The 57671-nt window shown below is 71.4% G+C and carries 48 protein-coding genes, 2 tRNA genes and 1 pseudogene (2 of these 51 only partly in view); 25 read left to right on the forward strand and 26 right to left on the reverse strand.

The features are described 5' to 3' along the window. Positions 1-226, reverse strand: the 5' portion of a protein-coding gene (locus ACZ7J0_RS18130; RefSeq protein ID WP_470888457.1) for an acyl-CoA dehydrogenase family protein. The gene continues 914 nt to the left of window position 1, outside the view; only the first 226 of its 1140 coding nucleotides appear in the window; it begins with the start codon at positions 224-226; the stop codon falls past the left edge of the window. A 55-nt stretch (positions 227-281) separates the two neighbouring features. Between ACZ7J0_RS18130 and ACZ7J0_RS18135 the strand changes: the two genes are divergently transcribed. From ACZ7J0_RS18135 to ACZ7J0_RS18145, 3 genes are read left to right on the forward strand one after another with little or no spacing between them, the layout of a single operon-like run. After that, positions 282-1070 carry an SDR family oxidoreductase gene (locus ACZ7J0_RS18135; RefSeq protein WP_470888459.1) on the forward strand — a complete coding sequence of 263 codons (789 nt, stop codon included), beginning with the start codon at positions 282-284 and terminating at the stop codon, positions 1068-1070. 15 nt (positions 1071-1085) lie between these two features. Further along, positions 1086-1700: a TetR/AcrR family transcriptional regulator gene (locus ACZ7J0_RS18140; protein ID WP_468711066.1), complete on the forward strand. Its 615-nt coding sequence runs from the start codon at positions 1086-1088 to the stop codon at positions 1698-1700. Between the two features lie 17 nt (positions 1701-1717). Then, entirely contained in the window at positions 1718-2875 is a 1158-nt protein-coding gene (locus tag ACZ7J0_RS18145) for an acetyl-CoA C-acetyltransferase (RefSeq protein ID WP_470888461.1), read from the forward strand. A 63-nt stretch (positions 2876-2938) separates the two neighbouring features. Here ACZ7J0_RS18145 and ACZ7J0_RS18150 read toward each other — a convergent pair whose 3' ends face one another. After that, the gene (locus tag ACZ7J0_RS18150) at positions 2939-3793 is read right to left on the reverse strand and encodes an SCO6745 family protein (RefSeq protein WP_470888463.1); all 855 of its coding nucleotides are present in this window, start codon (positions 3791-3793) and stop codon (positions 2939-2941) included. A 157-nt stretch (positions 3794-3950) separates the two neighbouring features. Between ACZ7J0_RS18150 and ACZ7J0_RS18155 the strand changes: the two genes are divergently transcribed. After that, complete coding sequence (locus tag ACZ7J0_RS18155) at positions 3951-4154, forward strand: cold-shock protein (protein ID WP_005318814.1); 204 nt, start codon at positions 3951-3953, stop codon at positions 4152-4154. Between the two features lie 91 nt (positions 4155-4245). After that, positions 4246-5850 (forward strand): DEAD/DEAH box helicase, encoded by a 1605-nt coding sequence (locus ACZ7J0_RS18160; protein WP_470888465.1) that lies wholly within the window; start codon positions 4246-4248, stop codon positions 5848-5850. A gap of 89 nt (positions 5851-5939) precedes the next feature. On the opposite strand, the gene ACZ7J0_RS18165 is transcribed toward ACZ7J0_RS18160, so the two are convergent. Genes ACZ7J0_RS18165 through ACZ7J0_RS18185 form a run of 5 tightly spaced genes read right to left on the reverse strand, consistent with a single transcriptional unit; the run spans position 5940 to position 10232 of the window. Continuing rightward, positions 5940-6836 carry a tyrosine-protein phosphatase gene (locus ACZ7J0_RS18165; RefSeq protein WP_470888467.1) on the reverse strand — a complete coding sequence of 299 codons (897 nt, stop codon included), beginning with the start codon at positions 6834-6836 and terminating at the stop codon, positions 5940-5942. A gap of 27 nt (positions 6837-6863) precedes the next feature. After that, positions 6864-7913, reverse strand: a complete 1050-nt coding sequence (locus ACZ7J0_RS18170) for an NAD(P)H-dependent flavin oxidoreductase (protein WP_470888469.1) — start codon at positions 7911-7913, stop codon at positions 6864-6866. Beyond that, positions 7913-8638, reverse strand: a complete 726-nt coding sequence (locus ACZ7J0_RS18175) for a CoA-transferase subunit beta (protein ID WP_470888471.1) — start codon at positions 8636-8638, stop codon at positions 7913-7915. Before ACZ7J0_RS18175 ends, ACZ7J0_RS18170 begins: the two co-directional genes overlap by 1 nt. Beyond that, a complete protein-coding gene (locus ACZ7J0_RS18180) occupies positions 8635-9486 on the reverse strand; it encodes a CoA transferase subunit A (protein ID WP_470888473.1) in 852 nt (283 codons plus the stop codon). Before ACZ7J0_RS18180 ends, ACZ7J0_RS18175 begins: the two co-directional genes overlap by 4 nt. Next, entirely contained in the window at positions 9483-10232 is a 750-nt protein-coding gene (locus tag ACZ7J0_RS18185) for an enoyl-CoA hydratase family protein (RefSeq protein ID WP_470888475.1), read from the reverse strand. Before ACZ7J0_RS18185 ends, ACZ7J0_RS18180 begins: the two co-directional genes overlap by 4 nt. 67 nt (positions 10233-10299) lie before the next feature. On the opposite strand from ACZ7J0_RS18185, the gene ACZ7J0_RS18190 reads away from it, so the two are divergent. Beyond that, entirely contained in the window at positions 10300-11064 is a 765-nt protein-coding gene (locus ACZ7J0_RS18190; RefSeq protein ID WP_470888477.1) for an SDR family oxidoreductase, read from the forward strand. 1 nt (position 11065) lies between these two features. Beyond that, entirely contained in the window at positions 11066-11947 is an 882-nt protein-coding gene (locus ACZ7J0_RS18195) for an SDR family oxidoreductase (RefSeq protein ID WP_470888479.1), read from the forward strand. Positions 11948-12306: 359 nt separating this feature from the next. Here the strand turns inward: ACZ7J0_RS18195 and ACZ7J0_RS18200 are convergent, their stop codons facing one another. Both ACZ7J0_RS18200 and ACZ7J0_RS18205 read right to left on the reverse strand, forming a co-directional pair. Then, positions 12307-13791: a HEAT repeat domain-containing protein gene (locus tag ACZ7J0_RS18200; protein WP_470888481.1), complete on the reverse strand. Its 1485-nt coding sequence runs from the start codon at positions 13789-13791 to the stop codon at positions 12307-12309. 23 nt (positions 13792-13814) lie between these two features. After that, positions 13815-14726 (reverse strand): hypothetical protein, encoded by a 912-nt coding sequence (locus ACZ7J0_RS18205; RefSeq protein WP_470888849.1) that lies wholly within the window; start codon positions 14724-14726, stop codon positions 13815-13817. Between the two features lie 241 nt (positions 14727-14967). Between ACZ7J0_RS18205 and ACZ7J0_RS18210 the strand changes: the two genes are divergently transcribed. Beyond that, positions 14968-15741 (forward strand): S1 family peptidase, encoded by a 774-nt coding sequence (locus ACZ7J0_RS18210; RefSeq protein ID WP_470888483.1) that lies wholly within the window; start codon positions 14968-14970, stop codon positions 15739-15741. 78 nt (positions 15742-15819) lie between these two features. Here ACZ7J0_RS18210 and ACZ7J0_RS18215 read toward each other — a convergent pair whose 3' ends face one another. Continuing rightward, on the reverse strand, positions 15820-17613 hold the full coding sequence (locus ACZ7J0_RS18215; RefSeq protein ID WP_470888851.1) for a glycoside hydrolase family 35 protein: 1794 nt from the start codon (positions 17611-17613) through the stop codon (positions 15820-15822). A gap of 112 nt (positions 17614-17725) precedes the next feature. Here ACZ7J0_RS18215 and ACZ7J0_RS18220 point away from each other — a divergent pair, with 112 nt between their 5' ends. From ACZ7J0_RS18220 to ACZ7J0_RS18250, 7 genes are all read left to right on the forward strand, one after another. After that, positions 17726-18604: a helix-turn-helix transcriptional regulator gene (locus ACZ7J0_RS18220; RefSeq protein WP_470888484.1), complete on the forward strand. Its 879-nt coding sequence runs from the start codon at positions 17726-17728 to the stop codon at positions 18602-18604. Between the two features lie 20 nt (positions 18605-18624). After that, a complete protein-coding gene (locus ACZ7J0_RS18225; RefSeq protein ID WP_470888486.1) occupies positions 18625-18963 on the forward strand; it encodes a chorismate mutase in 339 nt (112 codons plus the stop codon). 77 nt (positions 18964-19040) lie between these two features. Further along, positions 19041-19109 (forward strand) — tRNA-OTHER (locus ACZ7J0_RS18230). 90 nt (positions 19110-19199) lie between these two features. Beyond that, positions 19200-20198, forward strand: a complete 999-nt coding sequence (locus tag ACZ7J0_RS18235) for an asparaginase (protein WP_470888488.1) — start codon at positions 19200-19202, stop codon at positions 20196-20198. A gap of 166 nt (positions 20199-20364) precedes the next feature. Then, entirely contained in the window at positions 20365-22857 is a 2493-nt protein-coding gene (gene pepN, locus ACZ7J0_RS18240) for an aminopeptidase N (protein WP_470888490.1), read from the forward strand. 135 nt (positions 22858-22992) lie between these two features. Beyond that, positions 22993-24366 carry a pyridoxal phosphate-dependent decarboxylase family protein gene (locus ACZ7J0_RS18245; protein WP_470888492.1) on the forward strand — a complete coding sequence of 458 codons (1374 nt, stop codon included), beginning with the start codon at positions 22993-22995 and terminating at the stop codon, positions 24364-24366. Continuing rightward, positions 24363-25775 (forward strand): lysine N(6)-hydroxylase/L-ornithine N(5)-oxygenase family protein, encoded by a 1413-nt coding sequence (locus tag ACZ7J0_RS18250; RefSeq protein WP_470888494.1) that lies wholly within the window; start codon positions 24363-24365, stop codon positions 25773-25775. Before ACZ7J0_RS18245 ends, ACZ7J0_RS18250 begins: the two co-directional genes overlap by 4 nt. Positions 25776-25785: 10 nt before the next feature. Here ACZ7J0_RS18250 and ACZ7J0_RS18255 read toward each other — a convergent pair whose 3' ends face one another. Continuing rightward, positions 25786-27591 (reverse strand): bifunctional metallophosphatase/5'-nucleotidase, encoded by a 1806-nt coding sequence (locus ACZ7J0_RS18255; protein ID WP_470888496.1) that lies wholly within the window; start codon positions 27589-27591, stop codon positions 25786-25788. A 144-nt stretch (positions 27592-27735) separates the two neighbouring features. Between ACZ7J0_RS18255 and ACZ7J0_RS18260 the strand changes: the two genes are divergently transcribed. Beyond that, complete coding sequence (locus ACZ7J0_RS18260) at positions 27736-28449, forward strand: SIMPL domain-containing protein (protein ID WP_470888497.1); 714 nt, start codon at positions 27736-27738, stop codon at positions 28447-28449. Between the two features lie 572 nt (positions 28450-29021). Here the strand turns inward: ACZ7J0_RS18260 and ACZ7J0_RS18265 are convergent. Beyond that, on the reverse strand, positions 29022-29621 hold the full coding sequence (locus tag ACZ7J0_RS18265) for a TetR/AcrR family transcriptional regulator (protein WP_470888499.1): 600 nt from the start codon (positions 29619-29621) through the stop codon (positions 29022-29024). An 88-nt stretch (positions 29622-29709) separates the two neighbouring features. Here ACZ7J0_RS18265 and ACZ7J0_RS18270 point away from each other — a divergent pair. Together ACZ7J0_RS18270 and pyk are read left to right on the forward strand one after the other, a co-directional pair. After that, positions 29710-30657, forward strand: a pseudogene (locus tag ACZ7J0_RS18270) (sigma-70 family RNA polymerase sigma factor); the annotation flags it as partial. 138 nt (positions 30658-30795) lie between these two features. Beyond that, the gene (pyk, locus tag ACZ7J0_RS18275; protein WP_470888501.1) at positions 30796-32229 is read left to right on the forward strand and encodes a pyruvate kinase; all 1434 of its coding nucleotides are present in this window, start codon (positions 30796-30798) and stop codon (positions 32227-32229) included. Between the two features lie 96 nt (positions 32230-32325). Here the strand turns inward: pyk and ACZ7J0_RS18280 are convergent. After that, positions 32326-32400: transfer RNA gene (locus ACZ7J0_RS18280), tRNA-Leu, on the reverse strand. 99 nt (positions 32401-32499) lie between these two features. On the opposite strand from ACZ7J0_RS18280, the gene ACZ7J0_RS18285 reads away from it, so the two are divergent. Then, positions 32500-33153: an ANTAR domain-containing response regulator gene (locus ACZ7J0_RS18285; RefSeq protein WP_469118028.1), complete on the forward strand. Its 654-nt coding sequence runs from the start codon at positions 32500-32502 to the stop codon at positions 33151-33153. 71 nt (positions 33154-33224) lie between these two features. Here ACZ7J0_RS18285 and ACZ7J0_RS18290 read toward each other — a convergent pair whose 3' ends face one another. From ACZ7J0_RS18290 to ACZ7J0_RS18330, 9 genes are all read right to left on the reverse strand, one after another. Beyond that, positions 33225-33941 carry an ABC transporter ATP-binding protein gene (locus tag ACZ7J0_RS18290; RefSeq protein ID WP_470888503.1) on the reverse strand — a complete coding sequence of 239 codons (717 nt, stop codon included), beginning with the start codon at positions 33939-33941 and terminating at the stop codon, positions 33225-33227. Continuing rightward, entirely contained in the window at positions 33938-34972 is a 1035-nt protein-coding gene (locus tag ACZ7J0_RS18295) for an ABC transporter ATP-binding protein (RefSeq protein ID WP_470888852.1), read from the reverse strand. Before ACZ7J0_RS18295 ends, ACZ7J0_RS18290 begins: the two co-directional genes overlap by 4 nt. Positions 34973-34977: 5 nt before the next feature. Then, the gene (locus ACZ7J0_RS18300) at positions 34978-36714 is read right to left on the reverse strand and encodes a branched-chain amino acid ABC transporter permease (RefSeq protein WP_470888854.1); all 1737 of its coding nucleotides are present in this window, start codon (positions 36712-36714) and stop codon (positions 34978-34980) included. A 5-nt stretch (positions 36715-36719) separates the two neighbouring features. Further along, complete coding sequence (locus ACZ7J0_RS18305) at positions 36720-37652, reverse strand: branched-chain amino acid ABC transporter permease (protein ID WP_470888505.1); 933 nt, start codon at positions 37650-37652, stop codon at positions 36720-36722. A gap of 100 nt (positions 37653-37752) precedes the next feature. After that, positions 37753-38985, reverse strand: coding sequence for a branched-chain amino acid ABC transporter substrate-binding protein (locus tag ACZ7J0_RS18310; RefSeq protein WP_469118025.1), 1233 nt, complete (start codon positions 38983-38985; stop codon positions 37753-37755). Between the two features lie 291 nt (positions 38986-39276). Then, positions 39277-39834 (reverse strand): hypothetical protein, encoded by a 558-nt coding sequence (locus ACZ7J0_RS18315; protein WP_470888507.1) that lies wholly within the window; start codon positions 39832-39834, stop codon positions 39277-39279. Between the two features lie 47 nt (positions 39835-39881). After that, the gene (locus tag ACZ7J0_RS18320; protein ID WP_470888509.1) at positions 39882-40766 is read right to left on the reverse strand and encodes a trypsin-like serine protease; all 885 of its coding nucleotides are present in this window, start codon (positions 40764-40766) and stop codon (positions 39882-39884) included. 196 nt (positions 40767-40962) lie between these two features. Next, positions 40963-41454 (reverse strand): PaaI family thioesterase, encoded by a 492-nt coding sequence (locus ACZ7J0_RS18325; RefSeq protein ID WP_470888511.1) that lies wholly within the window; start codon positions 41452-41454, stop codon positions 40963-40965. A 57-nt stretch (positions 41455-41511) separates the two neighbouring features. Next, positions 41512-43791 (reverse strand): FdhF/YdeP family oxidoreductase, encoded by a 2280-nt coding sequence (locus ACZ7J0_RS18330; RefSeq protein ID WP_470888513.1) that lies wholly within the window; start codon positions 43789-43791, stop codon positions 41512-41514. 178 nt (positions 43792-43969) lie between these two features. Between ACZ7J0_RS18330 and polA the strand changes: the two genes are divergently transcribed. Beyond that, complete coding sequence (gene polA / locus ACZ7J0_RS18335; RefSeq protein ID WP_470888856.1) at positions 43970-46624, forward strand: DNA polymerase I; 2655 nt, start codon at positions 43970-43972, stop codon at positions 46622-46624. Positions 46625-46675: 51 nt separating this feature from the next. Here polA and ACZ7J0_RS18340 read toward each other — a convergent pair whose 3' ends face one another. Further along, positions 46676-47545 (reverse strand): DUF4184 family protein, encoded by an 870-nt coding sequence (locus ACZ7J0_RS18340; RefSeq protein ID WP_470888515.1) that lies wholly within the window; start codon positions 47543-47545, stop codon positions 46676-46678. A 246-nt stretch (positions 47546-47791) separates the two neighbouring features. Between ACZ7J0_RS18340 and ACZ7J0_RS18345 the strand changes: the two genes are divergently transcribed. The 3 genes from ACZ7J0_RS18345 to pgfA all read left to right on the forward strand — a co-directional run bounded on the left by ACZ7J0_RS18345 (position 47792) and on the right by pgfA (position 50763). Then, positions 47792-49471, forward strand: a complete 1680-nt coding sequence (locus tag ACZ7J0_RS18345; RefSeq protein ID WP_470888517.1) for a lytic transglycosylase domain-containing protein — start codon at positions 47792-47794, stop codon at positions 49469-49471. A gap of 150 nt (positions 49472-49621) precedes the next feature. After that, positions 49622-49759 (forward strand): SPW_0924 family protein, encoded by a 138-nt coding sequence (locus tag ACZ7J0_RS18350; protein WP_470888519.1) that lies wholly within the window; start codon positions 49622-49624, stop codon positions 49757-49759. 14 nt (positions 49760-49773) lie between these two features. Continuing rightward, entirely contained in the window at positions 49774-50763 is a 990-nt protein-coding gene (pgfA, locus tag ACZ7J0_RS18355) for a cell envelope lipid trafficking protein PgfA (RefSeq protein ID WP_470888521.1), read from the forward strand. On the opposite strand, the gene hrpB is transcribed toward pgfA, so the two are convergent. Then, complete coding sequence (gene hrpB / locus ACZ7J0_RS18360) at positions 50753-53251, reverse strand: ATP-dependent helicase HrpB (protein WP_470888523.1); 2499 nt, start codon at positions 53249-53251, stop codon at positions 50753-50755. The two genes, pgfA and hrpB, sit on opposite strands and share 11 nt — an antisense overlap. A 48-nt stretch (positions 53252-53299) precedes the next feature. Further along, positions 53300-54103, reverse strand: a complete 804-nt coding sequence (locus tag ACZ7J0_RS18365; RefSeq protein ID WP_470888525.1) for a class I SAM-dependent methyltransferase — start codon at positions 54101-54103, stop codon at positions 53300-53302. A 365-nt stretch (positions 54104-54468) separates the two neighbouring features. On the opposite strand from ACZ7J0_RS18365, the gene rpsA reads away from it, so the two are divergent. After that, positions 54469-55971 (forward strand): 30S ribosomal protein S1, encoded by a 1503-nt coding sequence (rpsA, locus tag ACZ7J0_RS18370; RefSeq protein ID WP_019885395.1) that lies wholly within the window; start codon positions 54469-54471, stop codon positions 55969-55971. Between the two features lie 125 nt (positions 55972-56096). Here rpsA and ACZ7J0_RS18375 read toward each other — a convergent pair whose 3' ends face one another. Further along, positions 56097-57068: a right-handed parallel beta-helix repeat-containing protein gene (locus ACZ7J0_RS18375; RefSeq protein WP_470888527.1), complete on the reverse strand. Its 972-nt coding sequence runs from the start codon at positions 57066-57068 to the stop codon at positions 56097-56099. A 245-nt stretch (positions 57069-57313) separates the two neighbouring features. Between ACZ7J0_RS18375 and ACZ7J0_RS18380 the strand changes: the two genes are divergently transcribed. Further along, positions 57314-57671, forward strand: partial view of a PAC2 family protein gene (locus tag ACZ7J0_RS18380; protein WP_470888529.1) — the start only. 581 nt of this gene lie beyond the right edge of the window; 358 of the gene's 939 nt are visible here — the first part of the coding sequence; the start codon lies at positions 57314-57316; its stop codon lies off the right edge, out of view.

Consider the following 57671-nt stretch of genomic DNA (forward strand, 5'->3'; position numbering starts at 1 on the left):
CGAAGACCAGCCAGGCGAAGATGTCGGCGCCCCGGCCGCCGTACCGCTCGGGCCAGGAGACGACCGACCAGCGGTCGGCGGCCAGCTCCTCCTCCCACGCCCGGTGCGCCTCGAAGCCCTCGGCCGTTTCCAGCGAGGGAAGCGGCTCGGCGGGCACATGGGCCGCGAGCCACTCCCGCGCGGCGGCGCGAAACGCGTCGTGTGCGGCCGTGTGCTGAAGATCCATCAGGCGCCCGCCCCCTCTATTCCCTAACAAGTGTTTGGTAGGTTAACGTGTGGCCGTGACGGACAACAAGGCTCAGTACGTCCCTGGCCACGGGCTGCTGGAGGGCCGTACCGCGGTGATCACCGCGGCGGCCGGGGCCGGCATCGGCGGCGCCACCGCCCGCAGGTTCCTGGAAGAGGGCGCCCGGATCCTCATCGGCGACGCCCACACCCGCCGCCTCAAGGAGACGGAAGCGGCGCTCGCCGAGGAGTTCGGCAGCGACCACATCTCCTCGCTGCCCTGCGACGTCACCGACGAGACACAGGTCCGGGCGCTCTTCGACGAGGCCGTACGGCTGCACGGCGGCCTGGACGTCGTCGTCAACAACGCCGGACTCGGCGGCACCGCCGAGCTCGTCGACATGAGCGACGAACAGTGGACCCGGGTCCTCGACGTCACCCTGAACGGCACCTTCCGGTGCACCCGGGCCGCCCTGCGCCTCCTCAAGGACGCCGGCGCGGGCGGGGTGATCGTCAACAACGCCTCCGTCGTCGGCTGGCGCGCCCAGGCCGGCCAGGCGCACTACGCCGCCGCCAAGGCCGGCGTCATGGCCCTCACCCGCTGCGCCGCGATGGAGGCCGCGCCCTACGGCGTGCGCGTCAACGCCGTCTCACCGTCCCTCGCCATGCATCCCCACCTGGTGAAGGTCACCTCGGCCGAACTCCTGGAGGAGCTCACCGCGCGCGAGGCCTTCGGCCGGTACGCCGAGCCCTGGGAGGTCGCCAATGTCATCGTCTTCCTCGCGAGCGGCTATGCCTCGTACATGACGGGCGAGACGGTCTCCGTCAGCAGTCAGCACGCATAGGACCAGAATGGACCCGTGCCGACGAACAAGAAGAAGACCCAGGTGACCGCCTCGCCCGAGCGGCGCCGCGAACTGCTCGACACGGCGGCCGAGGTGTTCGCCGCGCAGGGGTACAACGCCACCACCGTCCGCAAGATCGCGGACGCCGCCGGGATGCTCGCCGGCAGCCTCTACTACCACTTCGATTCCAAGGAATCGATGGTCGACGAGATCCTCTCCACCTTCCTCGAGGAGCTGTGGAACGGCTACGACGCCGTCCTCGCCGCCGGACTCGGCCCCAGGGAGACCATCGAGGCGCTCGTCACCGAGTCCTTCCGGGAGATCGACCGGCACCGGGCCGCCGTCGCCATCTACCAGAAGGAGTCCAGGCACCTCGCCGCACAGCCCCGCTTCCACTACCTCTCCGACTCGCAGCAGAAGTTCGAGAAGGCATGGCTCGGAACGCTGGAGCGCGGAGTGGCCGCGCGGGTCTTCCGCGCCGACCTGGACATCCGGCTCACCTACCGGTTCGTGCGCGACACCGTATGGGTCGCCGCGTCCTGGTACCGCCCGGGCGGACAGCACAGCCCCGACGAGATCGCCCGTCAGTACCTGTCGATGGTGCTGGACGGGATCGCCGTGCGTACGTAACCCCTCAAGGAGTGGTCATGGCCGAGGCCTTCATAGTGGAAGCGGTACGGACCCCGGTGGGGCGGCGAGGAGGCGGCCTGGCCCGCGTCCACCCCGCCGACCTGGGTGCTCACGTCCTCAAGGCGCTGGTCGAACGGGCCGGGATCGATCCGGCCGCCGTCGAGGACGTCGTCTTCGGCTGCCTCGACACCGTCGGCCCGCAGGCCGGCGACATCGCCCGTACGGCATGGCTGGCCGCCGGTCTCCCCGAGGAGGTGCCCGGCGTCACCGTCGACCGGCAGTGCGGCTCCTCCCAGCAGGCCGTCCACTTCGCGGCCCAGGGCGTCCTCTCCGGCACCCAGGACCTGGTCGTCGCGGGCGGCACCCAGAACATGTCGATGATCCCGATCGCCTTCGCCTCCCGGCAGGCCGCGGAGCCGCTCGGCCTCACCGAGGGCCCCTTCGCGGGCAGCGAGGGCTGGCGTGCCCGGTACGGCGACGCCCCCGTCAACCAGTTCCACGGCGCCGAACTCATCGCCCGCAAGTGGGGCATCACCCGCCGCGACCAGGAGGAGTTCGCCCTCCGCTCCCACCAGCGGGCGCTGCGCGCCATCGACGAGGGCCGCTTCGCGCGCGAGATCGTCCCCCACGGGGACGTCAGCCTCGACGAGGGGCCGCGCCGCGACACCACCCTGGAGAAGATGGCCGGCCTGAAGCCCGTCGTGGACGGCGGGACGATCACCGCGGCGTGCTCCTCGCAGGTCTCCGACGGCGCGGCGGCGATGCTGATCGCGAGCGAGCGCGCGGTGGCCGAGCACGGCCTCACCCCGCGCGCCCGGATCCACCACCTCTCCGTGCGCGGTGAGGACCCGATCCGGATGCTGTCGGCCCCGATCCCGGCGACGGCGTACGCGCTGAAGAAGACCGGCATGTCGATCGACGACATCGATGTGGTCGAGATCAACGAGGCGTTCGCCCCCGTCGTCCTGGCCTGGCTCAAGGAGACGGGCGCGGACCCCTCCCGCGTCAACGTCAACGGCGGCGCCATCGCCCTGGGCCACCCGCTGGGCGCGACGGGAGTGAAGCTGATGACCACCCTGCTGCACGAACTGGAGCGCACGGGGGGCCGCTTCGGCCTGCAGACCATGTGCGAGGGCGGCGGCCAGGCGAATGTGACGATCATCGAACGGCTCTGAGTGCTTCGAGCGGCTCTGGCGTCGAGGGCCGGCGCCGGCCTCGGGCAGCGGCGCCGGCGAGGCTCAGGTTCTGTTGTCCGGGACGCCGATCGGGTTGGGGAAGCGCAGCGTCGACGCGCACGCCGACGCCAAGGGGCCGAGGACCGACGCCAGCTTCGTCAGCTCGACCGTCGACAGGCACTGCCACGGCCGCGCGGCAGCCCGGTCCGTGGCAGCCTCGACCTCCGCGTGCGTACGCCGGCCCTCCCGCGTCGCCCGCCCCTCCCCGGCCAGCAGGCCGCGTCGGGCCAGCCGCTCGGCCGCCGCCTCCCACTCCTCGTCCGACCAGCCCCGGTACTGCTGCAGCTCCGCGCGCGGCATGTCGAGGCCCGCCCGCAGGACGAGCGTCTCGCAGCCGTCCAGGCCCGCCGCGACCAGCGCCGCCACATGGCCGTCGCCGCGGTGCTCCCGGAGCACCGTCGTGGCGTGCCAGAGAAGGTCCAGCGGGTCCTCGGGCAGAGGCAGCGCCGCGTTGACCGCCGCCAGCGGGCGACCCGCGCAGTCGAGACCCGGCAGCCGGGCGGCGAGCAGCCGCGCCGCCTGCGCCACCTCCGCGTCCAGTCCGGCCAGCAACCGGACCAGCGCCGCCCTCGCCCCCGCACGCCGCACCCGCAGGGCCTCCTCGGGCGGGACCAGCTCCCATACGGAAGGCAGGGCGCGCGCCACCATGGACGGGGCGAACGAGAAGAAGGACGAGACGACCGGCTCCGGTCCCACGGGGCCGAGCGGGGCGCCGCGTCCGGCGAAGTAGCCGCGCCAGAAGCCGCGCAGTCCGGCCTCCTCGAAGGCGGCCTGGCACTCGGGAGCGAAGTAGCTGACGGCGTGGACCGGCTCGATCAGAGGCCAGAGCGCACGGGCGACGGATGCTGTGGAGTCCATGCCCCGAGTCTCGCCGACAGCACATGCTAAGGTGGTCAGGTTGCAGTTTTGGTACCCATGAACTTTATGCGCGCCTGACGGGAATGTTCCTCAGGCGCATTATTGTTTTTCCGGATTTTCTCCGGGGTGGGGCCTCGACCATTCAGGAGAAAAAAGCATGGCTACTGGAACCGTGAAGTGGTTCAACTCGGAAAAGGGCTTCGGCTTCATCGAGCAGGACGGTGGCGGCGCCGACGTGTTCGCCCACTACTCGAACATCGCGACCTCCGGCTTCCGTGAGCTTCAGGAAGGCCAGAAGGTCACCTTCGACGTCACGCAGGGCCAGAAGGGCCCGCAGGCGGAGAACATCCTCCCGGCCTGATCGCCGGACGCTCTCCCGCAGCCGGGGCCCGCACCTTCGCGGTGTGGGTCCCGGCTTGTGCTGTGCCCAGGCCCAGGAAGGCATTTTCCATATGACTCGCCCCGAACGCCCCATCCGAAAGCGCCCCGCGAAGGCCGCGGCCAAGGCGCCCGCCCGCAGTGCGGGCCGCCGCCCCACCGCACCCCCGCCGCCGCGCGAATTCACGCTGCCGGAAACCCGGACTCCCGCGCTCCCCGCGGTCGAGGCGTTCGACGAGCTGGACATGCCCGCTGGTCTGCTGAAGACGCTCACCGCCCAGGGGGTCACCGAGCCGTTCCCGATCCAGGCCGCCACCCTGCCCAACTCCCTCGCGGGCCGGGACATCCTCGGCCGCGGTCGCACCGGCTCCGGCAAGACCCTCGCCTTCGGTCTGGCGCTGCTCGCCCGCACCGCCGGGCGCCGTGCCGAGCCCAAGGCGCCCCTGGCCATGGTCCTGGTGCCCACGCGTGAGCTGGCGCAGCAGGTGACCGACGCCCTCACCCCGTACGCGACCGCCGTCAACCTGCGCCTCGCCACGGTCGTCGGCGGCATGTCGATCACCAAGCAGGCCGGTTCGCTGCGGCGCGGCGCCGAGGTGCTGGTGGCCACCCCCGGCCGCCTCAAGGACCTCATCGAGCGTGGCGACTGCCGGCTGGACCAGGTCGCCATCACCGTCCTCGACGAGGCCGACCAGATGGCCGACATGGGCTTCATGCCGCAGGTCACCGCGCTGCTCAAGCAGGTCGAGCCGGACGGCCAGCGGCTGCTCTTCTCCGCGACGCTCGACCAGAACATCGACCGGCTGGTCCGGATGTTCCTGACCGACCCGGTCGTGCACTCGGTCGACCCGTCCGCCGGCGCCGTGACGACCATGGAGCACCACGTCCTGTACGTCGCCGACGAGACCGACAAGAAGGCCGTCACCGTGCGCATCGCCGCACGCGACGGCCGGGTGATCCTCTTCCTGGACACCAAGCGGTCGGTGGACCGGCTGGTCAAGAAGCTGCTCGCCGAGGGCGTACGAGCCGCGGGCCTGCACGGCGGCCGTTCACAGCCGCAGCGCAACCGCACCCTGGACCAGTTCAAGAACGGCCAGGTCACCGCGCTGGTGGCGACGAACGTCGCGGCCCGCGGCATCCATGTCGACGACCTCGACCTGGTCGTGAACGTCGACCCGCCGGTCGACCACAAGGACTATCTGCATCGCGGCGGCCGCACTGCCCGGGCCGGCGAGTCGGGCAGCGTCGTCACGCTGGTCCTGCCGGACCAGAAGCGCGACATGAGCCGGCTGATGGCCAACGCGGGCATCACCCCGCAGTCGGCCCGGGTCTCTTCGAGCGACCAGCAGCTGGCCGATGTCACCGGCGCGCGGCAGCCCTCCGGCATACCGGTCGTCATCGAGGTGCCGCAGCCCGCGCAGGCGCCGTCCGCGCCGAAGCGGCCGCGTCGCAGCGGCTCGGGCCGCCCGCGCACGGGCGGCGGTGCCGGCCAGACCGGCGGGCGCCCGGCAGCCGGCCGCACCACCGGTGAGGCGCGTACCGGCGAAGGCCGTGGCGCCGCCGGCCGCACCGGCACGGCCCGCAGCGCGGGAAGCCGCCCCACCGGCGGCGGCACCCGCACCCGCGGCACGGGCCGCCCGGGCCGCGGATCCCAGGGCGGCCGCCGCGACGCGGCCTAGGTGTATTGACCCGCAGCGTTGTTGACGCGGTTGATGGGCGGGTGTCCGCCCAGTCAATACACCTAGGGAGTGTCCGGATCGGGCCGCCGTCATTCCACCAGCCGGGCCTGGAGCGCCGCCAGCGTGCGGAGATCCAGGCCCAGGCCGGCCGTGAGATAGCGGTAGAGGCTGCCGTACCCCGACCGGACCTCGGCGAGCGCCGTCTCCAGGTACTCCGTGCGGACCTCCTGGAGCGGGATGATCAGGTCGGGGTTCTGCATCAGGCCGGCCTGCTTCAGTCCGTCCCGCACCCTGGCGTCGTACGCCGCGCGGAAGGTGTTCGACGCGAGGTAGTCCTCCACCACGGCCTGCTCCGGTACGCCCAGCACGGTGAGCAGCAGAAAGCTCATCCAGCCCGTACGGTCCTTGCCCGACGTGCAGTGGTACATCAGCGGTGACGCGTCCGGCCGTGCGATGTCACGCAGCGTCGTGGCGAACTGGGCGCGGTTGGCGGCGCTGGTCACGAACGTGCGGTAGACCTCCCGCATGAAGGCGGCGGCCCTGCCGCTCCCCAGCATCTCCTCCTGCCGGACCGGGTCCCGCGACCCGATGGCGGTGAGCAGCTGCCCGTACAGACCGTTGTCGGTGACGGGCCGCGAGACCGGGACGGGCCCGGTCGGAAGCCGGTCGGGGCCGTCGTACTGGACCTCCAGGGGGATGCGGAAGTCGACGACCGTTCCGAGCCGCAGCCCTTGGAGCGTGGTGAGATCGGCGTCGGTGAGCTTGTTCAGGGCGTCGGCCCGGTAGACGAGCCCGAGCCGGATCCGGTCGCCGCCGTAGGTGCGACCGCCGCCCAGATCACGGACGTTGACCGCGCCCTGGAGCGGGATGTGGCGGATGTCTGTGGTGGCGACGCGCCGCCGGGGCGCGCCGAGGGCGGGGGAGGCGAGCGCCACCAGAGCGGTGGTGGTCGCGGTGGACAGCAGTGCGCGTCTCGTCAGTGACATGACGGAACTCCCGTGCGGGCAGAGGGGTCACCCTGGTGTCGGCAGGGTGCGGAGCACGTGCTCGGCCTCGGACATGACCCGCAGGACGAGTTCCTCGCAGCTCGGGAGGTCCTCGATCAGCCCCGCGACTTGTCCGGACGCCATCACGCCGAGGTCCGTACGGCCCTCGACCATGGACGCCTTGAGGAGCATGGGGGTGTTCGCGGCGAGCAGGACCTGGCTCCAGGACAGGTCCTTGCCGTGTTTCATCGCCAGGCCGTCGCGGACCATCCGCGTCCAGGACAGCCCGGAGATCTTCCTGAATCCGGCGGCCCGGCGGACGGCGTGCGCCAACGCCCGGATCCGGCCCGCCCGTTCGAGGGCGGCGACCATCTCCGTACGGAGCATGCGGTGCGGCAGCCCGTCGACGGCGGTGGTCACGGTCACGTCCTTGACCGAGGCGGCCAGATACGTCGCCTTCACGGCGTCCGGGACGGTCGAGTCGGAGGTGAGCAGGAACCGGGTGCCCATGGCGACGCCCGCGGCGCCGAACGCCAGCGCCGCGACCAGGCCCCGGCCGTCGTGGAAGCCGCCGGCCGCGATCACCGGGATGTCGACGGCGTCCACGACCTGGGGCAGCAGGACGGACGTCGCCACCTCCCCGGTGTGCCCGCCCCCCTCGCCGCCCTGCACGATCACCGCGTCCGCGCCCCAGGCCGCGACCTTCTCCGCGTGCCGGCGGGCGCCGATCGACGGGACCACGACCACGCCCGCGTCCTTCAGCTCGGCGATCAGCTCCTTCGACGGGGCGAGCGCGAAGGAGGCGACCCGCACGCCCTCCTCGACGATGATCCGCACCCGGGCGCGGGCGTCACCCGCGTCGGCCCGCAGGTTCACCCCGAACGGCGCCTCGGTGCGCGCCTTGACCTCGCGGACGGCCGCGCGCAGCTGCTCGACGGTCATCGTGGCGGAGGCCAGAATGCCGAGCGCCCCGGCGTTGGCGGTGGCCGACACGAGCCGCGGCCCCGCCACCCAGCCCATGCCGGTCTGGACGAGGGGATACCGGACGCCGGTGAGGTCGGTGAGCGCGGTCCGCATCAGGCCCTGACCTCACGGTCGCGCAGCCCCGTGGGATCGATGACCTCGCGGATCAGCCGCAGCTCCTCGACGGTGGGTTCGCGGGTGTACGGGACGTCGTCCCCGATCGCCAGGTCGAACCCGGTGGCGTCCCGGACCGCGTCGACGGTGACCCCGGGGTGGAGCGACACCAGCCGCATCGAGTGGTCGGGCGTGGCGAAGTCGAAGACGCCGAGGTCGCTGACGACGCGCGGAATGCGGTGGTAGCGGGTGACGCCGGCCTCCGCCGCACGGTCGTGGCCCACCCCGCTGACCATGTCGACCCGCTCGACGAAGACCCGTGGAGAGTGCCTGGGAACCCAGTAACTCGTCGGATTGTTGATCGTGTTGACGGGGGCTCCGCGCACTCCGAGCAACTGGCGGGTGGGTTGGCGCCAGTCGCCTATGCAGGAGATGTTCTGGTTGCCGAAGCGGTCGATCTGGCTCGCGCCCATCATCACGTGTCGCTTGCCGCCGGTGACCATGGTGAGGTGGCGGCGGTACGGCAGCCAGCCCTCGACGGTCCCGTCGAGACCGACGAGCATCGCCTCGCCGTCGGTGAGCAGCAGGTCGGGGGCGAAGGTCCGCTTGGCGAGCCGGGCGCCGAAGGAGGACACCGGGGCCATGGTCGCGGCGAGCACCTCCCCGTTGTCGCGCCACGCCTCGGCGCAGGCGACGACGCAGTATTCCGAACGGCTGGCGGTCACCGCTGTTCCTCCTGCCAGGCGCGTACGGCCCGTTGGTAGTCGTGCTCGGTGGGGCCGGAGAGGAAGCGCTCGGAGAACTCGGGCCAGGGAGTGGTCGCGTACAGCTTCTGGAAGGCCTCGTCGCGGCCGTAGTCGGGAGCGCAGGAGGTGAAGTGCGCGCCGTTCGGGGCCTCGACCACTCCGGTGACGCTGTGGCGCCCGACCAGGAGGGTCTGCGGGGCGGCGTCCTTGGTCAGTTCGGCGGTCTCGACGATCTGCTCGCAGGAGACGTACGCGGTGTCGGCGGCCTCGCAGAAGAGGTCGTCGAAGTACGGGTCGGGGGCCAGGTACTGGCCGTTGCCGAGGCGGTCGGCGCGATTCAGATGGACGAGCGCCGCGTCCATGCGCAGGGCGGGTACGGCGACGAACTCCTCCCCGTCCTCGTACGGCGACGTGACGGTCCGCAGCGCGGGATCGGCCTTCATGACGTCGGAGCCGAGGCCCGCGCGGACCGGCAGGAAGGGCAGCCGGTTGGCGGCCGCGTGCAGGCCCCACATGAACATCGCCTCGTCGATTTCCCTCATCACGAAGGCGCCGGACTCGCGGGCGGCGCGGAAGTGCGGTTCCAGGGGGATGGAGTCGAGGGTGGCGAAGGCGGCGACGAGGGTGCGGATGCGGCCGGCCGCGGCGAGGAGGCCGACATCGGGGCCGCCGTACGAGATCACGGTCAGATCGGTGATCTCGGACCGGAGCAGTGCTCTGACCAGGGCCATCGGCTTACGGCGCGAGCCCCAGCCGCCGATGCCGAGGGTCATGCCGCTGCGCAGCCGGCCGACCACCTCGTCCGGTGTCATCGTCTTGTCGGTCATGAGCGCTCCTCGGTGCCGAAGCCGGCGCGGACCCGGTCGGCGACCCCGCTGAGGTTCGCCTCGAAGGTGAAGCCCTGCTCGAACCGGTAGCTGCGGCGCACGTCCACCGGGTCGATGCCGTTGATGGCGGCCTTGGCGAGCCGGATCAGAGAGCCGTCCTTCCGCGCGATCTCCTCCGCCAGCTCCAGGGCGGTGCCCAGAAGCCGTTCACGGGGGACGACCTTCCAGACCGAGCCGTGGGCGTGCAGCTCGGCGGCGGTGACGGTGCGGGAGGTGTAGTACAGCGCCCGCATCAGGTGCTGGGGAACCAGCCGGGCGAGATGGGTGGCGGCGCCGAGCGCGCCCCGGTCGAGCTCCGGCAGCCCGAAGGTGGCGTCGTCGGAGGCGACGATCGCGTCGGCGTTGCCGACCAGCCCGATGCCGCCGCCCAGGCAGAAGCCGTGTACGGCCGCGACGACCGGGACCTCGCACTCGTACACCGCCGAGAAGGCGTCGTAGCAGCCCCGGTTGGCGCCGATCAGCGCGGTGTGGGAGGTGTCGCGCTGCATCTCCTTGATGTCCACGCCCGCGTTGAACCCGCGGCCGGCGGCGGCGAGGACGACACAGCGGTTTCCGGGGTCGCGCCCGGCGGCGCGCAGGGCGTCGGCCAGGTCGTACCAGCCCTGTACGGGCAGGGCGTTGACGGGCGGGAAGTCGACGGTGACAAGCGCGACGCCCTTGTCCGGCGTTGAGGTGGAGACACCCATGAGCGGATCAGCTACCTTTCCACCAAACGTTTGTTAGGTGACTGCGTGGTGAGGAAGGTAGCAGCCGATGGAGCTGGACGGGAGGGTTGTCGTCGTCACCGGCGGCACGCGTGGGGTGGGCGCGGGTGTCGCGCGGGCCTTTCTGCGGGCCGGCGCGCGGGTCGTCGTCTGCGCCCGGCGGCCGCCTCCCGCGCCGGTCGAAGAGGCGGGCCGGACGGCCCTGTTCGGTGCGCTCGACCTGCGCGACGGGGCGGCGGTCACGGAGTTCTTCGCGGGGGTCACCGCCACTCACGGGCGCCTCGACGTCCTGGTCAACAACGCGGGCGGAACGCCGTACCGGCTGCTCGGAGAGGGCGAGCCGGAGCGGCACGCCCGCGTCGTCGCCCTCAACCTCACGGCTCCGCTGACCGCCTCGCTCGCCGCGTATCCGCATCTGCGGGCGGCACGCGGCTCGGTGGTGATGATCGGCAGCGTCAGCGGCACCCGCGCCTCGCCGGGGACCGCCGCCTACGGCGCGGCCAAGGCGGGCCTGGAGAACCTGGCCCGCTCCATGGCCGTGGAATGGGCCCCGGACGTCCGGGTGAACACGCTGGTCCTCGGCATGGTCCGCACCGAGCTCGCCCATCTGCACTACGGCGACGAGGAGGGCGTCGCGGCGGTCGGCAGGACCGTGCCGCTGGGGCGGCTCGCCGAGCCGTCCGACATCGGTGACGCGGCGGTCTTCCTCGCCTCGGACCGCGCCGCGTACGTCTCCGGGGCCTCACTTCTGGTGCACGGCGGCGGCGAGCGCCCCGCCTTTCTGGACGCCTCAACCGCCAACAAGGAGAGCTGAGATGGGTATCTGCGAGGACCGGGTCGTGATCGTGACGGGCGCCGGACGAGGTCTTGGGCGCGCGCACGCGCTGGCCTTCGCCGCTGAGGGCGCGCGGGTCGTCGTCAACGACCTCGGGGTGGGGCTCGACGGGACGGCCGGGTCCGGCTCGCCGGCCCTCCAGGTCGTCGAGGAGATCCGCGCGACGGGCGGCGAGGCCGTCGCCCACGGCGGCGACATCGCCACCGCGGAGGGTGCGGCCTCGCTCGTCGCCATGGCCCTCGACACCTATGGCCGCCTCGACACCCTGGTCAACAACGCGGGGTTCCTGCGCGACCGGATGCTCGTCAATCTCGACGAGGACGACTGGGACGCGGTCGTGCGGGTGCATCTCAAGGGCCATTTCCTGCCGTTCAGGCACGCGGCCGCGTACTGGCGGTCCGAGGCGAAGGCCGGTCGGGAGGTGGCGGCCCGTGTCGTCAACACCACCTCGGGCGCGGGGCTGTTGGGCAGCGTCGGGCAGGGGAACTACGCGGCGGCCAAGGCCGGCATCGTCGGTCTGACCCTGGTGGCGGCGGCGGAGGCGGGCCGGTACGGGGTCCAGGTCAACGCGATCGCCCCGGCCGCCCGCACCCGCATGACGGAGGAGGTCTTCGCCGGCCTCGAGGGCGAACCGGAGGACGTCTCGCCCCTGGTGGTCTGGCTCGGCTCGGCGGCGAGCGCGGGGGTGACGGGCCGCGTCTTCGAGGCGGAGGCGGGCCGGATCACGGTCATGGAGGGCTGGCGCCCGGGGCCCACGGCGGACAAGGGGGCCCGCTGGACGCCCGGGGAGGCGGGGGAGGCGGCGCTGAAACTGCTGGCGGGATCGGCGGAGCCGGGGCGGGCGTACGGGGCCGGGGGGTGAGGGGAGGGCCTACGGGGCCGGGGTGACGGGCTGGTTCGAGGGCCGCACAGGCCGGGGTAATGGGCGGCCTCGTGGCGATCGTGCTCCCGCTGGTTCAGGGCCACAGCGACGGCCGGCCGCTGCGGGGCTGGTTCCTGCTCGCCGGGGGCGTCCTCGCGTCGGCCGCTCTCGCGGTCGTCGAGGCCCGGCGGCGGGGGACGGCGACCGCCCCGCTGCTCTCCCCCACCCCGCCCCTCCCCGAGACCCTGCCCGGGGCGGGGCGACACCGGGCCCGCGCGGCCGCGCCGACGCGCTCGGCGCGGGGTCGGGCCCCCGCGGTGCGGCGGCGACCCCACTGCCCCGGCGGACGGCGCGCCGTCTCACCGCAGGCGGGGCGTCGTCCATTCGAGGCGGGTTCGCAGGACGTCGTCGCGGATGTGGACCAGGGCCGAGAGGGCCGTCGCGCGGGCGGAGCTGTCCGGGGGCTCGTCGGCCAGGAGGTGGGTCAAGGCGGGGACGGCCAGGGGGTCCTGGCGGATGGCCAGGCCGCGGGCGGCTTCCGCGACGACGTCCGGGCTGGGGTCGTCCAGGCGGGCCGCGAGGGCGGAGTGCAGAGCGGGGGAGTCGTCGTCGGTCTCCGCCAGGGCGAGCGTCGCCCAGTCCCGTACGCCGGAGTCGGGGTCGTGGCTCAGAGCGATGAGGTTGGCGACGGCCTCCTCGTGACCGCCGGGCACCATGCCGGTCAGGGCGACGGCGACCCGGCGCCGGACGTCGGGCTCCGGATGGCCGGCCCGGGACAGCAGCTCGGGGAGCGCCGCCGGGTCGCCGTACTGGCCGAGGCCGCTGACCACCGCCCGCAGCAGCTCGTCGTCGTCCGTCTCCCGGGCCAGCTCCCGCAGCAGCGGCACCGCACGCGCGGCGAAGCCGAGCCCGCTCAGCACCTCCACCCCGAACGTCTGCCGCAGCGGATCCCCGCTCGCGCACCACGCCGCGGCCGCCTGGAAGGTCTCCTCGTCGCCGCGCCGTCGCAGGACGCCCACCGCTTCCAGCCAGTCGTCCTGCTCCGGGTCCCCGCAGGCGAGCGCCCGCGTCGCCAGTTCCTCGTACGGAGTACGGACGCCGAGCCGCTCCTCCAGCATCGTCACGATGGCCGCGTGCCCGGTCTGCTGCTCCTGGCCGGCCGACGGTTTGCCGTCCCTCAGCAGCTCGACGACGACCGTGACACCGCCGTCCTCGGGGACGTGCCGGGCGACCAGCTCGTGTTCCTCGCCGTACGTCTGTGCGAGGGACTCCTTCAAGGTCCGCTCCACATCGACCCCCAGCCACCGCCGGGCCTCCGCGAGGGCCTCCCCCAGGGTCTCCGGGGCGCCGCCTCCCGCCCCGTGCCGCAGCAGCGCCCGTACCGTCGAGGCGGAGCCGCGCCGGGCGGCCGCCACCAGGGGCGGCGAGCCGTCGGGGCCGGGCAGGGAGGGATCCGCGCCGTGCTCCAGGAGCACCTCCACCGTGTCGGCGTGGCCCTGCGCCACCGCCCAGGTCATCGCCGTCCAGTCGTACGCCTCCCGCTGGTCGACCCGCGCCCCGGCGGCCAGCAGCGCCCGCACGACCTCCGTGTGCCCGCCGCACGCGGCCCCGCACAGCGGCAGCTCACCGGCGTCCTCGCCGCTGCCGCGCCCGGGGTCCGCCCCCGCCGCGAGCAGCAGCCGGACGATCCCCGGCTCATTGGTCACCGACGCCCGGTAGAGAGGGGTCTCCCCGTCCTCCCCGGCCGCGTCGGCGGGCACGCCCGCTCGCAGCAGCCGCACGACGGCGTCCTCGCCCTCGTGGACGGCTTCGAACACATCAGGGGCGCCCGGCTCGTTCGTCATGCTCCGACCCTACGGAAACCGGCTCAGGTGTCGCATTCGAGAATGGTCCGGCAGAGCGCGCAGCGGGCCCGCACCCGCCCCCGCACCGGCACCCGGATCCGCTGGTGGCAGGTCGGGCAGGGAAAGGAGACCCGTAGTTCCCCGCCCCTGGCGGACTCGAAGGCATACGGAGGCCCGGCGGCGGAGCCGGCAGGGGCGGCGGGGCCACGCGGGTTGTCCCTGGCGTACCGCCGGTCCTTGGCGTACCGGTGGCGCCCCGCCCACCCGGCGGCGACCAGCGGCGGCTGCCGGCCGTCCAGCAGCGCGCGGGCCCGGCCGCTGACGTACGCCTGGTACGCCTGCGGGCTGGTGAACCAGGGCGAGGGGTCCTCGCCGAAGGCCAGCGCCCGCTTGGCGAGCACGTACCCGAATTCCTCCGGCGTGAGATATCCCAGCTTCTGGCTGGTCAGATCGTCCTCGCGGTACGCGTCGAGCAGCAGCCAGCCGGCGCCGAGGTAGGTCGTCACCGTGTCGGTGAGGATCTCGTTGTCGCGAGTGCCGGGGAACGTGAGGTCGAGCCGGTGCAACAGGACATGGGTGACCTCATGGGCGAGCGCCGCCCCGATGTCTCTGCGGTGGGTGCGGAAGCGGTCGTTGAGTTCGACGAAGTACTCCGGCCCCGCGGCCAGTTCTACGCTCGCCGCGTGCGTCATCTCGCGGAACGAGACGACCATCCGCGCCTCGGGCAGTCGCAAATGCCGCACCAGCGTGTGGGCCACCCGCTGCGCCCCGAGGTGCAGGTCGTCCTGGTCGGCGAAGGCGACGTCCACGGGGGCGACGCTGGTCGCGTACTGGCCCAGGCCGTCGGGTGACAACCGTTTGTAGAGCGCGGTGACGGCCGCCCGCACCGTGTCGAGATGCGGATAACCGCGCGCGACCTCACTGCCGTTCACCACGTCCGGTACCCCCACACGTGAAAGATCCGACGCTCGGCCCGCTTCCACTGTACGGGCCCGGCCCGCGACGCCGCCCTGCCCCGACGGGTCGCCCCGGATGGCCGAAAACCCCTCCTTGTGACGGCTGCGGCGCCCTCCTCATAATCCGGACCACGACTTGACGGGCCCATGTCATCGAACTGCCTGGGGCGTGGACGCCGTCCTGTCCGCACGGCTTCAACCCCCCACGAAAGGCAGACCCTTGAACATCGTCCGTACGCTCAAGAGATGCGCCGCCACCGCGGCCGTCCTCCTCGCCGCGGTCAGCCTCCAGCCCGTGAGCGCCGCCTCCGCGGCCCAGGCGCCCGTCGTCGGCGGCACCCGCGCCGCCCAGGGCGAGTTCCCCTGGATGGTCCGGCTCTCCATGGGCTGTGGCGGCTCCCTGCTCACTCCGCAGGTCGTGCTGACCGCCGCCCACTGTGTGAGCGGCTCCGGCAACAACACGTCGATCACCGCCACCGCCGGAGTCGTGGACCTCCAGAGCAGCAGCGCCATCAAGGTCCGGTCGACCAAGGTCCTCCAGGCCCCCGGCTACAACGGCAAGGGCAAGGACTGGGCGCTGATCAAGCTCGCCCAGCCCATCAACCTCCCGACCCTCAAGATCGCCGAGACCACCGCGTACAACAACGGCACGTTCACCGTCGCCGGGTGGGGAGCGACCCGCGAGGGCGGCGGCCAGCAGCGTTACCTGCGCAAGGCCCAGGTGCCGTTCGTCACCGACGCCTCCTGCCAGGCGTCGTACGGCAGCGACCTCGTGCCGAGCGAGGAGATCTGCGCCGGTCTGCCCGAGGGCGGCATAGACACGTGCCAGGGCGACTCCGGAGGCCCGATGTTCCGCCGTGACAATGCCGGAGCCTGGATCCAGGTCGGCATCGTCAGCTGGGGCCAGGGCTGCGCCCGGCCCGACTACCCCGGCGTCTACACCGAGGTGTCCACCTTCGCCTCCGCCATCAAGTCCGCGGCGGCCGGGCTGTAACAGCCACTGAACAGCGAGCGCGGGGGAGGGGCGGCCCGGCGGGTCCGCCCCTCCTGCCCGCCCCGGGCGTACGTCTGCCTACGCCAGGCGTACGTCCCCGCTCCCGCCTTCGCCCCCGCCCTCCAGCTCCAGCACCCACACCTCGTTGACGCCCTCGCGCAGCACCGGTCCCGGTACGAACAGGGACTCCTGCGGTCCGGCCGACCAGTACCGGCCCAGACAGAAGCCGTTCACCCAGGCGAACCCCCGTGTCCAGCCAGGCAGTTCCAGCCGCGCGTCACCGCGTACGGTGACACGGCACGCGCCGCGGAACAGCCCCGGTCCGCGCCCGGGCCCCGGTTCCGTCGCCCGGAACGGCACCTTCCCCACCGCCTCCGCCTCGAACGCGTCCAGCCGCAGCCCCCGCGCCCGCACCCCGTGCAGATACTGCCGCTCATGGCGCACTCCACCCGTGATGCCCTTCGACTCACCCAGCCGCGGCCCGTAGTTGACCCGTCCGAGAGACTCCACCCACAGCTCCACGGCCGCCGGCCCCGCCACCGCCGCGCCCAGCTCGGTGCGCTCGCCGTCCACGTACATCACCGCCAGGTCCCGCACGCCCGTCACCGTCAGCGGATACGGCTTCCGGGGGCCCGGCACCTCCAGCCGGTACCGGACCAGACCCCGGTCGATCCCGAGCTCCTCGAAGGTCGGTGGCACCGCCGTGCCGGTCTCCTCGTCGCCCAGCACCTCCAGTACGTCGTGGAGCGGCGCCCACGCGTCGAGTACGGCGCTCACCGGCGCGGCCAGCCGGGCGGGCGGCTCCGGCGGCTCCGGCAGCGGCTCGTCGGAGTACGGCGCGAGGACCTCCCGGAACCGCCAGAACTTCTCCGTCGGCCGCCCCTCCTCGTCGATCGGCGCGTCGTAGTCGTACGACGTCACCGTCGGCTGGAGCGGTCCGTCGTGCAGGCCGCCGGAACGGTTGGCCCCGGCCCAGCCGGCGAAGTTCGTCCCGCCGTGCGCCATGTACACATTGACCGAGGCGCCGCACTCCAGGACCTCCCGCAGCGCCTGGGTCGCGTCCCGGGCGTCCCGCGCGGCCGCCTTCTCGCCCCAGTGGTCGAACCAGCCGCACCAGAACTCCATGCACATCAGCGGGCCGCGCGGCTGATGGCGGCGCAGCACGTCGAAGGCCGCCCGGGCGCCCGATCCGAAGTTCGCCGTCGCGAGGATCCCCGGCACCGAACCGCCGGTGAGCATGTGGTCCTCGGGCCCGTCCGAGGTGAACAGCGGGACGCTCACTCCGCAGGAGCGCAGGAGCTCCGCGAGACGCCGCAGATAACCCTGGTCGGAGCCGTAACTCCCGTACTCGTTCTCGACCTGCACCATGATCACCGGGCCGCCGCCCCGACCGTTCCGGCCGCCCGGGTCACCGTCACCGCTCCGGCCGCCACCGCCGACCCGGTCGCACTGCCGCTCCACGACCTGCGGCAGCAGTGTGCGGAACCACCGCTCCACATGCTCCAGATACTCGGCGTCGCCGCTGCGCACCCGCCGCCCGAGCCGGCCGGTCAGCCAGTGCGGCAGGCCGCCGTTCTCCCACTCGGCACAGATGTACGGGCCGGGCCGCACGATCGCCCACAGCCCCGCCTCGCGCACCGCGTCCAGGAACCGGCCGAGCGCGCCCACGTCCCGGTAACGGCCCGGCGCGGGCTCGTGCAGATTCCACGGGACGTACGTCTCCACGCAGTTCAGACCCATCGCCCGCAGCATCGCGAGCCGGTGCCCCCACTGCTCCTCGTGCACGCGGAAGTAGTGCAGCGCGCCGGACAGCAGCCGCACCGGCCTCCCGTCCAGCAGAAAGTCCTCGTCCCCCACCCTGAAGTCGGCCACCATCCCCGCCCGTCTCTCTGGTCCTGTACCGCGACCAACCCTGGGCTCTGGCGGCGGGCCGGTCCATGGACAAAGATCAGCGCTGTTTGGACGCAAGGGGAGGCGACAGCGGATGTATCACACGTGGATGCGCTATTTCACTCCCAGCCCGGTCCACCTGCGGCTCGGGCTGGTCTGTCTCGGCGTCGGTCTGCAGCACGGCGCCCTGCCCATGGTCGGCCCGCGCACCCTCGACCACCACGTCGCCGTGCTCGTCAGCGCGGGCGGCGGCTGGTACAAGAGCGCCGACGGGCGGCGCACCGCGGTCACCGCGCCGGCCGTGATCTGGCTGACGCCCGGTGTCCCGCACCACTACGCGGCCGACCCGGGCACCGGCTGGGACGAGAGCTTCGTCGACTTCACCGGACCGGCCACCGCCACGTACACCGAACTGGGTTACATAGAACCCGACCGGCCCGTCGTCCCCCTCTCCGACGCCGCCCCCGCCCGCGCCGCGATCGGCCGCATCGCCAGGGCCGCCCGGCGCGGCAACCCGCTCCTCGAAGTGGAGACGGGCGCCGCCGTCCATGAACTCCTGGTCGCCCTGCGCCGCGCCCGCGCCGACACCAACGCCGACGGCGACCCGGTCCTCTCCTCCCTCGCCCGCGACGCCTGCCGGCCCCTGTCCGTCACGGAGCACGCCGCCCGCCACGGCATGACCCCGGCGGAGCTGCGCACCGCGGTGCGCCGCAGCGCGGGCTGCAGTCCCAAGGACTATCTGCTCTCGATCCGCCTCGGACGCGCGAAGGAGCTGCTGGCTGCCACGGATCTGCCCGTCGCGGCCGTCGCCCGCCGCGTCGGCTACGACGATCCGGCGTACTTCTCCCGGCTGTTCACCCGCCGGGTCGGCACCGCGCCGATCCGCTTCCGCGAACAGCAGGGACGGACCGTCCCCGGAGGCTGGAGCAACCGGATCCCGGATCCCGAACACCCTCCGACGCTCTCCACATGACCGGTCTAAGCTCGCTGCCCATGAGCACCAGTGACACCCCCGGCGCCGTCGACGCGTCCGTACGCGCCGAACTGACCCGACTGCGGGAGAGCATCGACAACATCGACGCGGCCGTCGTCCATATGCTCGCCGAGCGCTTCAAGTGCACCCAGCAGGTGGGCCACCTCAAGGCCCAGCACAGCCTCCCGCCGGCCGACCCGGCGCGCGAGGCGAGGCAGATCACCCGGCTGCGGGAGCTGGCGGAGAACGCGAAGCTGGACCCGGCGTTCGCGGAGAAGCTGCTGAACTTCATCATCGCCGAAGTAATTCGGCACCACGAGACGATCGCGGGCGGCACGACAGCCGAACAGGGCGCCTGAGGAGCGCGACCCCCAACCGCTACGCGCTGCCGGATAATCACTGCGCGGCACGGCCGCCGACCGATACGCTCACCGAGCCCGGTGCGAAGGCAACAGCTACTTCACCTGTCAAGTGAGCAACGCGGGTTCGAATCCCGTCGCCGGTCCCGGCCGGTGTCGTCCAGCGGCCCAGGACGCTACGTCGCTGTCGCCGACCCTGATCTCGGGCACCCAACCTTTCACGGAAGGCGGAGCGCATGTCCTCCGGTCCAGCGGTCGTCACCGTCTTCACGCTCGGTGGCACCATCTCGGCCAGGGGCGGCGACGCCTCCCGGATGACCGGCGCCGAGGTGCTGGCCGCCGCGGGCGTCCCGGCCTCCGTCGACATCGAACTGCGCGACTTCCGGCGCGTACCCAGCTCCTCGCTCTCCTTCGAGGACCTGACCGCGCTCGCGGCGGAAGTCGACAAAGCGACGGCGTCCGGCTCCGGGGTGGTCGTGGTGCAGGGCACCGACACCCTTGAGGAGACCGCGTTCCTCCTCGACCTGGTCTGCGCCGCACAGCGGCCGATCGCCGTGACGGGCGCCATGCGACGCCCCGATCTGCCGGGCGCTGACGGCCCCGCGAACCTCGCGGGAGCGATCGCCGTCGCCGCCGACCCCGCCTGCCGGGGCCTCGGTGTGCTCGTGGTGCTCGCCGACGAGATCCATGCCGCCCGGCACGTGCGCAAGACGCACACCACCTCCATCGCCACCTTCGCCTCCCCGGGCGCGGGACCCCTCGGCGCGGTCGTCGAGGGCCGGCCCCGGGTCCTGCTCAAGCCGGCGCGACCCGTCGTCGAACGCCCGCTGAGACTCAGCCGCGAGGTCCGGGTCGGGCTCGTCACCCTCTCCCTCGGCGACCGCGGTGAACTCCTCGACCTCCTGGACGACCGCTTCGACGGCCTCGTCGTCGCGGCGTTCGGCGCCGGGCACGTACCGATGTGGCTGGTCGAGCCCCTGGAGCGGCTCGCGGCCCGGATGCCGGTGGTCCTCGCCTCCCGTACCGGCTCCGGCGCGATGCTCACCGAGACCTACCGGGGCCCCGGCTCGGAGTACGACGTCCTCGGCCGCGGTCTGATCTCCGCGGGATCCCTGGACGCCCCCAAGTCCCGCCTCCTGCTGCACGCACTCCTGTCGGACGGGCCGGACGGCGCGGCCGACCGGCCCGCGATCGCCGCCGCCTTCGCCGCCCTCACCGGCGGGACGGCAGCCTGACGGGCCCCCGCCCGACCACCCGCGCCGAGCGGCGTCCGCCGCAGGCGGCACCCCCCCACCCGGTCGCCACCCGACCCGCGCGAGCGCTCCCCACGCCCCCGGGAAGCGCCCACGCCCTCAGCGAATCCCCCTGCCCCGCCCACGGCCGATCGGGCAGCATGGCCCCATGTCCGTACTGACGCGCGACGAAGCGCAGACCCGTGCCCAGCTCCTCGACGTCCACCGCTACACGATCGACCTCGATCTGACGACCGGCGACGAGACCTTCGACTCCCACACCGTCATCCGCTTCACGGCCCGCACGTCGGCGGACACCTTCGTCGAGCTCAAGCCCGCCACCCTGCGCTCGGTCACCCTCGACGGACAGCCCCTCGACCCGGAGAAGCTCGACGAGAACCGCCTCCCCCTCACCCTCACGGAGGGCGAGCACGAGCTGCGGATCGACGCCGCCATGCGCTACTCCCGCACCGGCGAGGGCATGCACCGCTTCACGGACCCCACCGACGGCGAGACCTACGTCTACACGCAGCTCTTCATGGAGGACGTCCAACGCGTCTTCGCCGCCTTCGACCAGCCCGACCTGAAGTCCGTCTTCGAGCTGACCATCACCGCCCCCGACGGCTGGACGGTCCTCTCCAACGGCATCACCCAGCAGCAGGCGGACGGTCGCTGGAAGGCCGCCGCCACCCCCCTCATCTCCACCTACCTCGTCGCCGTCGCCGCGGGGCCCTGGCACTCGGTCCGCACCGCGCACGCCGGCCTCCCCTTCGGCATCCACTGCAGGCGTTCCCTCGCGCCCTTCCTCGACGCCGACGCCGAGGAGATCCTCGACGTCACCCGGCAGTGCTACGACCGGTACCACGAGAAGTTCGAGGAGCCGTACCCCTTCGACTCCTACGACCAGGCCTTCGTCCCCGAGTTCAACGCGGGCGCCATGGAGAACCCCGGCCTGGTCACCTTCCGCGACGAGTTCATCTACCGCTCCGCCGTCACCATCACCGAACGCCAGACCCGCGCCATGGTCATCGCCCACGAGATGGCCCACATGTGGTTCGGGGACCTCGTCACCCTGCGGTGGTGGGACGACATCTGGCTGAACGAGTCCTTCGCCGAGTACATGGGCTACCAGACCGTCAACGAAGCCACCACGCTCTTCCCCGACACCTGGGTCGACTTCGGTGTCGTCCGCAAGGCCTGGGGCTACGACGCCGACCAGCGGCCCTCCACCCACCCCGTCGCACCCGACCCCGACGCCGTCCCCGACACCGCCTCCGCGCTCCTCAACTTCGACGGCATCTCCTACGCCAAGGGCGCCTCCGCCCTGCGTCAGCTCGTCGCCTGGATGGGCGAGAAGGACTTCCTCGCCGGTATCAACGCCCACTTCGCCCGTCACAAGTTCTCCAACGCCACCCTCGCCGACTTCATCGACAACCTCGCCTCCGCCACCGACCGCGACGTCCACACCTGGGCCGACCAGTGGCTGCGCACCACCGGCGTCGACACCCTCACCCCCCAGATCGGTGAGGCGGAGGGCTACTGGCACCTCCACGTCGACCAGGACGGAAGCCGCCCCCACCGCATCGCCGTCGGCGCCTACGACCGCGACCTGGTCGACGGCCGCAGCCTCACCCTGCGCGAGCGGTTCGAGATCGACGTCCCCCAGGGGGAATCCGTCAGCGTGCGCGCCGGCCGCCGCCCCGCCCTCGTCGTCCTCAACGACGGCGACCTCACCTACGCCAAGATCCGCCTCGACAAGGGCTCCGAGGAACCGGCCCTGCGCACCCTCTCCGGCGTCCCCGACGCGCTCACCCGCGCCGTCGTCTGGAACTCCCTGCGCGACATGGTCCGCGACGGTGAACTCGAACCCACCACCTACCTGGAGACGGCCCGCGCCCACCTCCCCGAGGAGTCCGACCTCGCCATCGTCCAGGGCGTCCTCGGCTTCGCCTCCGCCCAGATCGCCGGACGCCATCTGGGCGCCGATGCCCGCCCCGCCGCGCTCGCCCTGCTCAGGGACCTCACCCGCGACCTGATCCGGCGCACCGAGGACGGCAGCAACCCCGGCCTGCGCCTCACCGCCGTACGCCACTTCATCGACGCGTCCGCCCAGCCCGGCACCCTCCAGAGCTGGCTCGCCGACGGCGCCGTCCACGGCGGCCCCGAGCTCGACCCCGAACTGCGCTGGCGCATCCTCGGCCGCCTCGCCGTGCTCGGCGCCACCGACGAGAGCGCGATCGCCGCCGAACTCGACCGCGACCCGAGCGCCACCGGCCAAGAAGGCGCGGCCCGTTGCCGCGCCGCCCTCCCCACCCCCGAGGCCAAGGCGGCCGCCTGGGAGCTGCTCTTCACTTCGGACACGCTCTCCAACTACCTCTTCACGGCCGTCGCCCAGGGCTTCTGGCAGCCGGAACAGACCGAGCTCGTACGGGAGTACGTCCCCCGCTACTACCCGGCCGCCATCGACCTCGCGGCCCGCCGCGGCCCCGCCATCGCCGAGGCCGCCGGGCGCTACGCCTTCCCGGTGTACGCGGTCGACGCGGAGTCCCTCCGCACCGGCGAGGCCCACCTCGACGACCCCCGTGCGATCCCGGCCCTCCGCCGCAAGCTCGTCGACCAGCTCGACGACCTGCGCAGGGCCCTGGCGGTCCGCACCGCCTGACGACCGCGGGCGGGGGCAGCGGCCCCCGCCCGCCTCCAGCACCCCGGCGCGTCCGCGCAACACCCCTGTCCCCCTTTCGGGTTGCCCTCGGGCGCTCGGGGGACATACCCACCGAACCCCCGGCAGGGTGGTGTCATGCACACCCCGCCCCTCGCCGGAGGCCCCGCAGGGCCCGACGCGCTCCGGCCCCTGCTCGGCACCGTGCTCGACGCGCTGCGCGCCGGGGCCGAGCGGCGCGGCGGGCCGCTGCCGGCCGGGGGTCCCGGCGTGGTCGGCGAGCGGCTGCGGACCGCGCTCGGTCCCGTGCTCCCCGATACGGGAACGGGCGCCGAGGAAGCCCTCCGTACCCTCGTCACCGCGCTCGCGGACGGCGCAGCCGACCCCGCGGACCCGCTGTGCGCCGCGCACCTCCACACACCGCCGCTCGCGCTCTCCGCCGCCGCCGACCTCGCGGCCTCCGCGCTCAACCCGTCCATGGACTCCTGGGACCAGGCCCCCGCCGCCTCGGCCCTCGAAGCCCTCGTCACCAGGACGCTCGCCGCCGAGGTCTACCCGGGGGAGGACCACCCCGACGCCCTCGTCACCACCGGCGGCACCGAGTCCAACCAGCTCGCGCTGCTCCTCGCCCGCGAACGCCACGGCCCCGTCACGGTCGTGTGCGGCGCCCACACCCACCACTCCGTCCCCCGCGCCGCCTGGCTCCTCGGACTGCCCGAACCGGTCACCGTCCCCACCCCGGACGGCACCCTCGACCTCGCGGCCCTCGACGACGCCCTCGCCGGACTGACCGGCCCCGTCCTCGTCACCGCCACCGCGGGCACCACCGACACCGGCCGCATCGACCCCCTCCCCGGGATCGCCGACCTCTGTGACCGCCACGGCGCCGAACTCCACATCGACGCCGCCTACGGAGGTCCGGTCCTCTTCTCACCCACACACCGGGTCCTGCTCGCCGGACTCGACCGCGCCCGGTCGGTCACCCTCGACCTGCACAAACTGGGCTGGCAACCGGCCGCCGCCGGACTGCTCGCGGTCGCGGACACCAGCCGCCTCGCCCCCCTGGGCCACACCGCCGACTACCTCAACGCCGACGACGACACCGAGGCCGGCCTCCCCGACCTGCTCGGCCGTTCCCTCCGTACCACCCGCAGGCCGGACGTCCTCAAGACCGCCGTCACCCTGCGGGCCCTCGGCCGCGCCGGCCTCGCCGGCCTCGTCGACCAGGTCGTCGCCGCCGCCCAGCACCTCGCCGATCTCGTGGACAAGGCCCCCGCCCTCGAGCTGTACGAACGGCCCACCCTCACCACCGTCCTGTTCCGGCCCGCCGGCGCGGGCGACGACACCGTCGCGGCGGTCCGCCGCACCCTGCTCACCGAAGGCCGCGCCGTCCTCGGCCGGGCCCGCGCCGACGGCCGCCTCTGGCTCAAGGCGACCCTGCTCAACCCCCACGCCACCCCCGGCGACCTCGAAGAGATCATCACCCTCGTGGAAGGCAGTACCGTCCGATGACCGGCACACCCCAGCACGCCATTGACCAGCCCCAGGACCTGGTGGGCATCGGCATCGGTCCGTTCAACCTCTCCCTCGCCGCGCTCGCCCACGGCGTCCCCGGCGGCGTCGCCGCCGCCTTCTACGAGCAGCGCCCCGCCTTCCACTGGCACCCCGGTCTCCTCATCGAGGGCGCCACCCTCCAGGTCCCCTTCCTCGCTGATCTGGTGACCCTGGCCGACCCCTCCAGCCCCTGGTCGTTCCTCAGCTACCTCCGGTCCCGCGACCGGCTCTTCCCCTTCTACTTCGCCGAGAAGTTCCACATCCAGCGCGCCGAGTACGACGCCTACTGCCGATGGGTCAGCGACCAGCTGCCCGGCCTGCACTTCGGCCACCAGGTCGACGCCGTCCGCTGGAACCCCGAACGCGACCTCTTCGAAGTCGACTTCACCCAGCTCGACGCGGCCGGGGAGGCCGAGGCGCTGGGCCGCGCCCACACCCGGCACATCGCCCTCGGCGTCGGCACCGAGCCCTACGTCCCCGAACCCCTGCGGCCGCTCGCCGACGCGCCGACCGTCCCGGTCATCCACTCCGCCGACTATCTCGCCCACCGCGAGCGGCTCCTCGCCGCCGAACACATCACGGTCATCGGCTCGGGCCAGTCGGGCGCCGAGATCTTCCTCGACCTGCTGCGCGCCCGCCCCGCGGGAGCCGAGAAGATCCACTGGCTGGCCCGCACGGAGGCCTTCGCGCCCATGGAGTACTCCAAGCTCGGCCTGGAGCACTTCACCCCCGACTACACCCGCTACTTCCACGCCCTGCCCGAATCCGTACGCGACGGACTCGTGCCCCGCCAGTGGCAGCTCCACAAGGGCATCGACACCGACACCATCGCCGCCATCCACGACGAGCTCTACCGCCGCACCCTGCACGGCGGCTGGCCCGACGCGGTGCTCACCCCCGGGGTCAGCGTCCGCACCGCGGGACGGGTCGCCACCACCAAGGTCGAACTGCATCTGGAGCACGTGCAGCAGGCCACCCGCTCCCGCCTCACCACCGACGCCGTCGTCCTCGCGACCGGCTACCGGGAACGCCCGCTCGACCGGATGCTCGCCGGTCTCGACCCGTACGTCCGCCGTGACTCCTCCGGGCGTCCGCGCATCGACACCGAGTTCCGGCTGGTCCTCGACAGCTCCGTCACCGGCTCGGTGTACGTACAGAACGCCGAGAAGCACACCCATGGCGTCGGCGCCCCCGACCTCGGTCTCGCCGCCTGGCGCAGCGCCGCCATCCTCAACTCCCTGACCGGCAAGGAGCCCTACCCGCTGCCCCGCCGCACCGCCTTCACCACCTTCGGCCTGGAGCGGCGAGAGGCGCCGCGCATCCCGGCCCAGGGCCCGGAGCTGACGCCTCTCGCACAGAACCTCTAGAACCGGGTACCTAGAAGACCGGAACCCCGTCCCGCGTCAGCTTCCAGTCCACCGACGCGAACTGCGACGGGTCGACCGTCCCCTTCGCCCGCACCCACTGGATGATGGTGTTGCGGATCTCGTCCGAGTTGGCCCACAGCTGCGGGGCGGACGCGACATGCGGAAACGCTCCACCGCCGCTCGCCCGGTAGTTGTTGACGGCGAGCACGAACTGCGCGGCCGGGTCGATCGGCTTCCCCCCGAAGGACAGGCCCACGATCCGGGAACCGGCCGGCTTGGCGATGTCGATCGTGTACGTCAGCCCGGACACGGCGTCGTAGTTGTAGTCAGGAGTGTTCTCGGCGTTGGTGAGCTTCGCCGTGTCCACCGGCGCGCCCGGCGCCGTCTGGACGTAGTACCTCGCCGAGTACTCCAGGTACGCCTTCAGCTGGGCGCCGGTGAGCAGCCGCGCCTCCAGCGTGTTCTCGAACGGGTAGAGACCCGCCGCGTCCTTGATGGTGACCTGCCCGGCCGGAATCGCCGCCGTGCGGGAGAAGCAGGATGCCTGGGAGAGCACCGGCAGCGCCGCGTACTGGCCGCCGGCCAGGGCCGCCTTCACCGTCTCCGCCTGGACGTGGTTGATCAGATCGATGATCGGCTCGTCCTTCCAGGCCGCCTCGGCCGTGGTCATCGACGCCGTCGACGTCCCGATCACCTGGTTGACGTACGCGACGACCTTCGTGTGCTCGTCCTCCAGGAGCCGTACGACCTCCGGGTCCTCGGCCACCGTGTTGGAGTTGAGGACCTTCGCGCCGACCTTCTCCACGGTCCAGCGGCCCTTGCCCCACACCAGCTCGAAGTCGAACAGCGTCAGCCGCTGTCCCCACTTCAGCGGCTCGGACAGCACGACGTCCTTGCCCGTCTCCTTGTTGGTCACCCGGTACTCCGGGATCTCGGTGTGCGCGTGACCCACGAGGATCGCGTCGATGCCCGGCACCTGCTCGGCGACCAGCGCGGCCGCGTTCTCGACGTACGGCAGCTGGTCGCCGTACGACGACGTGCCGCTGGAGCCGCTGTGCGCCGACACGATCACCACGTCCGCGCCCATGGAGCGCAGCTTCGGCACCCACTTCGCGGCCTGCTCCTCGAGGCCGGGGAAGACCATTTTGCCGCTGACGTTCTGCTTGTCCCAGATGGCGATACCGGGGTTCGTCAGCCCGAGTATCGCGACCCGCACATCGCGGCCGTGCGGTGTGCACAGCCGGTGCATGCTGTACGGGCGGAAGGCCGGCCGCAGCGTCTTCGCGTCCAGGGCGTTGGCGCCGAGCAGCGGGAAGTCGCACTGCTCCTCGAACTTCCGCAGCACCGGAATGCCGTAGTTGAACTCGTGGTTGCCGAGAGCGGCGGCGTCGTAGCCGATGGCGTTCATGGCCTGCGCCATGGGGTGGACCGGGCCGCGTGCGGCGGTGATCGGGTCGACCTTGGCGTAGTAGTACGACAGCTGGGTGCCCTGGATGGTGTCGCCGGCGTCGATGAGGAGGGTGTTGCGGACCCCCTTCTCCTTCCGCACCTGGTTCACCAGCGTCGAGATCTTGGCCAGACCGACGTCGTTGTGGTTCTTGTCGTCGAACTCCCGGTCCGTGAAGTAGTCCCAGTTGAAGACGTTTCCGTGCAGATCGGTCGTTCCCATGACGGTGAACGCGTACCGCTTCGGCGGACGTCCGGTGGTGGCCGACACGGTGGCGGCCCGCGCGGGGGCGGCGAGCCCTCCGGTGAGGGCGGCGCCGGTTCCGGCGACGACCGATCCCTCCAGGAACGTCCTACGGTTCAGCGGCATCTGATCTCCTTGGTTCAGTGGTGCACAACGCGCGTAGATTCTGGCCCACGGGACCCACCCGGCAACACCCCTGACGGCCATTCCGGTGCGAGAGTGTTCCGACAGAGTCGCCGCCAGTGCCGCCGCCGTACGAGGGAGCCCGTCGTGACCACCGAAGAACCGACCCCCGCCGCCGTTCCGTACGGCACCCCCGAGGCGCCGCGCGTCGCCGTACGGGGCGAGGCCCGGCTGGAGTTCGACCCGGAGATCGCCCGCATCGGCGTCACGGTCAGCGCGCGCGGCACCGACCGGCGTTCCGCACTCGACGACCTGACCCAGCGCAACACGGAGGTCGTCGACCTCATCAAGTCGTACGGTGATTCGGTCGAGAAGCTGGAAACCGGGGCGTTCTCCATCAGTCCGGAGCTGACCCGGCACGGCCGCGCGGAACGCGTCCGCGCGTACCACGGGCGCGTCCACCTCACGGCCGAGCTGGCCGACTTCACGGCCCTCGGCGAACTGACGACCCGCCTCGCGGACCTCGAACTCACCCGTGTCGACGGCCCCTGGTGGTCTCTGCGCCCCGACTCCCCGGCGCACGGGGAAGCCCGGCGCCAGGCCGTGAAGGAGGCGGTCCAGCGAGCCCGCGAATACGCCGAGGCCCTCGGCACCCGCCTCGCGGCCCTGGTGGAACTGGCCGACCTCGGCGCTGAAAACGCGGCGGCCTACGGTGGAATGCCCCCGGCCCCCGGCACCCTCCGCATGGCCTACGCGGCAGAATCCACGGACGCCCCGCCGCCCCTGGACCTGGAACCCCAACGCCAAATGGTCTACGCCCAGGTGAACGCCCGCTTCACGATGGCCCCACCGACCTTGTGAAACGGCGGGACGGCCGGGGGCGTGGGCCTGCGGCTCCGCGCCGAGTGCGTCCGGGGCGCGCCGCGCACCGCGTGCGCGGCCGCCCCGGCCGCCTCCCGAGGCCGGGCTCGTACCTGCCGTCCCGAAGGCGCCCCCACGGGTCCGGCACCCGCTCCCTAGCCGGGGGCGGTGCCCGCTCGCGTCGGCGGCGCGGGGTGCCCGGGGGGCCGGCCGTCCTCACCCGGCGGAGTGGGGCCGCCGCCCCGGGCGGGGGTTCGTTCGCCTCCGTTCGCCGGTGGGGTGGGGGTGCCACCGGGGTGCCGAGCTCCTCGGTTTTGCCTCCCCGCGCGGTGAGGCGCGGAGCTGCCCGCCCGGATCCGGCTCGTGTTCGCGTACGCCGACCGCTCGGGCGGGGCGCCCGGTGTGCGGTGACCGGCCCCGCCTCGCGGGACGGCCGCGACGCCGGGCTCCTGGCCCCGGCGCCGGTTCGTCCGCGTCGGCGGTGCGCCCCTCGCCCCCGGCGGGGTTTCGGGAAGGGGTGGGGTGGGGGATCCCGTGCCCGTACCCCCGCCCGCCGGCCGTCGATGGCCCTCTCACCGCAACAGCCCGAACACCCTCTCCGCCTCCGCCTCGTGCGCCGTCGCGGTCTCCTCCGCCGGGGCCCCCGACAGCACCCGCTCCAGCAGCCGCCCGAACAGCACCCGCAGCGCCCCGCCCAGGCGCGCCGCCTCCGCCAGGGGGGTGATGTCGCCGGGGGGCCAGTCCTCCGCGAGGACGGCCGCCACCGCCGCCTCCCGCTGTTCGTGGAACTCCCGCAGCCGCGCCAGCAGCACCGGACTCTCCGTCAGCATCCGCGCGAACGGCTCCGGCGCGAATCCGATGACCGGGTCCCGCCGCCTCACCGCCGCCAGGTAGTCCTCCCGCAGCGCCTCCACGGGAGACCCGCCCCCGGCCCGCGCCGCCGCCACCACCCGTGCCGGACCGGAGACGAACTCCTCGCTCAGGTCGAGGACGAGGTCCTCCTTGCGCGGGTAGTAGTTCGTGACCGTCATCTTCGCCACGCCCGCCGCCGCCGCGACGTCCGCGATCGTCACCTGCTCGAAGCCACGCTCGATGAACAGGCCCGTCGCCGCGTCGGAGATCGCCTGCCGGGTCTGTCGCTTCTTCTGCTCCCGCAGGCTCGGTGCGCTCATGAATCCACCCTCTCATAGGTCGAACCTAAATTTATGCTTGACCTAGAGCATAGGTCCGACCTAAATTTCGGTCCATCATAAAAAACCCGATCGAGAGGCCCACCCCTTGCCCACGCTCACGCACTCCTCGCACGACACGGACCAGGTCCGCGACTACCTCCGTCAGATCGCCCGCATCCCCCTCCTCACCGCCGAACAGGAAGTGCGCCTCGGTTGCCGCGTCCAGGCCGGTCTCGCCGCCGAGGCGGAGATCGCCGCGGCCGGTGTCCCCGACGCCGAGCTGGAGCGCGTCTCCCTCGACGGCCGGCGCGCGAAGAACCACATGCTGGAGGCCAACCTCCGCCTCGTCGTCTCCATCGCCAAGCGCTACACCGGCCGCGGCATGCTCTTCCTCGACCTCGTCCAGGAGGGCAACCTCGGCCTGCTCCGCGCCATCGAGAAGTTCGATCCCGCCAAGGGGTTCAAGTTGTCCACCTACGCGACCTGGTGGATCAAGCAGGGCATCGGACGCGCCCTCGCCGACCAGTCCCGCACCATCCGCGTCCCCGTCCACATGGTCGAGGAGATCAACCGCCTCGCCCGAACCCGGCGGGAGCTGGCCGCGACGCTCGACCGCGAGCCCACGGTCGAGGAACTCGCCACCGCCCTCGACGTCACGGTCGAGCGGATCGTCCAGGTGAAGGGCTACGACCGCACCCCCGTCTCCCTGCACACCCCTCTCGGTGACGGCGACGGTGACGGCGGCACCGAACTCGGCGACGTCATCGAGGACTCCGCCGCCCCCGCTCCGGAGGACATCGTCGGCGCGGACCTCCTCAGGTCCCAACTCCGCGCGATCCTCGCCAAGTTCACCGAGCGCGAGGCCGGTGTCATCGCCCTGCGGTACGGACTCGACGGCGACGACCCGCGCACCCTCGAGGAGATCGGCAGGGTCTACGGCGTGACCCGTGAGCGCATCCGGCAGATAGAGGCCAAGACCATGTCCAAGCTCCGCCACCCCTCCCGGCTGCGCGCCCTCAGTGGCTATCTCACCTGACCGCTGAGCCCCTCGGGCCCGCTCATCGGAGCGGCCCTGCGCACAATTCAACACTTGTCAATAACCCTTCACCGAAAGGTTGTTGAGTAGTCATGCGTGACCAATTCTCTACCCACCGGTAAGGCCTAGGCTCAGACCATGCGCCGAGCAAAAATCGTCTGCACCCTGGGCCCCGCCACCGACACATACGACCAGATCAAGGCACTGGTCGAAGCCGGAATGGACGTCGCCCGCCTCAACCTCAGTCACGGCACCTACGCCGACCACGAGGAACGCTGTCAGCGCGTACGCAAGGCGTCCGAGGAAACCGGCCGCAGCGTCGGCGTCCTCGCCGACCTTCAAGGCCCGAAGATCCGTCTGGGCCGCTTCGCCGAAGGCCCCGTACTCCTTGAACGTGGTGACACCTTCACCATCACCGTCGAGTCCGTCGACGGCGACCGCCACAGCTGCGGCACCACCTACGCCGGCCTCGCCGACGACGTCACCGTCGGCGAGCGCATCCTCGTCGACGACGGCCGCGTGGCCCTCGAAGTCACCGAGGTCGAGGGGCCCCGCGTCCACACGACCGTCATCGAGGGCGGCATGGTCTCGGACCACAAGGGCCTGAACCTTCCCGGCGTCGCCGTCTCCGTCCCCGCCCTCTCCGAGAAGGACGTCGAGGACCTCCGCTGGGCGCTGCGCACCGGCGCCGACGTCATCGCCCTCTCCTTCGTCCGCAGCGGACGCGACATCGAGGACGTCCACCGCATCATGGACGAGGAAGGCCGCCGCCTCCCCGTCATCGCCAAGATCGAGAAGCCCCAGGCCGTCGAGAACATCGACGACATCGTCGCCGCCTTCGACGGCATCATGGTCGCCCGCGGCGACCTCGGCGTCGAGATGCCGCTGGAGCAGGTCCCGATCGTCCAGAAGCGCGCCATCAAGCTCGCCAAGCGCAACGCCAAGCCGGTCATCGTCGCCACGCAGATGCTCGACTCGATGATCGACAACTCCCGCCCCACGCGCGCCGAGGCCTCCGACGTCGCGAACGCCGTCATCGACGGCACCGACGCCGTGATGCTGTCCGGCGAGACCAGCGTCGGCAAGTACCCCGTCGAGACCGTGAGGACGATGAGCCGCATCGTCGAAGCGGCCGAGGAGGACGTCCTCGACAAGGGCCTCCCGCCCCTGACCGACCGGAACAAGCCCCGCACCCAGGGCGGCGCCGTCGCCCGCGCCGCCGCCGAGATCGGCGACTTCCTCGGCGCGAAGTTCCTCGTCGCCTTCACGCAGTCCGGCGACACGGTCAAGCGGCTCTCCCGCTACCGCTCACCCATCCCGCTGCTCGCCTTCACCCCCGACGCCGCGACCCGCTCCCAGCTGAACCTCACCTGGGGAGTGGAGACCTTCCTCGGACCCCACGTGGACTCCACGGACGCGATGGTCGCCCAGGTCGACGAGGAACTGCTGAGGATCGGTCGCTGCCGGAAGGGTGACATCGTGGTGATCACCGCCGGCTCCCCGCCCGGGGTCGCGGGCTCCACCAACCTCGTCCGCGTCCACCACATCGGCGAGGACGACAGCCCGAAGTAGTCGCGGCGGGGCGGGTACGGGGCCGCTCGGGCGGAACAACGCTCGGACGGACGATCACGGGGCACGCAACGCGTGACCATGGAATCGAAGTAAAAGTGCCCCAGGTGGGATTCGAACCCACACTGTCCGCTGTTTGAGAGCGGCCTCTCTGACCAGTTGGAGTACTGGGGCCTACGAAAGAAAGGGCCAAGGGAACCCTGTGCGGAACTACCTTACAGGAGGTGGGTAGGCTCATGGGGAGCTGTATCTGCCGTGGAACGAGGAGCCCCCGTGACCGCCCCCGAGTCGCCCCAGCCCGCCGCCGACGACGACCAGTCGCACGTCCCGCCGCTGACGACCCGTGTCGTCATCGCCGAGGACGAGGCGCTCATCCGCCTCGACCTCAAGGAGATGCTCGAGGAAGAGGGCTACTCGGTCGTCGGTGAGGCGGGTGACGGTGCGCGGGCCGTCGAGCTCGCCCGGGAGCACAGGCCCGACCTGGTCATCCTCGATGTGAAGATGCCCGTCCTCGACGGCATCTCCGCCGCGGAGAAGATCGCCGGTGAGTCCATCGCCCCGGTGCTGATGCTCACCGCCTTCTCGCAGCGCGACCTCGTCGAGCGTGCCCGGGACGCCGGGGCCATGGCGTACCTGGTGAAGCCCTTCAGCAAGAGCGATGTGGTCCCGGCCATCGAGATGGCCGTATCCCGGTTCGCGGAGCTGAAGGCGCTGGAGCAGGAGGTCGCCGACCTCTCGCAGCGGTTGGAGACCCGCAAGCTCGTCGACCGGGCCAAGAGCATTCTCCAGACGCAGTACGGGCTGAGCGAGCCGGCCGCGTTCCGCTGGATCCAGAAGACGTCGATGGACCGGCGCATGTCGATGCAGCAGGTCGCCGAGGCGGTCATCGAGGACGCCGAGGAGAAGAAGGCCGCGAAGGGCCAGTAGCCGCAGGCGCCCGTACGTGAGAAGGCCCGCCCCACTACGTTGTGGGGCGGGCCTCCTCGTACAGGGGCTGCTCAGTCCTCGCCGAGATATGTCTTGCGGACCTCGTCGTTGTGCAGCAGTTCCTGGCCGGGGCCGGACAGCTTGATCGTGCCGACCTCCAGGACGTACGCCTGATCGGCGAGCGAGAGCGCCGCCTGGGCGTTCTGCTCGACCAGCAGGATCGTGGTGCCGTCGGCCTTGAGCGCCGCGATGGTCTCCATGATCTTCTGCATCATGATCGGGGAGAGGCCCATCGAGGGCTCGTCCAGCATCAGCAGCTTGGGCTGGGACATCAGCGCCCTGCCCATGGCGAGCATCTGCTGCTCGCCGCCGGAGAGGGTGCCGGCGGCCTGCTTGCGGCGCTCTCCCAGGATCGGGAAGAGGTCGTAGGCGCGCTGGATGTCCCGCTCGATGCCGTCCTTGTCACTCCGCAGAAACGCTCCGAGCTGGAGGTTCTCGGCGATGGTCAGGCGGGGGAAGATGTGCCGGCCTTCGGGGGAGTGGGCCATGCCGAGGGCGACGATCTTGTGGGCGGGGATGCCGTTGAGGGGCTTCCCGTCGAACATGATCGTGCCGCCGGAGGGCTTGAGGAGCCCCGAAAGGGTGCGCAGCGTGGTCGTCTTGCCGGCGCCATTGGTGCCGATGAGGGTGACGACCTGGCCGGCCTCGACGCTGAAGGAGATGCCCTTGACGGCCTCGATCTTGCCGTAGGCGACCCTGAGGTCCTCGACCTCGAGGAGTGCGGTCACTTGGAGTCTCCTTCTGTGGTGCTGGGCGCCTCGGGGGCGGTCTCGCCCTCGCCCTCGCCCTCGTCGTCGCCGTCGGAGTCGGCGTCCGGGGCGTCGGCCGGAGCCCCGGCCCCGGCGTCGGCTTCCGGAGCGTCGCTCCCGGCCTCGGGTGCGTCGGCGGCGGGGGTGGCTTCCGCCTCCGCCTGTGCCTCCGCCGCCTCGACCTCGGCGACCTCTTCCCCGCCCGGAGCGCCCTCGTAGGGCGTACCGAGATAGGCGGCGACGACGCGCTCGTCGCCCTGGACGACCTCGGACGTGCCCTCGACGAGCTTCTCGCCCTGGACGAGCACGGCGACGCGGTCGCACAGGTTGAAGATGAAGCGCATGTCGTGCTCGATGACGAGGACGGCGATGCCCTGGTCCCGGATGGCGAAGATGAGCTCTTCGGTGGTCCGGGTCTCGTTCTGGTTCATGCCCGCGGTGGGCTCGTCGAGCAGGAGCAGGCCGGGGTCGCTGGCGAGCGCCCGGGCGATCTCCAGCTTGCGCTGCTCGCCGTAGGGGAGGTTGCGCGCGAGGTGGTCGGCCTTGTGCTGCAGGCCGATGAACTCGAGCAGTTCCATGGCGCGTGCGTGCGACGCGGCTTCGGCCTTCTTGAAGCCGGGGCCGCGCAGCAGCGCCGACCAGAGGCCTTCCTTGGTCCGGGTGTGACGTCCGACGAGAACGTTCTCGAGGACCGTCATGTTGGCGAAGAGCCGGATGTTCTGGAAGGTGCGGGCGACGCCGGCCTTGGTGACCAGGTGAGGCTTGGGCGGCAGGACCGTGCCCTTGTAGCTGACCTTGCCCTCGGTGGGGACGTACAGCCCGGTGAGGCAGTTGAAGAAGGTCGTCTTGCCGGCGCCGTTGGGGCCGATGAGTCCGACGATCTCGCCTTCGCGGACGGTCAGGTCGACGCCCTTGACGGCGGTCAGTCCGCCGAACCGCATGGTGACGCCGCTGGCCTGGAGCACGGTGGCGGCGGTGGCCTGCGCGGTGGTGGTGGTCGTGGTGGTCATGATGGTCACGCCCCCGCCTTCGTGGTGCCGGCCGTGGCGGTGGTGCCCAGGCCTTCGGTGGGTACGTCGAGTTGGCCGGTCTCGTGGAACTCGAGTTTGGCCCGACGGTTGGCGATGAGGCCTTCGGGACGGAAGCGCATCAGCAGGATCAGCGCGATTCCGAAGCCGAGCAGCTGGTATTCCTGCAGGAACTGGAGCTTGGCCGGGATGAGGTAGAGCACGGACGCGCCGAGCAGCGGGCCGGTGATGGTGCCCATGCCGCCGAGGATGACGGCGGCGAGGAGGAAGGCGGAGTTCGGCGGCACGGGGCCGGCGAACTGGTACATCTCCGGGACGACGGTGCTCTGTACATGTGCCTGCACCGTGCCGGCGAGACCGGCGAGGGTGGCGCCGAGGGCGAAGGCGATCAGCTTGACGCGGAAGCCGTTGATGCCCATGGCGGTGGCGGCCGTCTCGTCCTCGCGGATGGCGACCCAGGCGCGGCCGATGCGGGAGTTCTGCGACCGGCTGAACACGACGACGACCAGGATCATCGCCAGCAGCATCAGCAGGTAGTAGTTGGCGTAGGAGCCGAGTTCGATGCCGAGGACGGTGTGGGGCTGGCCGAAGTCGAAGCCGAACAGGTTGAGGTCCGGCACGTTCGGGACGCCGTTGGGTCCGTTGGTGATGTCCGGGCCGTTGTCGCCGTCGAGGTTGTTGACGGTGATGCGGAAGATCTCACCGAAGCCGAGGGTCACGATGGCGAGGTAGTCGCCGCGCAGCCGCAGGGTCGGGGCGCCGATGATGACACCGAAGATCAGGGAGACCAGGGCACCGAGGAGGACGGAGGCCCAGAAGGGGAACTGGACGTGGAACGCGGAGGCGGTCGATCCGGAGACGAGGGCGGCCGTGTAGGCGCCGACGCCGAGGAAGGCGACGTATCCGAGGTCGAGCAGTCCGGCCAGGCCGACGACGACGTTCAGGCCGAGAGCGACGGTCGCGAAGATGAGGATGTTGACCGCGACCAGGGTGTACTGGTCGGTGCTCTGGGTGAAGGGGAACGCGGCGGCGGCGACGAACCCGGCGATGACCGCGATGCTGCGGTACTTCTCCGTGAAGGCCGAGAGCCGCGCGATGAGGCCGGCCTTGAAGAGCGCCGCGACGGCGAACCCGGTGATGATCAGGTAGCCGATGAAGAGCTCGGCGTACTCGGTGTCGATGCCGTAGGTGACGACGAACATGCCGACACCGAAGGACGCGACGATGATCAGGATCTCCGCCCAGGAGGGGAGTTCCTTGGCCGCGGGGGCCTTGCGGGAGTCGTCGGGGAGCTGGAACGCGGCCAGCGGGATCAGGACCGCGACGAAGGCGACGAAGCCGCCGGGCTCCAGGTTGACGAGGCCGCCGAGTTCCCACGCGATGGCGAGGACGGTGTACCACGTGGTGCCGAGGGCGCCGAGGGCGAGCAGGCGCAGGGCCTTGGTGCTGCCGGTCGGTGCGAGCCAGCCGAGGCCCTTGATCCCGGCGCCGGCCAGTGCGAAGAGCACGAGCAGGACGCCGGCGACGAGGCTGAGGACCTGGAGGCCGCCGGGGTAGCCGGTGACGGTGAGGTCGCCGGGGAACTCGTCGGTGTACGTCCAGGCCAGGAAGGTGCTGGCGATGGTGGCGACGCCGCCGAGGGCGACGATCCAGTGGTAGACGCTCGCGACGGCGGAGGAGGTGGCCGCGGCCGGTCCGGGGGTCTTGGTGAGGTCTGTTGTCATCGTGCTCACGCCCTGTCCGCGACGCGCTCGCCGAGTAGGCCTTGTGGCCTGAACAGCAGCACGAGGATGAGGAGGGAGAAGACCCAGATGTCCTTCCAGGCGCCGCCGCCGAACTGCTCCATGCCGGGGATGTCCTGGACGTAGGCGATCGAGAGGGTCTCGGCGATGCCGAGGACGACTCCGCCGACCATGGCGCCGTAGATGTTGCCGATGCCGCCGAGGACGGCCGCGGTGAACGCCTTGAGTCCGAGCAGGAAGCCCATCTCGAAGCGGATCTGGCCCTTGTCGAGGCCTTCGGCGACCGCGGCGACGGCGGCGAAGGCCGCGCCGATGGCGAAGGCCATCACGATGATGCGGTCGGTGTTGATGCCCATGAGCTTGGCCGTGTCCGGGTCCTGGGCGGTGGCCTGCATGGCGCGGCCGCTGCGGCTCTTGGAGACGAAGAAGCCGAGGGCGAGCATGCAGACCGGGGCGGCGACGAGCACGAACGCGTCGGCGCGGGAGATCGACAGACCGTCGAGGATCTGGAAGGAATCGCCCTTGAACTCGGGGAAGCTGACCGGGCTCTTGGCTCCGGGGTAGAAGCCCCAGACGAGCTGCTGGAGCACGATCGAGAGGCCGATTGCGGTGATGAGCGGGGCCAGGCGTGGCGCGCCCCGGAGCGGGCGGTAGGCGAAGCGTTCCGCGGCTGTGGCGACGGCGACGGAGACGACCGCACCGCCTATCAGCATCACGGGTATCGCCAGCACGAGGGGCGTGCCGTCGGGCAGGATCGTGTACGCCGAGAGGGCGCCGAAGCCACCGATCATGAAGATCTCGCCATGGGCGAAGTTGATGAGCTGGACGATGCCGTAGACCATCGTGTAACCGATGGCGATGAGGCCGTAAAGGGCCCCCAGGGCAAGGCCGTCGGCCAGCTGTTGCGGCAGTTCGTTCACCGCAGGGCCTCCGATGAGCGTGTCGGATATGACACCGCGCGAGGGCGCTGTTTGCGCCCTCGCGCGGCTTGGTTCAGATGGTGCGGGGCGGTGCGGTGGATCAGTCTTCGAACGTGGCGGACTTGACGTCGGCCCACGCGCCGGCCTTGACCTGGTACACGGTGAGCTGCTTGTTGGTGGTGTCACCGAACTCGTCGAAGGAGACCTTGCCGGTCACGCCGTCGAAGGAGACCTTCGCCATGGCGGCGGTGACCTTCTCGCGGGCGTCCTCGGGGAGCTTGCCGCCGTTCTCGTTCACGACCGCCTTGACGGCCTGGATGATCGCCCATCCGGCGTCGTAGGAGTAGCCGCCGTAGGCCGCGTAGGGGTCCTTGTAGCCGCCGGCCTTGTAGTCGGCGATGAACTTCTTCGCGGTCGGGAGCTTCTCGACGGGGTAGCCGACCGAGGTCGCGAGGTCACCGTCGTTGGCCTCGCCGGAGGCCTTGATGAACTGCGGGTCGTAGATGCCGTCGCCACCCATGGTGGGGATCTTCGCTCCGGCCTTCTTGACCTGGTCGGAGAGGAGGCCGCCCTCGGGGTACTGGCCACCGAAGTAGACCGAGTCCGCGCCGGAGCTCTTGATCTTGTTGGCCGTGCCGGAGAAGTCGGTCTCCTTCACGGTGACGCTGTCCGTGCCGACGACGGTGCCGCCGAGGCGCTTGAACTCGTCGGAGAAGATCGCGGCGAGGCCGGCGCCGTAGGTCTGCTTGTCGTTGACGACGTAGACCTTGGTCTTCTTGGCGTCCTTGTACAGGTACTGCGCGGCGAACTTGCCCTGGACGACGTCCGTGGTGGCGGTACGGAAGTACGTCTTGAACGGACGCTTCTTCTCGCCCTTGCCCCAGTTGTCGCCCTGGCTCAGCGACGGGTTCGTGTTGGCCGGGGAGACCTGGGTCAGGTTGGCCTTGTCGAAGACGCCCTGCATGGACTGGGAGACGCCGGAGTTCAGCGGGCCGACGACGCCGAGGACGTCCTTGTTGCCGACGAGCTTGGTGGCGTTCTGCTGACCGGAGGCCGGCACGGCCTGGTCGTCGAGGGCCTCGAGCTTGAAGGTGACGCCCGGGACCTCGTTGTTCTTGTTGGCGGTCTGTACCGCCAGGTCCACGGAGTTCTTGATGCCCTGACCGAGTGCCGACAGCGAACCGGTGAGCGGGGCGTCGACGCCGATGACGACGGTGGTGCCCTTCTTGCCGCTCTCGCTGCCGCCCTTGTCGTCGCGCGAACCGCAGGCGGTGAGAGTGAGTGCTCCCGTGGTGATCACGGTGGTGAGTATGAGCAAGGAACGGTGTCGCACGATGAATCCTTTCCCTGGCGCGGCCCCCTCGAGCTGAGGTGTGCCGTGTAGCTGAGGTGCCGTTTCGATCGCCGGGCCGTACTGGGGTCGTACAGGGCCGTTCAGCAGACGCGCCCGGCGGCGCGGTGACTGGCGGTGACTCTAAGCGCAGGTGGGGGGCTCGGGGAGCGGCGAGGTCAGGATGTGACTGTCTTGTTATGCCGACGGGGAGAGACGGTGCGCGAGGGGTGTACAAAACAGGACATAAACACCACAAACCCGGTGTCCGCATGATGAGAATGCCCAGTTCCGCTAAGGGGCTTGAGCGGATCTTGGTGCTGACCCGCCGTTTTGCGGCCTCTCCGGATACCGGACAAGGCGGATATCGCTGGTGTACACGCCGCCCCTCGGCCCGTCGCACCTCTCTCCGGGGCGGGGGTTACGGAGCGTGACGGAAGAGCCGGGTGTTCCGATGCCGGCCGCGCGCGGCGGCCGCCAGTTCTCGGAGCTGTCCGTCGCCCCGTTCGCCGCCTCGCAGCGACGCCGACCGAGCCGGTCGGCCAGCTTTTCCGCCGCCTCGCGCCCGCGCACCCGCTCCTCGGCGCGCGCCTCGGCGAGGACGTCGTCGTGGATGACCAGCTGTTCGTTGGACAGGCCCTTCTGTTCCCAGTCCAGCCCCGCCCACTTGCTGCCTCTGAGTGCCTCTTTCACCCAGTACGAGACGAGGTTGGCGCAGACGTCCGCCGGCGCCGTCGCGGCGGGGCGCTCGGCGGGTCGGCCCGCCGAACAGCCGCCGGCTCCCGCGAGCACGAGACCGGCCAGGACCGCACGGACGGCGATCCTGGCCGGAGAGTGCGCCGGATGCCCCATGGGGACACGCTAAGCGGTCACCCCATGTGACACAACTGCCGCCAGAATCAAGGCAGTTCTACGAACGGATCGAGGAAGGCGCGAGCGCCCGGAGTGTCCAGCCGATACGTGACATTGGTGGCATAACAGGGAGTGTCACCCGTGATCGTGGTGGCGACCAGGGTGAGCCTGCCCCCCAGCGTGGCGAAGTTCGGGCCGCCCGAATCGCCGTAGCAGGCACCGCCGTTGCCTTGCGGTGCGGTCATGGACAGCCTTATCCAGGCGTCATTGAGCGAGTTGAAGGTGACCGGCGCCTTCATTCGCACCCCGCCACCGGGATGGGTGTGCCCACCGGGGCCGCGCCGGGCCTCCTGGGTGCCGTATCCGGCCACGAGGAACGACGTGTCGTTGAGGCCTTGCGGCCCGAGGGCGGAGAGCGCCCCGGCGCGGGGGAGCGCGGCCGGGGTGAAGGACCAGCGGGCCTTCATCGCGGCGGCCGGGACCTCGATCACGGAGATGTCGTGGGTGTCCGAGGCGGGGCCCGGATAGGACGGGTGGCTGTGGGCGGAGCCCTGAACGGCAACGGCCCGCGCGACGGCGTCGGGGTCACCCGGGTGCTCGGCCGCCGCCTTGTCGAGTCCCGCCTGGACGTCCTGGTCCAGCGAGACGAAGAACCTCACATTCGCCGGCCAGTCGGTCGTGCAGTGCGCGGCGGTCAGGAACGTATCCGCGTCGATCATGGTGCCGGAACAGACCCAGTCGACCCGGTCGGGCGTCGCGGGGTCGTCGTCGTTGTCCCAGGTGGCGACCAGCGCGCCGACCTCGGTGCGTTCGGGCGCGGGCGTCGCGTGGTAGGAGTTGATCGCCGAGGAGGGAATCGCGGTGGCGAGAACGGCGGCGCAGGCCGCGGCGGTTACCGCGGTCGCTACGGCAGTGACACGTACGGCGGTCAAGGAAGAACCCCCTGGTGTGTGGTGGGTGGGCTTCTCCTGTGGGGGACCGCCAGTGAATCCGCACAGGACGCCGCGCGACAAGAGGGCGTGCGGGTGCGGATGTCGAGCACCGGTGCGTGAGGGGCCCCTGGGGCCGCATGCGCGCACCCGGCCCCCGGCGGCGGTGTCACGCCGCCGCAGGCCGGGAGGGCCGAGGTCAGGCCTTCGCGCCCGGGACGTTCTCGGCGTCCTTCGCGCCGACGTCACGCAGCAGGCAGGTGAGACGGGCCGTGCAGACCCGCTTGTCCTGCTCGTCGGTGATCACGATCTCGTACGTCGCGGTCGAGCGGCCGCGATGGACGGGCGTGGCGACACCCGTCACCAGACCGCTGCGGACACCGCGGTGGTGCGTGCAGTTCAGATCGACGCCCACGGCGATCTTGGACACGCCGCCGTGCAGCATCGAGCCGATCGAACCGAGCGTCTCCGCGAGCACGGCCGAGGCGCCGCCGTGCAGCAGCCCGTATGGCTGGGTGTTGCCCTCCACGGGCATGGTGCCGACGACCTTCTCCGCCGAGGCCTCCACGATCTGCACGCCCATGCGGTTGCCGAGATGCCCGGCGGAGAACAGCGCGGGCAGGTCGACGCCCAGGGAGGCGTACTCGTCGATGACCTCTTGCGGGAACTTCACAGCGGTCTGCTCGCCCATGGGCCCGGCTCCGTTCGTCTTCGTGCGTCGTCAGTCGTCAGCTGCCTGAGCAAACGCTTAGGCGGTCGGTGATTGTTCCAGACGCACGACCACGGACTTGCTGGCGGGGGTGTTGCTGATGTCCGCGGTCGAGTCCAGGGGCACCAGCACATTGGTCTCCGGGTAGTACGCGGCGGCGCAGCCGCGGGCCGTGGGGTAGTGCACGACACGGAAACCGGGCGCGCGCCGCTCGGTGCCGTCCTTCCACTCGCTGACCAGATCCGTGTACGCGCCGTCCGCCAGACCCAGCGCGCGGGCGTCCTCCGGGTTCACCAGGACGACCCGGCGGCCGCCCTTGATGCCCCGGTAGCGGTCGTCGAGGCCGTAGATCGTGGTGTTGTACTGGTCGTGCGAGCGCAGCGTCTGGAGCAGCAGCCGGCCCTCGGGCAGCGCCGGGTACTCGACGGGCGCGGCGGTGAAATTGGCCTTGCCGGTCGCCGTGGGGAAGCGGCGCTCGTCGCGCGGGGCGTGCGGGAGAGCGAAGCCGCCCGGACACGCGATCCGGGCGTTGAAGTCCTCGAAGCCCGGAACGACCCGCGCGATCCGGTCCCGGATCGTGGCGTAGTCCTTCTCGAACTCCTCCCACGGGGTGGCCGAATCCGCCCCGAGGACGGCGCGGGCCATCCGTGCCACGATCGCCGGCTCCGAGAGCAGGTGCGGGCCGGCCGGCGGGAGGTTGCCGCGCGAGGCGTGCACCAACCCCATCGAGTCCTCGACCGTCACGAACTGCTTTCCGCTCTTCTGTACGTCCTTGTCCGTGCGGCCGAGCGTCGGCAGGATCAGCGCGCGCGTGCCGGTGACCGCGTGCGACCGGTTGAGCTTGGTCGACACATGGACGGTGAGCCGCGCGCGGCGCATCGCCGCCTCGGTCACCTCGGTGTCGGGCGTCGCTCCGACGAAGTTGCCGCCCATCGCGAAGAACACCTTCGCCTCGCCGTCGCGCAGCGCCTGGATGGAGCGGACCACGTCGAAGCCGTGGTGGCGCGGCGAGGTGATCCCGAATTCCTTGTCCAGCGCGTCGAGGAACGCGGCCGCGGGCCGCTCGAAGATCCCCATCGTGCGGTCGCCCTGCACATTGGAGTGCCCGCGCACCGGACAGACGCCCGCGCCGGGACGCCCGATGTTGCCGCGCAGCAGGAGGAAGTTGACCACCTCGCGGATGGTCGGCACGGAGTGCTTGTGCTGGGTCAGTCCCATCGCCCAGCAGACGATCGTCCGCTTCGAGGCGAGGACCATCCGCAGCGCCCGCTCGATGCCGTCCCGGTCGAGCCCGGTGGCCGCCAGCGTCTCGTCCCAGTCGGCGGCCCGGGCCGCCGTGGCGAACTCCTCGTACCCATGGGTGTGTTCGCGGACGAACTCCTCGTCCACCGCGCCCGGTGTGTCGAGGATCAGCTTGTTGAGCAGCCGGAACAGGGCCTGGTCGCCGCCGATCCGGATCTGGAGGAACAGATCGGTGAGCGAGGCGCCCTTGAGCAGGCCCCGCGGCGTCTGCGGATTCCTGAACTTCTCCAGGCCCGCCTCGGGCAGCGGATTCACCGAGATGATCTTCGCGCCGGCGGACTTGGCCTTCTCCAGGGCGGAGAGCATCCGGGGATGGTTCGTGCCCGGATTCTGGCCGGCCACGATGATCAGGTCGGCCTGGTGCAGATCCTCCAGGGAGACGCTGCCCTTGCCGATGCCGATCGTCTCGTTGAGCGCCGAACCGGACGACTCGTGGCACATGTTGGAACAGTCCGGCAGGTTGTTCGTGCCGAACTCGCGGGCGAAGAGCTGGAGGAGGAACGCGGCTTCGTTGCTCGTGCGTCCCGAGGTGTAGAAGAGCGCCTCGTCCGGGGAGGCCAGGGCCGTCAGCTCCTCCGCGATGATCGAGAACGCCCGCTCCCAGGTGACGGCCTCGTACCGCTCGGCACCCTCGGGCAGATACATCGGCTGCGTGATGCGGCCCTGCTGGCCGAGCCAGTACCCACTGCGGGCCGCCAGGTCCGCCACCGGGTGCTCGGCGAAGAAGTCGGGCGTGACCCGGCGCAGCGTCGCCTCCTCGGCGACCGCCTTCGCGCCGTTCTCGCAGAACTCCGCCACGTGCCGCTTGTCGCCCTCGGGCCAGGCGCAGCCGGGGCAGTCGAACCCGTCCTTCTGGTTGACCTTCAGCAGCGTCCGCGCCGTGCGACGCACTCCCATCTGCTGCTGCGCGACCCGGAGCGTATGGGCGACGGCGGGAAAGCCGGCGGCGGCATGCTGGGGCGCCTCGACCTGCGGCGCGTCCTGGACCGGGTCACCTGCGGGCGGCTTGCTGGCCATCGCGCTCTCCCTTGAGCGTTCGTCCTGTGCGGTACGCCTCCGATCCTTTCACGGGCCACCGACAGCGGCCGTCCCCCGGCGGCCGGGGGCGGGAATGTCAGTGGTCCGTGGCAGGATCGTGTCCGTGGCTGAGACAGCATCGAAGAAGACCGAGACCCCCCGTCCGCGCCTGCTCCTCATGGACGGGCACTCCCTGGCGTACCGGGCGTTCTTCGCGCTGCCCGCGGAGAACTTCACGACCGCGAGCGGCCAGACGACGAACGCCATCTACGGCTTCGCCTCGATGCTGGCGAACACGCTGCGCGACGAAGCGCCCACGCATTTCGCCGTCGCCTTCGACGTGTCCCGAAAGACCTGGCGCTCCCAGGACTTCCCCGAGTACAAGGCGAACCGCTCGAAGACCCCGGACGAGTTCAAGGGGCAGGTCGAGCTGATCGGCGAGCTGCTGGACACCATGAACGCCGAGCGGTTCGCGGTGGACGGCTTCGAGGCCGACGACGTCATCGCCACCCTCGCCACACAGGCCGAGGCCGCCGGGTTCGAGGTGCTGATCGTCACCGGCGACCGCGACTCCTTCCAGCTGGTCTCCGACCACGTGACCGTGCTCTATCCCACCAAGGGCGTCTCCGAGCTGACCCGCTTCACCCCGGAGAAGGTCGAGGAGAAGTACGGCCTGACCCCGCAGCAGTACCCGGACTTCGCCGCCCTGCGCGGCGACCCGTCCGACAACCTGCCCGGCATCCCCGGTGTCGGTGAGAAGACCGCCACGAAGTGGATCAATCAGTTCGGCTCGTTCGCCGAGCTGGTCGAGCGCGCCGACGAGATCAAGGGCAAGGTCGGGCAGGCGCTGCGCGACCACCTGGAGTCCGTCAAGCTCAACCGCCACCTCACGGAGCTGGTCCGTGACGTGGAGCTGCCCAAGAGCGTGACCGACCTGGAGCGCGCGCCCTACGACCGGACGGCGCTCAAGGGGTTCCTCGAAATTCTGGAGATCCGCAACCCGAGCCTTCGCGAGCGGCTGCTCGCCGTGGACCCGGGCGCGGAGGAGGAAGCCGCCCCCGCCCCCGAGGCCGGTGTCGAGCTGGACGGCAGTGTGCTGGGCGCCGGAGAGCTGGCGTTCTGGCTGGAGCAGCACGGCGGGCAGCCGCTCGGCATGGCCACCGTCGCCGCCTGGGCCCTGGGCGTCGGGAACGTCAGCGAGATCGCGCTCGCGGCCGCCGACGGCAAGGCCGCCTGGTTCGACACGACCCGGCTGGACGAGGCCGACGAGCGGGCGTTCGCCGCCTGGCTCGCCGACCGGGCGCGTCCGAAGATCGTCCACAGCGCCAAGGACGCCCTGCGGGTCTTCCCCGAGCACGGCTGGCACCTCGACGGCATCACGATGGACACCGCGCTCGCCGCCTACCTGGTCAAGCCCGGCCGCCGCTCCTTCGCGCTGGACGCCCTGTCCGTCGAGTATCTCCACCGGGAGCTCGCCCCGGCCGCCGCCGACGGGCAGCTCGCCTTCGGCGCGGACGACACCGCCGAGGCCGAGGCGCTGATGGCACAGGCCCGCGCGGTCCTCGACCTCGGCGACGCCCTCGGACAGAAGCTGGCGGAGGTCGGCGCGGTCGACCTGCTCCACGAGGTGGAACTGCCCACCTCCGTGCTGCTCGCCCGGATGGAGCGGCACGGCATCGCCGCCGATCGCGCCCATCTCGAAGCCATGGAGCAGCAGTTCGCCGGCGCCGTGCAGCAGGCGGTCAAGGAGGCGCACGCCTCCGTGGGCCACGAGTTCAACCTCGGCTCGCCCAAGCAGCTCCAGGAAGTCCTCTTCGGGGAGCTCAACCTCCCCAAGACGAAGAAGACCAAGACCGGGTACACGACGGACGCCGACGCGCTGGCGTGGCTGGCCGGACAGACCGAGCACGAACTGCCGGTCATCATGCTGCGCCACCGTGAGCAGGCCCGGCTGCGTTCCACGGTCGAGGGCCTCATCAAGACCATCGCGGCCGACGGCAGGATCCACACCACCTTCAGCCAGACCGTCGCGGCGACGGGGCGCCTGTCGTCCACCGACCCGAACCTGCAGAACGTGCCGGTCCGCACCGACGAGGGCCGCGCCATCCGCCACGGCTTCGTCGTCGGCGAGGGGTACGAATCCCTCATGACCGCCGACTACAGCCAGATCGAACTGCGTGTGATGGCACACCTCTCGGAGGACGAGGGCCTGATCGAGGCGTTCACCTCCGGCGAGGACCTGCACACCACCGTCGCCTCCCAGGTGTTCGGCGTGGAGCGCTCCGCCGTCGACGCGGAGATGCGCCGCAAGATCAAGGCCATGTCGTACGGCCTGGCCTACGGCCTCTCCGCCTTCGGTCTCTCCCAGCAGCTCAACATCGAGGCCGGCGAGGCGCGCGTCCTGATGGACACGTACTTCGAGCGCTTCGGCGGGGTCCGTGACTATCTGCGCCGGGTCGTGGACGAGGCCCGCGCCACCGGCTACACCGAGACGATGCTCGGCCGTCGCCGCTATCTGCCCGACCTGAACAGCGACAACCGCCAGCGCCGCGAGGCCGCGGAGCGGATGGCGCTCAACGCGCCGATCCAGGGCACGGCCGCGGACATCGTGAAGGTCGCGATGCTGGGCGTCGACCGGGCGCTGAGGGAGGCGGGCCTCACCTCCCGGATGCTGCTCCAGGTCCACGACGAAATCGTGCTGGAGCTGGTGCCGGGGGAGCGGGATCGCGTCGAGAAGATCGTCCGCCACGAGATGGCGACGGCGGTCCAACTGCGGGCTCCGCTGGACGTCTCGGTGGGCGTGGGCCCGGACTGGGAGTCAGCGGCGCACTGAGCCTCGGGAGGGGGCCGGGGCCTGCGGGCTCCGGCCCCCTCCCATCCGCCATCAGCCGTGGCGTTCGGGGGTCCGCGGGGGCGTGGGCGAGGTGGCGCCACGGGGCGCCGGCTCCGCGATGGCCCGCGGCGCGCGCAGCCACCGCGCTGCCGCCCCGTACAGCACCAGCCCCACCGCCAGGCCCGCACCCGCGCCGAAGCAGGCCGTCGGGATGATGTCCAGAGGTGTCTCGATGCGGCCCCAGTAGGCGTACCAGCGCACACAGCGGTGGATCACGCCGGCCAGGACGCACACCGCCAGGAGCCCGCCGGCCAGGAGCCGGTCGCGGTGGCTCAGCCGGGGCAGGCCCGGCACCGCGGTGTCCGGTGAGCGGCGCAGGCCGGTCGTCGTGAACCAGATCAGGGCGATCAGGGCCAGCGCCGAGCCTCCGTACTGGGCGTACAGGTAGACGGGGAAACCGGCGACGATCTCACTCAGGAAGGGGATCGCCCGCGTCCCCCAGCGGTCGAGATGGGTGAAGGCGTCCCACACCACATGGGTGGTCGCGCCCAGCACCGCCGACGCGTAGAAGAGGAGCGCGAGAGCGAGCGGGGTCCGGTCGCGCCAGGGCCGACCGCGAAGGAAGGCGAACACCCGCCCCTGCCACCGCGCCGGCAGCAGCGCGAGCAGCGGCTCACGCACCATCAGCCACAGCCCCACCAGCGCGAGGGCGATCAGCGGATCGACGGTGACGACGCCCAGAGGCGCGTGGGTGACATCGCCGAAGAACATCGCCTCGGGGACGGCGGTCGCGGCGAAGTACGTCATGTCGGGCGCGAACGACCCCATGACGAGCGCGGAGGCGAGCAGCGGACCGCGCGCGGTGCCGTCCCTCCGTATGCCCGGCAGTACCGCCGCGGCATGGCTGAGCGTGAACGGCATGAATGCGCCCCCTGGTGTGGTGTGAGCCATCTCGTCCCCGTGCGGCCGCAATTGACCCCCTCTGGGAGCCCACCGGCCGGCGACGCCCAGTATGCGCGATGCGTCAGGTCCGGATTCCGGGCGGAGAGAGGTGACGAAAGAGTGAAAAGCGGTCAGGGCGCGGTGTGCGGGAGTGTCGAGTTGACGTAGGGTTCCTGAGTCCGCGCTGGGGAGTGCGGCAGCCGTCGACGGGGAGGGACCAGACGCATGGCACCGCACATCGGCCGCCGGCTGCGCAAGCGAGCAACCACCACAGCCATAGCCGCGGCCGCGGTGGCCGCGCTGACCGCCTCCCAGGGCCCGGGCGTCAACCCGCCGGCCACCGAGGCCTCGGCCGGCGGCGACCAGCCCTCGTCCGGCACGGCCCCCGCCCCGGACGGTTCGGCCACCGGCGACTCCCCGTACTACACCGACCTGCCGCCCCTGAACACGCCGAACAAGCCCGACGTGCCCGGTACTTCCATAGACCTCCCGGTCGTCACCGGCCCCGCCGAGGCGGGCATACCCGCGACCGTGCTCGCCGCCTACAAGCAGGCCGAGCAGACGCTGAAGGCCGACGACCCGGGCTGCAACCTCCCCTGGCAGCTCCTCGCCGGCATCGGCAAGGTCGAGTCGGGACAGGCGCGCGGCGGCCGGGTCGACGCCAACGGCACGACGCTCTCCCCGATCCTCGGGCCGGTCCTCAACGGTGTCGGCTTCGCCAACATCTCGGACACCGACAAGGGTCAGTACGACGGCGACGCGACGCACGACCGGGCCGTCGGCCCGATGCAGTTCATCCCCTCGACCTGGGCGACCTGGGGCCGCGACGCCAACGGCGACGGCCGCAAGGACCCCAACAACATCTACGACGCCGCCCAGGCCGCGGGTCTCTACCTCTGCGCCAACAACCGTGATCTGGCCACCAAGGCCGATCTGGACAAGGCGATCCTCAGCTACAACCGCTCGACCGAGTACCTCCGCACGGTGCTGTCCTGGTTCGAGTACTACAAGCGCGGCACGCACCAGGTCCCGGACGGCACCGGCCAGGTGCCCGGCGGCCGCAGCGACGACCCCGTGACGCTCCCGGACCCGACGCCGAGGCCCACGACGCCGGCCACGCCGAAGCCGACCCGTCCGGCCACGCCCACCACGCCGCCGAAGCCGACGACCCCGCCGAAGCCCACCACGCCCCCGAAGCCCACCACGCCGCCTCCCGCGCCCGTGGCGGTCACGATCAAGGACGGCGGGACGGGCGCGCTGACCGCGACCGCGGGCGGCTCGTTCGCCGAGCGTGCCAAGGTGGTCGCGCTCGATTCCACGGGCAAGCCGGTGGCCAAGGCGCCGGTGCGGTTCGAAATCGTCACGGACACCGACGCCCGCTTCGACGGCGACCTCAAGACGGTCACCGTCACCACCGGCGCCGACGGCAAGGCCGCCGCCCCGGTGCTGCGGGCGGGCGAGAAGACCGGCGACTTCACGGTCCGCGCCACCCTCGGCGGCCGTACGATCTCCGCCGTCGACTTCACCGCGACCGTCGCCGCCCGCCAGGCCGACACCCTGGTCAGGACGGACGACAAGGAGCTGACCGCCGCGCCCGGCGCGGAGTTCGCCGAGCAGATCCAGGTGAAGGCCACGAACAAGGGCGTCCTCGCCCCCGGAGTCGCCCTCACCGCCACGATGATCACCACGACGGAGGACCCGAAGGACGCGAAGCCCAACGACAAGGGCCCGTACTTCAAGGACGCCGACGGCAAGCCGGTCCGGACCCTCGCGGACCTCAAGACCGACGAGAACGGCGTGCTGACCCTCCCGAAGCTCTTCGCGGACGACGCCACCGGCACTTTCCTGCTGCGCCTCGAAGCGGCCGGCGGCGCGACGCTGACGCTCGAACTCAAGGTCGCCTGACGCCCCTCGCCTCCCACCGCCCCTCCGCCGCTTCGAGGCAGAGGGGCGGCGGCGCGTGTTCTGAGTGCAACGTGTTCTCATCTCGCGGCCGCGTTGCTACGGTGCCTCCGCCCTGACGCTGTATCAGATCCGAGCACCGGGAGGCCGACCTTGCGCGCCCTCGTAGCCGCCGCCATCGGCCTCGCCCTCGCCTTCGCGCTCGTCCTCGGCATCTCGGCGACCGGGGCGCCCCCCGGCGAGACCTCCCCCGAGCCCCTGCTCACCACCGTCCCCGGCCCCAAGAAGTAGGAGGGGCGACCACCATGCGCCGCACCGCGAGCCTCGTACTCCTCGCCGTCGCCGTCTTCTTCGCGACCCTGGCACCCCTGCTGCGCTGGTACGCCTTTCCCCGGCTCGCCAAGATCCCGCCCAGCCAGTACCAGGAGATGGTCCTGGAGGCGAAGCCGGCGACCCTTCTCGACTACGGCACCCTCAAGTCCAAGCAGGTCGAGAAGATCACCGTCGTGCAGACGCTCAAGGGCAATGTGGAGGAGTCGACGAGGATCGAACGCGACGCCGGCCGCGACGTCGTCGTCTGGGACGCGCTCTCCCACGTCGTCGGCCCGGACGGGAAAATGGTCTCCCAGATCCCCGAGCGCTACATCTTCGACGCCCACAGCCAGGCCCCCGTGCACGCCACCGGAGAGATGGTCGACGGCGACCGGGTGCGGCGCGAGGGCATCGAGTTCAAGTGGCCCTTCCTGACGGAGAAGCGGGACTACGAGTACTTCGACGCCCAGACCCGTACCGCCGCGCCCATCCACTACAAGGGGACGCGGACCTTCCGGGGGCTGGAGGTCTACTACTTCGAGCAGACCATCCCCTGGACCAAGGTCCCCATGCCCAAGAAGATGCCGGTCGCGGGCGTCACCCCCGAGATCGTCGCCAAGACCGGCATGACCCGTTGGTACACCACCAAGCGGATGTTCTGGGTCGAACCGGTCACCGGAGCGCCCGTCAACGGCGAGGAGATCCACAAGGAGGAGATGCGCAACGCGAAGGCGATGCTCGGCCAGGACACCGTCACCGCGTTCGCCGGCCACGTGAAGATCCGCGAGGACTACCTGGACGACACCGTCGAGCTGGTCACGTCCAACCGGGTCATGGTCCTGATGCTGGTCTCGTACCTGCCCTGGAGTTTCCTCGTCCTGGCCGCCGGCCTCCTTGCCCTCTCCCTCTGGCTCGAAGCCCGCGGCCGCCACCGCCCCGACGATCCCGCCACGGAGCCCCTGCCCGAGCCGGTCACCGCCTGAGCCGCGCGCTCGTGTGCCGGGTCGCCTCGGCCGTCGCGGGGTCCTCCGGCCACGGATGCTTCGGGTAGCGGCCGCGCAACTCGGCCCGCACGGAGCGGTAGCCGTCCTTCCAGAACGACGCCAGGTCGGCGGTGACGGCGGCCGGGCGGCCCGCGGGGGAGAGGAGATGGACGAGTACGGGGACCCCCGCGACGCGAGGTGTCTCGGCGAGGCCGAACATCTCCTGGAGCTTCACCGCCAGGACCGGCTGCTCGCCGTCGTACTCCACCCGGATCCGCGACCCGCTCGGCACCTCGATCCGCTCCGGCGCCAGCTCGTCCAGCCGGGCCGCCTCACCCGTCGCCCAGGGCAGCAGCCGCCGCAGGGCCTCCCCGGCGTCGATCCGCGCCAGATCCGCCCGGCGCCGGGCCCGGGACAGCTCCGGCTCCAGCCAGTCGGCGGCCCGCTCCACCAGCGACTCCCCGTCCATGTCCGGCCACGGCCCGCCCACTGCCCGGTGGAGGAAGGCGAGCCGGTCCCGCAGGGCCCGCGCGTCCCGCGTCCACCGCAGCAGGTCCAGCCCCTCGCGCCGCAGCCCGTCGAGCAGAGCGGCCCGTACGAGCTCCGGATCGGGCTCCTTGAGGGGCTGTACGGCCAACTCCACCGCCCCCAGCCGCTCCACGCGCCGCGCGACCAGGTCCCCGCCCTCCCAGTGGACCTCCTCGCCCGCCGACCGCAGGGGCGCTGCGGCCTCCCGCGCGGTCTCCTCGTCGACGAGCGCGGCCAGCCGGACCCGGGCGGAGGCGGAGTGCGCGGGCCGGTCCGCGACGGCGACGGCGAGCCACGGCGCGCTGCGCAGCCGCGACCCCTCCCCGAGCTCCGCCCCTGTCCCGGACACCATCAGAAAGGCCCCTTCGCCCCGGGCCCGCGCGACCCGCTCGGGGAAGGCGAGCGCGACGACCAGCCCGGCGGCCACGTCGTCGGTCGGCCCGGCCCCTTCCGACGGCCCGGCCGCGCCCGTACCGGCCCCGGCCGACGACGCGAGCCGCCTCGCCTCCAGGCGCCAGCGGGCGCTGTACGCGTCGCCGCCGCGCCGCGCCGAGCGCCACGCCCGCGCCAGATCGTCCCCGTACTCACGGGGCGGCTCCTCGCTCAGGAGGGCGACCATCTCCGCCGCCCGCCGCACGCCCACCACCGGCGCGCCGTCCAGCAGGGCGCGCGCCAGCCGAGGGTGCAGTCCGAGCCCGGCCATCCGCGCGCCGCGGTCCGTCGCGCGGCCCTCCGCGTCGACCGCCCCGATCGCGGACAGCACGGAACGGGCCGCCGCCATCGCCCCGGCCGGCGGTGCGTCGAGCAGCGCCAGGCCCGACGCGCCGGGGTCGCCCCACACCGCCGCCTGCAGCGCGAACGCCGTCAGATCCGCGACCTTGATCTCCGGCGACGGGAACCGGGCGAGACGCCCGTCCTCCGCCTCCGTCCAGCAGCGGTAGACGGCGCCCGGCGCCTCACGCCCGGCCCGCCCCGCCCGCTGCCGGGCCGCCGCCCGCGAGGCCCGCAGGGTCGTCAGCGCGCTCAGGCCCCGCGCGTGGTCGACCCGTGGCTCACGCGCCAGACCGGAGTCCACCACCACCCGCACCCCCGGAACGGTCAGCGACGACTCGGCCACCGAGGTCGCCAGCACCACCCGGCGGCGGTCGCCCGGAGCCAGTACGGCGTCCTGGACCGAGGCCGGCGCCCGCCCGTGCACCTGGAGCACCTCGGCGTCCACAGCGCCCAGCGCGCCCGCCACCCTCGCGATCTCCCCCACCCCCGGCAGAAAACACAGCACGTCACCGGCGCGCTCGGCGAGCGCCCGCCGCACCACCGACGCCACATGCGTCAGCATCGCCGGATCGACCCGCATGCCGTGCGGCGGCCGCACCGGCGCCGGGGGCGGCGCCCACACCACCTCCACGGGGTGCGCGACACCCTCCGCCTCCACCACCGGCGCGTCGCCGAGCAGCCGGGCCCAGCCCCGCGCGTCCGTGGTCGCCGAGGCGGCGACGAGTTTCAGCTCCGGCCGCAGGTTCTCCCGTACGTCCAGCAGGAAGGCCGCGACCGTGTCCGCGTCCAGGTGCCGCTCATGGCACTCGTCCAGGATCACCACATCGACCCCGGCCAGCTCCGGGTCGCGCTGCAGCCGCTGGAGCAGCACCCCCGTCGTGACCACCTCGACGACCGTCTCCCGCGACACGACGCGCTCGCCGCGCACGGTGAAACCCACCCGGCCGCCGGTCTTCTCCCCCAGCAGCCAGGCCATCCGCCGCGCCGCCGCCCGCGCCGCGATCCGGCGCGGCTCGGCCACCACGACCCTGGCCCCGCCCTGGGCGAGCACCAGTGGCACGAGCGTCGTCTTGCCCGTACCGGGCGGCGCGCACAGCACGGCCGTCCCGTGCTCCGCCAGCGCCCGCTCCAGGGCGGGCAGGGCGGTACGTACGGGAAGCCGGTCCATCTCAGCGGTACGGATCACCCACTCAGTGTCGTACGCCCGCGCCCGGCCACGGCCGCGGCCCCGGGTCTAGTCCCGTTCGCACACGAAGATCGCCGTCCCCGGGATCAGATTGCCCCGCAGCGGAGACCAGCCGCCCCACTCCTGACTGTTCCAGGCCGGCCACTCCGGCTCGACCAGGTCGACCAGCCGGAACCCACCGGCCACCACATCGCGCACCCGGTCACCGATCGTGCGGTGGTGCTCCACATATACGGCCCGCCCGTGCTCGTCCTGCTCCACATAGGGAGTGCGGTCGAAGTAGGAGGCGGCCACACTCAGGCCCTCGGGTCCCGGTTCGTCCGGGAACGCCCAGCGGATCGGATGGGTCACCGAGAACACCCAGCGCCCCCCGGGCCTCAGCACCCTTCGGACCTCGCGGAAGACCCGCACCGGATCGGCGACGAAGGGGACGGCGCCGTACGCCGAGCACGCCAGGTCGAAGGAACCGTCGGTGAAGGGGAGCGCTCCGGCGTCCGCCTCCACCAGCGGAACCCCGCCGCCGATCCGCAGCGCGTGCTGGAGCTGGCGGTGGGAGAGGTCCAGCGCGACCGGGCGGGCGCCCTGCGCGGCGAGCCAGCGCGAACACTGCGCCGCGCCCGCGCCGATCTCCAGCACGTCCTTGCCCTTGAGCCCGGCGGCCGGCCCGAGCAGCCGGGCCTCCGCCTCGTCGAGTCCCTCCGGACCCCAGACGAACCGGTCGTCACCGAGGAACGGACCGTGCTCGCTCTGGTACTCGTCGGCGTTGCGGTCCCACCAGCCCCGGCTGGCCCGGCTGCTCTCCGCACCGCCGGCGTCACGCCGGGTCGCTTCCGGTTCGTACTCTTGGTTCATCTGCCCCGCCGTTGTAGTTTGCGCACAGCGTCATCGCGCGTCGGCCGCACCGGCCGCGCGGGAGCGACGCGCGGCTGCGCCGCGTGGATTTGTGTTCCGGGTATGCGAGGTTCGCCCCGGGTGTGCGCCTTCGCGCATTGACCCTGTCCGGCCGCCCCCGTATGCTAAAGGTTGCGCTGCGGGCCTGCGCGCCTCAGACGGAGCAGGTCGCGCTCGCATCTGTATGTATGTCCCCTCGGTTCACGAGGCGCCACCCCTCATTGGGAAGGCGCTTCCAAGGCTGTCCGGTCTTCTGCAGCTGCGATACGGGCTCCCGGCGTAGCAGTACCTACGACTTTCTGTCCGTAACCGGAGCCCTTTCCCACATGACGAGCAGCACCGAGACCACCGCCACCACCCCGCAGGTTGCGGTCAACGACATCGGTAACGAGGAAGCTTTCCTCGCCGCGATCGACGAGACGATCAAGTACTTCAACGACGGCGACATCGTCGACGGCGTCATCGTGAAGGTCGACCGGGACGAGGTCCTGCTCGACATCGGTTACAAGACCGAAGGCGTCATCCCTTCCCGCGAGCTCTCGATCAAGCACGACGTCGACCCCAATGAGGTCGTCAAGGTCGGCGACGAGATCGAGGCCCTTGTTCTCCAGAAGGAGGACAAGGAGGGTCGTCTCATCCTGTCCAAGAAGCGCGCTCAGTACGAGCGTGCCTGGGGCACGATCGAGAAGATCAAGGAAGAGGACGGCATCGTCACCGGTACCGTCATCGAGGTCGTCAAGGGTGGTCTCATCCTCGACATCGGCCTCCGTGGCTTCCTGCCGGCCTCCCTCGTCGAGATGCGCCGCGTCCGCGACCTCCAGCCCTACGTGGGCAAGGAGCTCGAGGCGAAGATCATCGAGCTGGACAAGAACCGCAACAACGTGGTCCTGTCCCGCCGCGCCTGGCTCGAGCAGACCCAGTCCGAGGTGCGCCAGACGTTCCTCACCACCCTGCAGAAGGGTCAGGTCCGCTCCGGCGTCGTTTCCTCGATCGTCAACTTCGGTGCCTTCGTGGACCTGGGTGGCGTCGACGGTCTGGTCCACGTCTCCGAGCTGTCCTGGAAGCACATCGACCACCCGTCCGAGGTTGTCGAGGTCGGCCAGGAAGTCACCGTCGAGGTCCTCGACGTCGACATGGACCGCGAGCGTGTCTCCCTGTCGCTGAAGGCGACGCAGGAGGACCCGTGGCAGCAGTTCGCCCGTACGCACCAGATCGGTCAGGTCGTCCCGGGTAAGGTCACCAAGCTCGTTCCGTTCGGTGCGTTCGTCCGCGTGGACGAGGGCATCGAGGGTCTGGTCCACATCTCCGAGCTGGCCGAGCGCCACGTGGAGATCCCGGAGCAGGTCGTCCAGGTCAACGACGAGATCTTCGTCAAGGTCATCGACATCGACCTCGAGCGTCGCCGGATCTCGCTGTCCCTGAAGCAGGCCAACGAGTCCTTCGGTGCCGACCCGGCGTCGGTCGAGTTCGACCCGACTCTGTACGGCATGGCCGCGTCCTACGACGACCAGGGCAACTACATCTACCCCGAGGGCTTCGACCCCGAGACCAACGACTGGCTCGAGGGCTACGAGACCCAGCGCGAGGCCTGGGAGACCCAGTACGCCGAGGCGCAGCAGCGCTTCGAGCAGCACCAGGCTCAGGTCATCAAGTCCCGCGAGGCCGACGAGGCCGCCGCTGCCGAGGGTGGCGCCGCCGCTCCGGCCGGTGCCCCGGCGGGCGTCTCCGGTGGTTCGTACTCCTCGGAGTCGGACGACAACTCCGGCGCCCTGGCGTCGGACGAGGCCCTGGCTGCCCTGCGCGAGAAGCTGGCCGGCGGCCAGAGCTGAACGCTCTGACCACCAGCTGACTGGCTGAAGACACAAGGCCCGCTTCCCTTCGGGGGAGCGGGCCTTGTGCCGTTCACAGCCTTCCGGAAGCGCGTGCGTCCGGTCCTGCGGTTCAGGGGTGAGGCTCAGGGGGTGACGGGGACGTTGGTGAGGCCCTTGCCGCCGGTGACCGTGTTCGACGCGTACACCGTCGTCCGGCAGCCGCCGCCGGTGTTGGTCACATTGATCGCGAGCTGCCTGGACCCGGTGGCGCCGGTGAGATCGGAGCGATTGCCCCGGAAGACCGTGCCGCAGCCCCATCCGCTCTGCTGAGTGTGCGTCTCGTAGCCGTTGTTGAGGGTGTTGCGGCCGGTGTTGTTCTCGATCAGGACGTTGTTGCCCTTCACGTCGACCCATGAGTCGTCGAAGTGGACACCGGTGAGGCCGCGGCCGTCGAAGGTGTTCCCGACGACCCTTGTGCCGGTGGTGCCCTCCTTGATGTCTATGCTCTCGCCCCGGACCTGCGGGCCGATGGTGTTGCTCAGTATCTGTACGTTGTCGCTCCTGTCGGCGAGCGTGTTGGCGGAGCCCACGTAGACGCCCTCGCCCATGCCGCTGCCGTCGTTACCGGTGTCGTAGATCCGCGAGTTCTTGACGACACCGTTGCGGGACGAGGTGCGGAAGTGCACCCCTTCCATGTCCAGGCCGTGCACGGTGACCGAGTCGATCACGACGCCGTCGGCGGAGTCCGTCATGATCCCCTTCTGGCCGCCGGTCACGGTGACACCTTTGACGGTCCAGTGGGAAGCCCCGTTGAGATGGAGTCCGTAGCCCCCGCCTGCGGTGAGCACCGCCCGCGAGGACCCGGTGAGGGTGATCCGGGCGCCGGCGGTGCCCGGGGCCGTGGCCTTGAAGTTCCCGTTGTACGTGCCGTCGGCGAGCCGGATCGTGTCACCGGGGCGGGCGGCCGTGAGGGCGGCCTTCAGCTGGGCGGCGGTGTTCACGTCGACGATCGCCGCGCCCTGGGCGGCGGACGCGTGCCCAGTGAGGCCGACGGCGAGACCGGTGGTCGCGAGGGCGCCGGCCAGCAGGGAGGGGAGCAGGGATCGGGTGCGCATGGGGGTGGCCTTCCCGTCGAGTGCCGTGGGGATCTCGGAGATGTTCCTGTATGTGTACGCCAGGCGGATGAGTGAACAAGTCTCAGTCCGTGACGGTAGGGATGGCGCATGGGCATGTCAAGGTCTGGACCAGTGGGTCAACGCCCGGGCGGTTACCGAGAAATGGGCGCACGGAAGGCGGCCCGGGGGAATGCTGGTGCCTCCCCCGGCGTTCTTCCCTACGAACACGAGGAGGAGCGGTAATCGTGCTTGAGCCCCAGGATTTGTACGCATGGGAGCCGAAGGGTCTGGCGGTCGTCGACATGGCGCTCGCCCAGGAGTCGGCCGGCCTGGTCATGCTCTACCACTTCGACGGCTACATCGACGCGGGAGAGACCGGCGAGCAGATCGTCGACAACCTGCTGGAGACCCTGCCCCACCAGGTCGTGGCCCGCTTCGACCACGACCGGCTCGTGGACTACCGCGCCCGCCGACCGCTGCTGACGTTCCGGCGCGACCGCTGGACCGGGTACGAGACCCCGGGCATCGAGGTCCACCTCGTGCAGGACGCCACCGGTGCGCCCTTCCTCCTGCTGTCCGGCCCGGAGCCGGACGTGGAGTGGG

It is taken from the genome of Streptomyces sp. NPDC038280, assembly GCF_055600045.1.

Coding starts and splice junctions, on each gene's coding strand:
- ACZ7J0_RS18330 (WP_470888513.1), bottom strand. CDS start 43,791: ATGGCCAGCAAGCCGCCCGCAGGTGACCCGGTCCAGGACGCGCCGCAG.
- ACZ7J0_RS18150 (WP_470888463.1), bottom strand. CDS start 3,793: ATGGACTCCACAGCATCCGTCGCCCGTGCGCTCTGGCCTCTGATCGAG.
- ACZ7J0_RS18340 (WP_470888515.1), bottom strand. CDS start 47,545: ATGCCGTTCACGCTCAGCCATGCCGCGGCGGTACTGCCGGGCATACGG.
- ACZ7J0_RS18235 (WP_470888488.1), top strand. CDS start 19,200: ATGTCCTCCGGTCCAGCGGTCGTCACCGTCTTCACGCTCGGTGGCACC.
- pyk (WP_470888501.1), top strand. CDS start 30,796: ATGCGCCGAGCAAAAATCGTCTGCACCCTGGGCCCCGCCACCGACACA.
- ACZ7J0_RS18255 (WP_470888496.1), bottom strand. CDS start 27,591: ATGCCGCTGAACCGTAGGACGTTCCTGGAGGGATCGGTCGTCGCCGGA.
- ACZ7J0_RS18170 (WP_470888469.1), bottom strand. CDS start 7,913: ATGCGGACCGCGCTCACCGACCTCACCGGCGTCCGGTATCCCCTCGTC.
- rpsA (WP_019885395.1), top strand. CDS start 54,469: ATGACGAGCAGCACCGAGACCACCGCCACCACCCCGCAGGTTGCGGTC.
- ACZ7J0_RS18160 (WP_470888465.1), top strand. CDS start 4,246: ATGACTCGCCCCGAACGCCCCATCCGAAAGCGCCCCGCGAAGGCCGCG.
- ACZ7J0_RS18190 (WP_470888477.1), top strand. CDS start 10,300: ATGGAGCTGGACGGGAGGGTTGTCGTCGTCACCGGCGGCACGCGTGGG.
- ACZ7J0_RS18300 (WP_470888854.1), bottom strand. CDS start 36,714: ATGACAACAGACCTCACCAAGACCCCCGGACCGGCCGCGGCCACCTCC.
- ACZ7J0_RS18180 (WP_470888473.1), bottom strand. CDS start 9,486: ATGACCGACAAGACGATGACACCGGACGAGGTGGTCGGCCGGCTGCGC.
- pgfA (WP_470888521.1), top strand. CDS start 49,774: ATGCGCCGCACCGCGAGCCTCGTACTCCTCGCCGTCGCCGTCTTCTTC.
- ACZ7J0_RS18145 (WP_470888461.1), top strand. CDS start 1,718: ATGGCCGAGGCCTTCATAGTGGAAGCGGTACGGACCCCGGTGGGGCGG.
- ACZ7J0_RS18315 (WP_470888507.1), bottom strand. CDS start 39,834: ATGGGGCATCCGGCGCACTCTCCGGCCAGGATCGCCGTCCGTGCGGTC.
- ACZ7J0_RS18365 (WP_470888525.1), bottom strand. CDS start 54,103: ATGAACCAAGAGTACGAACCGGAAGCGACCCGGCGTGACGCCGGCGGT.
- ACZ7J0_RS18185 (WP_470888475.1), bottom strand. CDS start 10,232: ATGGGTGTCTCCACCTCAACGCCGGACAAGGGCGTCGCGCTTGTCACC.
- ACZ7J0_RS18220 (WP_470888484.1), top strand. CDS start 17,726: ATGTATCACACGTGGATGCGCTATTTCACTCCCAGCCCGGTCCACCTG.
- polA (WP_470888856.1), top strand. CDS start 43,970: ATGGACGGGCACTCCCTGGCGTACCGGGCGTTCTTCGCGCTGCCCGCG.
- pepN (WP_470888490.1), top strand. CDS start 20,365: ATGTCCGTACTGACGCGCGACGAAGCGCAGACCCGTGCCCAGCTCCTC.
- ACZ7J0_RS18265 (WP_470888499.1), bottom strand. CDS start 29,621: ATGAGCGCACCGAGCCTGCGGGAGCAGAAGAAGCGACAGACCCGGCAG.
- ACZ7J0_RS18195 (WP_470888479.1), top strand. CDS start 11,066: ATGGGTATCTGCGAGGACCGGGTCGTGATCGTGACGGGCGCCGGACGA.
- ACZ7J0_RS18325 (WP_470888511.1), bottom strand. CDS start 41,454: ATGGGCGAGCAGACCGCTGTGAAGTTCCCGCAAGAGGTCATCGACGAG.
- ACZ7J0_RS18245 (WP_470888492.1), top strand. CDS start 22,993: ATGCACACCCCGCCCCTCGCCGGAGGCCCCGCAGGGCCCGACGCGCTC.
- ACZ7J0_RS18165 (WP_470888467.1), bottom strand. CDS start 6,836: ATGTCACTGACGAGACGCGCACTGCTGTCCACCGCGACCACCACCGCT.
- ACZ7J0_RS18225 (WP_470888486.1), top strand. CDS start 18,625: ATGAGCACCAGTGACACCCCCGGCGCCGTCGACGCGTCCGTACGCGCC.
- ACZ7J0_RS18200 (WP_470888481.1), bottom strand. CDS start 13,791: ATGACGAACGAGCCGGGCGCCCCTGATGTGTTCGAAGCCGTCCACGAG.
- ACZ7J0_RS18375 (WP_470888527.1), bottom strand. CDS start 57,068: ATGCGCACCCGATCCCTGCTCCCCTCCCTGCTGGCCGGCGCCCTCGCG.
- ACZ7J0_RS18345 (WP_470888517.1), top strand. CDS start 47,792: ATGGCACCGCACATCGGCCGCCGGCTGCGCAAGCGAGCAACCACCACA.
- ACZ7J0_RS18295 (WP_470888852.1), bottom strand. CDS start 34,972: ATGACCACCACGACCACCACCACCGCGCAGGCCACCGCCGCCACCGTG.
- ACZ7J0_RS18155 (WP_005318814.1), top strand. CDS start 3,951: ATGGCTACTGGAACCGTGAAGTGGTTCAACTCGGAAAAGGGCTTCGGC.
- ACZ7J0_RS18250 (WP_470888494.1), top strand. CDS start 24,363: ATGACCGGCACACCCCAGCACGCCATTGACCAGCCCCAGGACCTGGTG.